Origin of the sequence: Streptomyces sp. WM6386, assembly GCF_000972385.1 — a bacterium.
Taxonomy (GTDB): Bacteria; Actinomycetota; Actinomycetes; order Streptomycetales; family Streptomycetaceae; genus Streptomyces.
This window is the reverse complement of sequence record NZ_JXTE01000040.1, coordinates 1-57671: the sequence shown is the minus strand read 5'-3', so window position 1 is coordinate 57671 and position 57671 is coordinate 1. Positions and strand designations below refer to the sequence as shown.

Genomic DNA, 57671 nt, shown 5'->3' with positions numbered 1-57671 from the left:
TGCACATCAGCCTTGGAGTGATCCGGTGGGACTGGGGGCACGCCAGGCAGGCGACGGATCATTGCACATGTGCACTGGACATCAGCCGGGAGCTCGGTTGGGCGGTGGGCGAGGCAGCGGCTCTGGGCGGTGGAGGCATCGTGGAATGGAGCATGGCGCGCCTCGACAGTGCCCACGAGCATCTCGCCGCCGGCCTGCGGATCACCCGTGAAGTCGGGAATCGCCACGTCGAAGCGTTCGGGGTGCTCGGCCTCGGTATGGTCTGCCGAGATCTGGGCCGGCTGCCCGAGGCTGCCGCTCACCTCGAACTGGCCATCAGCCGCAGTGCGGAGCTCAGTTGGTGGGACGACAGCCCGGCTCTGCACACTCTGGGTTGGGTGTACTGGGAACTCGGCCGTCTCGCCGACGGCCTTGACGTCCTCGGCTCCTGGGTGACTCCCGACGGGAGGCGCGGATACCGCAACGCCCGCGCCAGGATGGTCGGCGCCGTCGCGAGGATCAATATCGAGCTCGGCCGCCACGACGAGGGATTCGAGCAGGCCGAGCGTGCCTTTGCCATGGTCAAGGACACGGGACGACCCTGGATTCAGTCCGGCATCCTCACCACGGTCGCGGCTGCCCACCGGCATCTGGCCCACTTCGACCGATCCCTCGAGGCTGACACACAAGCCCTCGCCCTGGCCCGGAAGGCGAGATTCAGACGAGCCGAGGCGGACAGCGTCCTGGGGCTGTCCCTCACGCACCAGCAGCAGGGCCACCACGACGAGGCCCGCCGCCATGCCGAGCAGGCACTCCGCCTGGCACGTGAGTACAGCTTCCGAGTGGTGGAAGGGCAGGCCCTGACCGTCCTGTGCGGCACAGCGGAGGCCGAGTCGGCGTACGTCACAGCCGTCACCCTCGGCCGGGAGGCATTGGCCATACACCGCGAGACCGGCCACCGACTCGGCGAAGCCCGCACCCTCGTGGCACTCGCCCGCGCCCTCCGCAGGAACAAGGACGCTGCCGCCAGCCCTATGAGGCAGCAGGCATGGGACATCTTCTCGGACATCGGCGTGCCCGCGGACGAGTACAAGGATCTCGACTGGTGACGTCTGCACAGCCGTGACGGGAAGCCCCAAGGACTGCTTGGACCTGAACGTGACCACGCCCCGTACCCGCCCTTCGCACGGCCCGCGCCCGTGCTGGTGTGGCTGGACGGCGGAGCCTGGTCAAGCGGAGCCGGCAGCGGCTATGCCCTGCCCGCATGTACGCTCGCGGCCGCGGCGACGCCGTCGTGGTAACCCCCGACTTCCGGCTGGGCGCGCTCGGTTTCCTCGCCCACCCCCGAATGCCCGGCTCGGGCACCTTCGCCTCTAGGACTCGCAGCGGTCAGAGCCCGATCATCCGGACCTTGCTGCCGCACAACCGGGTCATGGCATCGACATCCGACGTGAGGATGGCGGCCGGGCCGGGCTGCCGCAGGGCCGCTTCCGCAACCGTCGCGTCGATCGCGTACTTGTGCCCGTGCAGACCGGTGTCCTTCAGCAGCTGTGCCGCCGCCTCGGCCGCCGCCTCCGTGACCGGCTCCACCTTGACCCGGGACAGCGCCCATTGCAGCCGGGGCAGATTCACCCTGGAGTGGCTCACCTCCACGATGGTGTTGGCACTGACGACGAGGTCTGCACCCATGTCGTGGAACAGCTGGAACATCGCCAGAATCTTCCGGTCCTGGGCGATCCAGGCCGACAGCCCCTCGCTGTCGAGGACAACGGTCTCGATGTGCCCGCTCACGCGGCGCTCGCGCCGCCCGTCGCCCGTGTCGTACCGAAGATCCGTGCCCGTGCCTCGGCCAGCTCCTCTTCACTGAACGCGCCATGTTCGTCTGCGTGGCCACGTAGGTCGGCCCCGAGGAGCTGGTGCCGGATCTGTCGGGCGACCGCTTCGGCCACGTAGCCGGAGACGTTGTCCGTGACCTTCCTCAGCTCCGCCACCTGCTCGGTGGGGAGGGTTACCGTGATGCGAGTGGTGTCAGCCATGATGGCAAGCATCCTGCGATATGCGCACTGCGTGCCCGCTGTTCCCCGCGCTCGGTCCGGTCGGCGTCGGCCGGGGCGGCTGTCGACTCGTGCCCCGGGCTGGTGCCGGGCGACTACGCGACGCCCCGGTTCAGTGGACCCGGTAACGGTACGCCTCGATCCATTGCGAGCCCTCTGGAGCCGGCTCCGGCAGCAGGTCCGGAATCCCGGCTCTGCAGCACAGATCCCCGAGCAGCGGGCGACCACGCGTCCGTCGTCGGCCAGATCGACACCGACCCGTTCGCCTCGACGCCGAGAACAGTCGTGGTGAACGGTACGGCGAGTTCTCCTCGATCATCGTGAAGAAGCCGGCGAGGTGCTCATGACCTCACCGTGGCGCCGCTTCGCCGGGGCAGAGGCCCTCACCCTCAGGCTCGTTTCCGACACCCTCAGGCTCGTTTCCGATGGTGAAGGGCAGGCCCGAACTTGCCGATGGGTGACGGCGCTTGGTGGAGTGCAGTGGTGGGCGGGCCATGGAGAAGGCCCTCGGACAGCAGCGAGGCGGTCGAGAGTGGCACGGGTTGTCGTACGAAAGCCGAGTACGGGCGCGCAGAGCGCGCCGCCGCTGGCCGTGCCCGAAGCGACGGGCTTCGCGAGGGAGTTGCTCGACGGTGGCTGGGCGGCGGTCTTCGTGCCCGGTGAGCCCGCCCGCCTGGGACGGCTGGTGCTGTGGAAGCCCGCCGGAGCGGCTGCCGCGAACGGCGTGGTACCCGTAGCCGCAGGAGTCGAGACCGATGCGGTGGAGCTGGTGCTGCCGCACGGCCGCTCGGTGCGGCGGCGCAGAGTGGAGGGGTACGCGCTTCCTGTGGCCGTGGCTGTTTCCGCCCTGGCGAAGGCGACGCCGAGCCATCCCTCCGGCGCCGCCTGGCAGGCCGCCGCCCGCTTCGCGCTGCGGCTGCTCGCCGACGGCCGCCTCTACCCGGCCCTTACGCCGGCGGGCTACGACACCTGGCAGGCGGGCCCTTTCACCGCCGCTCAGCGTCAGACGCTCGAAGCCCTGGCTGCCGCCTTCCCGCCCCACGCCCACTGTCTGCCCGAGCCCGGCCCGGCCCCGGTGCGGATCGCCGAACCGGCCGCGATGGTGCGCCAGTTCTGTGACGCGGTCGCCGACGACCTGGTCCGTACTCCGGCCGCCCCGCTCGCCATGGGAGCGCTGCCGTACGCCTGGCGCGAGGCGCGTGCCGTGCCCGCCCTGCGTGAGTGGGCCGAGGAGACGGCCGCCGCGTTCACCGCCGAGGTCGGAGTCTCGCTCCGTGTCGACGTGCCCGAAGGGCGGCGCCGGCAGTTCCGGGCCGTCCTGCAACTGCACACCGCGGCAGATCCGGCGCTCGTCGTCGAGGCCGCACGGCTGTGGAGCGAGCCGACCGAGGTGGAGCGGCTGCTCGGCCCCCGTACCGAGAACGAGACCCTGCTCGCACTGCGCCGCGGCGCCCGCGCCTGGCCCCCGCTTCAGCGGCTGCTGAAGGACGCCGCTCCCGATCAGCTCCGGCTGACCGACGACGAAGCCTTCGACCTGCTGGGGGACGCCACCGACGCGCTGCGCGCGGCCGGCATCGACGTGCACTGGCCGCGCGAGCTGGTCAAGGCGCTCACCGCGACCGCGGAGATCGGACAGCGTACCGCCCCGGGATCCAGCGCGGGCGGCATGTTGGATGCCGATGCCCTGCTCGACTTCCGCTGGCAGATCGCGCTCGGCGGCGAGCCGCTCACCGAGGCCGAGCTGGACGCTCTCGCCGAGACGCGCCGCCCTCTGGTCCGGCTGCGCGACCAGTGGGTTGTCGCCGACCCGAAGCTGGTGGCCCGCGCACAGCGTCGCCGGATGGAACCGCTCACCCCCATGGAGGCGCTGAGCGCCGCGCTGACCGGCGAGGTGGAACAGGACGGAGAGATGTTCGTCTGCGAGGCGGTCGGTGCGCTCGGCGATCTCGTGGCCCGTATCCGCGATCCTGAAGTCCGCACCCCCACCGCGCAGCCCGCCGCTCTCAAGGCCACCCTTCGCGACTACCAGAAGCGGGGCCTCGCCTGGCTGGCCGAGATGTGCGAACTCGGCCTCGGCGGCTGCCTCGCCGACGACATGGGCCTGGGCAAGACCATCACCCTGCTCGCCCTGCATCTGCACCGCCAGACCGACCCCGCCACCGCGGGCCCCACTCTCGTGGTCTGCCCCGCCTCCCTGCTCGGCAACTGGCAGCGCGAGGCCGCCAGATTCGCGCCGACCGTCCCCGTACGCCGCTACCACGGCGGCGACCGTCACCTCGACGACCTGGCCGACGACGAGATCGTCCTGGTCACCTACGGGGTGCTGCGCCGCGACCGGAAAGCCCTCGCCGAGACCGGCTGGTCGCTCGTGGCCGCCGACGAGGCCCAGCACGTCAAGAACCCCTACGCCGTCACCGCCCGCGAACTGCGCGCCCTGCCCGCCCGCGCCCGCGTCGCCCTCACCGGCACCCCCGTGGAGAACAACCTCTCCGAACTGTGGGCACTCCTCGACTGGACCACCCCGGGACTCCTCGGTTCTCTCACCGCCTTCCGCGACCGGCACGCCCGCGCGATCGAGGCGGGAGAGGACCCCGAGGCCGCCGAGCGCCTGTCCCGTCTCGTACGACCCTTCCTGCTGCGCCGCAAGAAGTCCGACCCGGGCATCGCACCCGAGCTGCCGGCCAAGACCGAGACCGATCGCGTCGTGTCGCTGACCGCCGAACAGGCCGGCCTGTACGAGGCGGTGGTCCGCGAGACCATGGTGAGGATCGCGGAATCCGAGGGCATCGCGCGGCGCGGCCTGGTGCTCAAACTACTCACCGCGCTGAAGCAGATCTGCAATCACCCGGCCCAGTATTTGAAGGAGCACAGCCTGCGCCGGTCCACGCCACTCGGCGGCCGCTCCGGCAAGCTCGACCTGCTCGACGAACTTCTCGACACCATTACTGCCGAGGGCGAATCCGTGCTGGTCTTCACCCAGTACAAGCAGATGGCGACCCTCCTGGAGCGGCACCTCACCGAACGCGGCGTCCCCTCCCTCTTCCTGCACGGCGGCACCCCCGTCGCCCGGCGCGAGGACATGGTGGAACGCTTCCAGCGTGGTGAAGTGCCGGTGTTCCTACTGTCGTTGAAGGCAGCGGGCACCGGACTCAACCTCACCCGCGCCACCCACGTCGTGCACTACGACCGCTGGTGGAACCCAGCGGTCGAGGACCAGGCCACCGACCGCGCCTACCGCATCGGCCAGGACAGACCCGTACAGGTCCACAAGCTCATCGCGGAGGGAACCGTGGAGGACAGGGTGGCGCAGTTGCTCACGTCCAAGCGCGCGCTCGCCGACGCCGTCGTCGGCTCCGGCGAGGCCGCCCTGACCGAACTGTCCGACTCCGACCTCGCCGAACTCGTCACCCTGGGGAGGCAGTCATGACTTCCTCGGTCCCCGGCCCGCGCCGAGCGCCCACCCGCGGCAAGCGCGCCTTCGCCGCCACCTGGTGGGGCCAGGCATGGTTGACCGCCCTGGAGGACTCCTCCCTGGATTCGGGGCGTCTGTCCCGCGGACGCACCTACGCCCGCAAGGGCATGGTCGGCCCGGTCACCATCGCACCCGGCCAGGTCAAAGCGGCTGTCCAGGGCAGCCGTCCCCGCCCGTACCGCTCCTCGGTCCACCTGCCCGTCCTCACCGACACCCAATGGGACACCCTCCTCGACACCATCGCAGCCCGCGCCGGGCATCTCGCCGCGCTTCTGGACGGCGAGATGCCGGCCGAACTCGTCGACGACGCCCGCCGAGCCGGCGTCCCCTTCCTCCCGCAGCCCGCCGAACTCGACCCGGAGTGCTCCTGCCCCGACTGGGGCTACCCCTGCAAGCACGCCGCCGCGCTCTGCTACGCCATCGCCGCCACCATCGACGATGACCCCTTCGTGCTCTTCGCACTGCGCGGCCGTGGCCGCGAGGAGGTCTTCGCCCAACTGCACGCACTCCGTACGGCAGCACAGGAAACCGCCGCCCCACCGGCGCCGGCCGGCATCCCGGCCGCCACCGCATACGCCGGTTGGGCCGAAGAGCCCCCCGCCCTGCCCGAACTCCCGGAACCCGCCGCCCACACCACAGCACTGCCCGTCGCCCCGCCACCCGGCACCGGCCTGGCCGCCGCGGACCTGGAACGCCTCATGGCCGACGTCACCGCGCGCGCCGCCCGGCTCCTCGCGGGCGACACCGCCCACCTGCACCTGACCCAGCACCAGGACGCCGTCCGCATCGCCGCAAGCAACCCCGGACCCGAGTGGTTCCACCACCTGATCCAGAACACCGGCACCGACCCCACTGCCTTCGCGCGCCTCACCCGCTCCTGGCGCCACGGCGGCCCCGTCGGCATCACCGTCACCGAACAGCCCCACACGCCCGACCCGGTGGCGATGACGACCGCCCGCACCGCCCTGACCACGGCCCTTGCCGAGATGACCGACTCCCCCGTACCTCTCAGAGCCTGGCGCAATCGCCTCACCCTGACCGCCGACGGCATCCAGCTGCGCCTGGGCCCCGACACCCGCTGGTACCCCTACCTCCAGGACGACGACGGCGAATGGTGGCCCGCGGCACCGGCCGACGCCGACCCGGTCGCGGCTCTCACCGGGGCCTGGTCGCAGAACGGGGAGTGAGGAGGAGGCGCGAAGGGCAGCGTCCGGACACACCCACGCTGCTCCACTTCCGTGGTTGCAGTTCTGGTTGCGTTCACCGGCGTACAGCACCGTTCGGAACCCCCGACCGGACCCGCTGCACGGATGCCCTGGCCAAAGAGCTGCTCCGGGCCGAGGAGGAGGGACGGGCCTCCCCGGATTTCGAAGCGGCCGGGCTGCTGGAGTTCGGCCACGTTGCCCCGGGAACCGGTGGCCAGGTTGTCGAGGCGCACGACGTCACATCCGGCGTCGAGTAGCCGACCGCACGGATGGGATCCCACGAAATCCGGCACCGCCGGTCACCAAGGCCCGGCGCCAGGTCTGTCCGCTCATGGGACGCTCCTCGCTCTTCGGTTCACTCGCGTGTCCGCTTGAGTGACCAGACCCGGAGTCTGCATGCGTGGAGCCCCCCGGTGTTCCTCGGCGCCGTTCGGGCACTCGGCCCGAGAACCGGCTGGGACGAACGAGGAGGAAACGTGCAGCTGTCATTCCTGGAACCACTCTTCGACCGGTCCGGCCCGTGGGCCACCGTCTACTTCGACCCCGGCGAGAACGACGAGTCGGGCGCCAAGCGACGCGAGCTGTCCGTACGGGACGTCTGCCGGACGCTGGAGGAGCAGGGGGCCGACGCGGAGACCGCGGGGGCGGTCCACGACGTCCTGATCGGCATGAGCCCGTCCGAGGACCCGGCGGGCCGGGTGGTCTTCGCCACCGGTGGCGAAGTGGTGCTCGGCCACCGTCTCGCACGGTCGCCGCAGCGACACCTCGCGTCCTGGACTCCACTGCCCCGGCTGACGCCGCTGCTGGAACTGTGCGGCCAGGACCCCGTCTGCCTCGTGGCGTACATCGACCGGACCGGCGCGGACTTCGAACTGCGCGGGGCGGCCGGGCCGCGGGACGCCGGGCGGGTGGAAGGCCGGCAGCACCCGATGCACCGCACGGCCTCGGCGGACTGGTCCGAGCGACACTTCCAGCTCAAGGTGGAGAACACCTGGGAGCACAACGCAGGCGAGATCGCCGAAGCGCTGAGCGCGGCGTACGAGGAATGCGGCGCCGAGCTGGTGGTGCTGGTCGGCGATCCCCGGGAACGGCCCGCGGTGCACGAGAGGCTCCCCGACGCCGTCCGCGCGGTGACGGTGGAGACCGAGCACGGAGGCCGCGCCGCCGGCTCGTCCTCTCCCGCCCTGGAAGAGGCCATCGAGCACGCCCGGCACCAGCACACCCGCCGTCGCGTCGAGGAGGCGCTGGACCGCTTCCGCGCCGGACGCGTGAGCACCGACCGGCCGACGGACGCGGTCGAGGGCGTGCCGGCCGTTGTGGAGGCGGCACGCGAGCACCGCATCGAGACGCTGCTGGTCCGGCCCGGCGGGTCCGACCTGGGCCGCGAGACGTGGGTGGGCGCGCAGCCCGACCAGGTCGCGGTGCGCCAGACCGACGCGCAGACCCTGGGCGAGAGCGATCCCGTCTCCGTACGCGCGGACGACGCGCTGCTGCGTTCGGCCGCCGTCACGGCCGCCGACGTCCTGGTCATCCCTGCCACGGATCCCCTGGAGACCTCGGATGGTTCGGACGGTTCCGAGACGTCGGGGGAAGACGCCGACATCCCGGTCGGCGGTCTTGGCGCCTTGCTGCGCTGGACGTACGAGCCCACCGCGGGATGACGACAGCAGACGGACGGTGACGGTAGCGACGGCCCCTCGGACAAAACGGAGGTGTTCGAAATGGAGGGAGGCAGCAACCCGGTCAGCCCGCGCAAGGACGACGCGATGAAGCACGAGCTGGAGGGCCTCCTGCGGTCCGACCGGCCCACTCACGCGGAGGAGGGCAACGATCCCGAGCCGCCCGCCGACGACGACCTGCGCGTCGACGCGAGCGGACCGGTACCGCCGCCCGGCGAGGAGCGTGACCGCGCTCGGGCCGAGACGGAAGTGGACGCCCTGCGGCGGGAGTTGGCACGTCACCTGGACCGCACGGCCTTCCCGGCCGACCGGCGGACCGTACTGGACGTCCTGGCGGCGCACCACGCGCCCGATCCCGTGCTGGAGGCGGCGCGGAACCTGCCGGACAGCGGCTCCTACGCGAATGTGACCGAGATCGTCGGCGGGCACGACTTGGGCCCGGCCCTCCAGAACGACGAGGGTCCGCCCGTCGTCACGGGCTTCGAGCAACTCCCGCACATGCTCCCGCGTGACCGGCCCGGGCCCTTCGCCACCCTGTGCGGCCCGCGCGGACTTCTCGACACCGGCAAGGGGGTCGCCCTGTCCCGTTCCGCCCTGGGCCGTTCCGCCCTGGGCCGTTCCGCTCTGTGACGGGTAGCCCTCGGCAGCACTCGCCGTGCCCGGCAGGACCCGCTGCCGTGCCTGGCTCGCGTACCGGTCCGGCTCTTCCGCGGAAGGCGTCTGTTCGCTCATCGGTGCATCTCCTCACATTCGTCGGAGCGCGGTGCGCAAGGCTCCCCGAGTACCCGGGCCCACGGCCCCATCCGTCGGCGGGTTTCGGGGCCGGCTTCCCTCGGAAGCCGGGATACGGGGTAGGAGAAAAGAGATGCGTGCGCCGGCTGAGCACCGGACGGCAGGCCCTGCACCGTACGAGCCGGGACCTTCCTCGCGGCAGGTGCGCCCAAGGAGGTTGGAGTGCGTCTTCACCACAGCCGTCCCACCGACCCCGGGTACCGCCGCCTGCGCCACGGACGCGGCTTCCGTTACGTCGACGCCCGCGGTGAGCCGCTGCGCGATCCCGGCGAGCTGGCCCGGATCCGGGAGCTGGTCATACCGCCGGCCTGGCGGGACGTGTGGATCTGCACCCGGTCCAACGGGCATCTCCAGGCCGTCGGCACCGACGCCTCCGGACGCCGCCAGTACCTGTACCACCCTCAGTTCCGTGCCGAGCAGGAGCAGGCCAAGCACGAGCACGTGCTGGATGTGGCCGAGTCCCTGCCCGCGGTACGGGAGGCCGTCGAGGGGCATCTGCACGACCGCGGACTGACCCGGCAGAGGGTCCTCGCCACCGCCGTGCGCCTGCTCGACCTCGGCTTCTTCCGCATCGGCAGCGACCGCTACACCGAACTGAACAACAGCTACGGCCTCACCACGCTGCTGCGGGAGCACTCCCGTTGCCAGGCCGGCGCGATCCTGTTCGCCTACACCGGCAAGCACGGCAAGGAGATCGTCCAGACCGTCGCGGACCCCGCGGCCTGCCGCAGCCTCACCGCGTTGCTGCGGCGCCGGGGCGGCGGGGAACGCCTACTGGGAGCGGCGAGCCTGGCACGACGTGAGCGGTCATGACGTCAACGCGTACCTCAAGGAACTGACCGGTCTCGACATCACCGCCAAGGACTTCCGCACCTGGCACGCCACCGTCCTGGCCGCCGTCGCGCTGGCCGTCTCCCAGCCCGTCGCACGCAGCGAGACCGCCCGGCGCCGTGCCATCGTCCGGGCGGTGCGCGAGGTGTCCGGCTATCTCGGCAACACACCGGCCGTCTGCCGGGCCTCCTACATCAACCCGCGGGTGATCGAGTTGTACGAGGAGGGCGTGACGGTCGCAGCCGCGCTGCCCCATCTCGGCGACGAGGGCGCGTACGGCGTTCCCGCGACCCAGGGACCCGCCGAACGGGCCGTGCTGCGCATGCTCCGGAACGGCCACGCACCCGAGGGGGCGTAAGGACTTCGCGACGGTGGTGTCGTCAGTCTTCTCGGTACCGGCAGGTCGTCGACCGGCTCGTGTCCGCGTGGCGGCAGAGGTGACTCGGCGGTTTCGGGTACCCGTCCGCCGACGGATCCGGACGACAGGTCGGGTCGGCAGGGCCGAGCCGAGGAGGTACGGAATGGGACTGAGGAACCAGGTGGTGGTGGTGACCGGCGCGTCCAGCGGGATCGGACGGGCCACGGCCGAGACGTTCGCCCGCAAGGGCTGTGCCGTGGTGCTGGCCTCGCGCCGCGAGGAGGCGCTGGAGGCGGCGGCCCGGGAGTGCGAGAAGCATCGCGGGGCGCGGACGCTGGTCGTACCGACGGACACGACGGACGCCGCAGCGGTCGAGGACCTTGCCCGGCGGGCGGTGGCGGAGTTCGGCCGGATCGAGGTCCAAGCACGCCGTCCAAGGGCTCGGTTCGAGCCTGCGGCAGCAGGCTACGGGTGGAGGGGATGAAGGGCGTGCACGTGTGCACCGTGATGCCCGCGACCATCGACACCCCCCACTTCGAGCAGGCGGCCAACTACACCGGGCACAAGGTGGTCGCCATGCCGCCCGTCTACAGTCCCGAGCGGGGTCGCCAAGGCCGTCGTGGACCTCACCCGCCACCCCCGACGTGAAGTGGTGGTCGGCCCCGCGGGCCGCGCACTGGTGCGCCAGGCACGCAAGGCACCGGGACGCGCGGAACGGCTGATGGCGCGGCAGACGGACAAGAGCCACCTCGACCACGACGAAGAGGCCCCGGACACGCACGGAGCGCTGCACGTGCCCGCTCCCGGAGAGGGCGCGGTGCACGGCGGCTGGCACGGGCGGCGGCGCACCGCGGTCCGCAGGACGGCCGTCGCCGCCGCGCTGGCCGGAGCTGCCGTTACCGCAGGGCGCCGGATGGGTCGGGGGCCGGTGGGCGTCTGACCCGCACAGGCCGTGTGCCGGGCGAGGACCGTCACACGGCCGGATCAGCGTGGCGCCCGCGTGGTGAGATGCCGTGGGGGCGAGCGCTGGGGCTCGTCTCGGGGCCGGGCCGGCAGGTGCGTGGACGCGGCAGGCAGACGAGCATGTGGAAAGCGTGTTGGGGGCAACCCCTCACGAGTTCGCATCTCGTATCCTCCGCCAGTGCCTCACCGGGCACGATGTCGAAGGGCCCCACCGCGAGGTGGGGCCCTTCGTCGTTGGCCGGGTCAGAGGGCCTCGCCGGCGGGCTGGGCCGTTCTGTGGAGGGCGGGGTGGCCGGGGGGTCGGGGCGTTGCTTCGTAGCGGCTCGGGAAGGGGTACTTGCGTTGCAGGAAGATGCTGATGGCCGCCTGGGCCGCCGATCTGGCCTCGGGGGGCGTGTCCACGTCGTTGAGGCAGAAGAAGTCGACGTCCTCGCCGGCCGCCAGGCGGGACAGGCGGCGGCGCATGTCCGGGGTGCCCAGCTGGACGTAGCGGAAGCGGTAGTCGGCCGGGACGGCGCGGGCGGTCGCCATCGCCCAGTGGTGGTGGAGGGTCGATGCCGGAGCCACGTCGGACGTCGAGCGGAAGCGGGAGTACGAGGTGCGGTCCAGCTCCTCGATGCCCAGCCTCTCCATCTCCCGCATCACCGACAGCAGTTGGGGGTGGGGGGTGTGCAGGGACTTGTGGGTGATGTGTCTGCCGTGGAAGCGGCTGATGACCTCGCGGGCGTTCTTGCCCGCGGAGTTCGGGGCCGGTTCCAGGGGGTGCGGGGCGCCTATGCCCAGTTTCAGCGGGGAGAGGGGGATGCGGGCGATGCCGTTGCCGTGGAAGAAGTGCTCGGCCCCTACCGGGCGGTTGATGAAGACGTCGTCGTTGAAGTAGAGGTAGTGCTCCGACAGGCCCGGGATGTGGTGCAGCCGGCTCTCTATCGCGTGGGAGTTGAAGACGGGGAGCGCGTCCGCCGGGAGGATGTCCCGGTGGTCGATCACGGTCAGGCCTTCCGCCCGCGGGTCCAGCCAGTCGGGAATCTGGGAGTCGGTCACCAGATAGACGTGCCGGACGAAACCGGCGTACATCTCCAGTGAGCGCAGGGCGTACCTCAGCTCGTCGTGGCTGGTGTAGCGGGAGGCGCCGGTCTCGCGCGGGGCGATGGTGTTGTGGGAGAGCGCCTGGTGGGCGCGGCGCTTGGCCGCCATCGCCGGGTCGTCGCCGTCGACCCAGGTGTAGACGGCGTCGACGGGGAAGCGCACCTCGTCGATGCCGGGCTCGGCGAACGGGGCGAACGTGGGCACGCCGCGATGGCGGCCCGCGACCACGGCGGGGCGCTGCGCCGTCACCGGGAGCACCTCCGACACCGGGTTGTGGCGCGGGGCGACCAGTGCCGGGCCGAAGACCTCCGGCATCCGGCTGCCGGGCACGGTGAGCCAGGAGGGGTCCGTGCCGAGGTCGCGGCCGTGCCGCCAGAACTCGAGGTCACAGCCCGTTTCGAGACCGGTGAGGACCTGGCCCTCGGGGCCCAGGCGCACCACGCCGGTGCGGAGCACCCCGGCCCGCCGGAGCGCCCGCGGCAGCTTCCCGTCGGCCCACAGCGCCGCGGCGGTCACGCTGCCGTCGGGTCCTACGGCCCCGACGTACCCCACACCGGAGGCAAAGCGCTGGGCGGCCCGCGCGAGGATCGTGTCGCGGTACGTCTCCGCCACACCGATGACCTGGCGCGGCACCCCCTGTCCGTGGTCGGCGGGGATCAGGAAGTACGGGATGCCGAGCCCGTCGAGCAGCGTGCAGACCCGTTCGAGGTCGGCCTCGACGGCGTCCGCGGCGGTGTATCCGGCGACGGTACGGCCGTACAGCCGCGTCGCTCCGATGGTGACCCGGCGCAGCCCGGGGACGGCGGCCCGCAGGCGCCGGCGGGTCCGGGCCGTGCGCAGCGCCCAGAGCCGGGCCGCGAGCCAGAGCCTCAGGCGTACGAGAAAGTCCCGGACCGTTCGGATGCCCCCCGGCATTCCGAAGCGGTCACGGATGTCCATGCCCCCCATGTCCTACCCCCCGGCCCTGTCAGCTCTGCTTCTCGTACGGGCTGGAGAAGGGGAAGTAGTCCTCCAGGAACTCGCTCATCCGGACGCTCACCTGCTCCCGTTCCTCGGGCGGTACGTCGACGTCGTTGAGGCAGAAGAAGTCGAAGCGGCGGTTGCGGCGCAGGTCGGCCAGGCGTCGGTCGGCGTCCGGGCGGCTGATGTTGACGTACCGGAAGCTGTACTTGCCCGGCAGGCCGTGGCCGGTCATCAGGGCGTACTGGTAGAGCAGCGGGGCCGTCACCGCGATGTCCTGCGGGGAGCGGAAGCGGGAGGCCGTGGTGCGGCGGATGTCCTCCGGGAAGAGCTCCTCGAGCACCTGGTGGGTGCGGCGCTGCTGGGGCAGCGGGGTGTGCATGAAGTTGTTCGTCGTCATCCGCCCGAACCTCTCCAGCAGGAGCCGGCGGACGTTCTTGCTGGCGGAGTTGGTGGCCGTCTCCTCGGCGTGCGGCTTGCCGACGCCGATCTTGAGCGGGGACACCGGGATCTTCATCAGGCCGCTGCCGTGGAAGAAGTGCTCCGGGGTGACCCGGCGGCCGACGAACACGTCGTCGTTGAAGTAGAGGTAGTGGTCCGACAGGCCCGGGATGTGGTGCAGCCGGGTCTCGATCGCGTGCGAGTTGAAGACCGGCAGGACGTCCTCGGGGAAGATGTCGCGGTGGTCGACGACCGTGATCCCGGGGGCCGTGTCGTCGAGCCAGTGCGGCTTCTGGCCGTCGGTCACGATGTAGATGTGCCGGACGAAGTCGGCGTACATCGCGAGCGAGCGCAGCGAGTACTTCAGCTCGTCATGGCTGGTGTAGCGGGAGGCGTTGGTCTCCTTGTCCAGGATCTCGGCGGTGCCGCGGTCCTGGTGGCGGGCCCGCTTGGCCCGCATCTCGGGCTCCTCGCCGTCGACCCAGGTGTAGACGACGTCGACGGGGAAGGTCACGTCGTCGACGGTCGGCAGGGTGAGCGGGACGAAGCTCGGCAGCTCGCGGTCGCCGACCCGGACGGTGGCGGGCCGCTGCTCGGAGGCCGGGAGGACGTCGGTGATGCCGTTGTTCCGGGGTGCGACGAGGGAGTCGGCGAAGATGTCCTCGGACGCCTGCGGCTGCACCTTGGCCAGGCGCCGGGGGCCGTCGGCGGAGGCGAGGAGCTCGGCGCCGTCCTCCCAGAACTCGATGTCGCAGGCGAGCTCGGGACCGGCGAGCAGCTGGCCCGAGGGGCCGAGGTGGTTCTCCCCGACCCTCAGGATGGGGGCGGTCCGCAGCCCGGCAGGCAGCGCGCCGTCCATGAACAGCGCGGGGTGCTTGAGCTTTCCGCCGGGCATCGGGCGGCCGATGAAGACCGCCTTGCCCTCGTTCTGCGCCTCCAGGGCGGTGAGCAGACGCTCCCGGTCGACGACGTTCACGCCGACGGTGTGCCGGGTGCGGGCGGCCGGCACCAGGAAGTACGGGATCCCTTCCTGCTCCAGCGCGGCGACGACCAGGCCGAGGTTGGCGGCGGCCGCCTCGGCGGCGCTGAACCGCGTCACGACCCGGCCGTAGAGCTGCTGGCCACGCACCGCCACCGGTCGGAGGACCGGATCCGTGACCGCGGCCCGACGGCGGCGCCGCATGGTACGCAGCTGCCACACGCTCTCGGCGGCCTTCCGCTCGACTCGCGGGCGCATCCGCCGGGCAAAGGAACGCACGGTCACGTTCTGAGCTCCTCTTCCATGAACCTGTCGAACATCTCTGCGTAAGGCAGACAGACGTATGTGACGGAAGGTTGTAGAAGAGTTCTCCGGGAATTAACGGACCAAGTGGTTCCAGATCGCCGGATCCACAGCCGGGCGTGGTAAAGGGGCTACTTGCCCTCGGCCAGGGTGTGCGCCACCAACGCGTTGGCGTGGCCGTGGCCGAGGCCAAGAAAGTCATCGCTACCCGCGCGGCTCCCTCACCACCGCGACCTCGCCCGCCGCGACGGTGACCACGCCCGGCGCCGGCTTCCCGGTGAGCAGTTCGGTGGCCTCGCCGGACACGGAGATCTCCGCGCTCGCCCCGGTGTGGTTGATCAGGAAGAGGTAGTCCGCGTCCGCACCTCGCCGCAGCACCGCCTCCACACCCTCCGGAGCGCTGAGGACCGGCATCACGCCCGCTTCCGTGCGGATGCGGTCCAGGAGAGCGGCGAGCGTCGCCGGGTCCGGCTGTGTGGCCAGGTACCACGTGGTGCCCGTGCCGAAGGAGTTGCGGGTCACCGCGGGTACGTCCGCCAGCGGGCCGGTCGTGTACGTCGTGATCGCCTCCGCGCCCGCCAGACGGACCCGTTCCGACCACAGCCGTGCCGTACCGCCGTCGCTCAGCTCCACCGACTCACCCGGCAGCAGCGGGAACAGCTCGTCCGTGCGCACCCCGAGCGCCTCGCGGAACGCGCCCGGGTAACCGCCCAGCCGCACATGGCAGTTGGTGTCGACCGCTCCGCTGTGGAAGCCCACGGCCAGCGTGCCGCCGCGCTCCGCGAAGCCCGTCAGATTCGCCGCGCCCTCGTCATCGACCAGGTACAGGCTGGGCGCCAGGACCAGGCGGTACGACGACAGGTCCGCCTCCGGGTGGACGAAGTCCACCGCGATGCCCGACCGCCACAACGGCTCGTACCAGGCACGGACCAGCTCCTGGAAGCGGAGCTCCGCGCTCGGCTGCGAGGGCAGTTCCAGGGCCCAGCGGGCGTTCCAGTCCCAGACGATGGCCACCTGCGCCGGGACGGTCGAGCCGCGCACCTCCCCCAACGCCTTCAGATCCGCGCCCAGTCGGACCACGTCACGCCAGATCCGGCTGTCCGTCCCCGCGTGCGGCAGCATCGCCGAGTGCCACTGCTCGGCGCCCGCCTTCGCCGCCCGCCACTGGAAGTAGGCGATGCCGTCGGCGCCCCGGGCCACATGGGCCAGCGCGTTGCGGCGCAACTCCCCGGGATTCTTCGCCCGGTTGACCGGCTGCCAGTTCACCGCGCCCGTCGAGTGCTCCATCAGCAGCCAGGGCCCGCCTGCCAGCGAGCGGACCAGGTCGCCGCTGAGCGCGAGGTCGATGTGCGACTCGGGGTCGGTGGACTGGAGGTAGTGGTCGTTGGAGATCACGTCCAGCTTCTGGGCCCAGCGCCAGTAGTCCAGGGCGTCGAAGTTGTGCATCACCATGAAGTTGGTGGTCGCGGGGATCTCCGGCGCCGCCTCCCGCAGGACCTCGCGCTCCGCCTCGCACAGCGACAGCAGCGCGTCGCTGCAGAAGCGGCGCCAGTCCAGCTGGTGGGTGGGGTTGGGGACGGCGCCCGTGGCGCGGGGCGGGATGATCTCGTCCCAGTCGTAGTACCACTGGCTCCAGAAGCGGGTGCCCCAGGCGTCGTTGAGCGCCTCCAGGCTGCTGTACTTCTCCCGCAGCCAGCCACGGAACGCCGCCGCGCTCTCCTCGCAGAAGCACTCCGGGTTGTGACAGCCGTACTCGTTGTGGACGTGCCACATCACGACCGCCGGGTGGCCGGCGTACCGCTCCCCGAGCGCACGGGCCATCCGCAGCGCCGCCTCCCGATAGGCCGGGCTCGACGGGCAGAACGTCTGGCGGCTGCCGTACGACAGTGCCCTGCCGTCCTTGTCCACGGGGAGTGCCTCGGGGTGCCTGACGAAGAACCACGCCGGCGGTGCCGCCGTCGGGGTCGCCAGGTCCGCCGCGATGCCGTGGGTGTAGAGCATGTCGAGGACGCGGTCCAGGAGGGTGAAGTCGTACGCGCCCTCCTTGGGCTCCAGCAGCGCCCAGGAGAAGATCCCGACGCTGACCATGGTCACCCCGGCCTCGGCCATGAGGCGCATGTCCTCGGCCCAGACCTCCTCGGGCCACTGCTCGGGGTTGTAGTCGCCGCCGTAGGCGATGCCCTGCGGGATCATCGGGCATCTCCGCTCAGGAGTCGGCGAGTCGTCTCCACACCCCACTGGTCCAGGGACAGCAGCCGGTCGCTCGACGCCATCAGGCCGCCGGTCGCCTCCACATGGGCCGCCCAGCGTTCGCGGGTCTCCACGGCCGGGCGTGCCATCAGACAGTCGGGGTCGTTGACCCAGAACCGGCCGTGCTGCCACTGGCGGCCGACGCCCGTGAACTCCGCCGGGTCCTGGCCGGGTTGGCTGTAGTCGTCGGCCTCGGGGCGGCGGTGCGGGGCCGTGTCGGGGCTGACGCGCATGGCGTCGAAGAGGCCGATGGAGGCCAGGAGCGGTGCCCCGCAGCCCAGGAGGTAGGCATCCTCGCCGATCGCCTCGCGGATCAGCTCGATGCCCTGGCGGTACGCCGTGAGGGGGTCCGCGTCGGAGTGACGCACGCCCTCCAGGGCGCCCGCGTACAGGAAGTCGACCTTGAAGTAGTCGTAGCCCTCGGCGCGCAGCGTCCGGAAGACGTCCGTCAGGTACGCGGCCGCCTCCGGGTGGGTCGTGTCCAGGACGCTCAGGTCGTGGCCCCAGTTGCGGCCGGCGTGCAGGAAGCCGCCGTCGAGGTTCTTGACCAGCCAGTCGGGGTGCTCGGCGGCAAGGTCGCTCGCCGGGTCGACGAGGAAGGGCGCCGTCCAGATGCCGGCCCTCCTGCCCCGCGCCCGGATCGCGTCCGCGATGTCCTGGCGGGAGCGGAAGCGGCCGGAGAGGGTGAGCCAGTCGCCGAGTGCCTTCTGGTAGCCGTCGTCGATCTGGACGACGTCGATGGGCAGTTCGAGGGTGTCCATCGCGCGCAGGTTCTCGTGGATGTCGTCCTCGGTGACCTGAGTGAAGTACTCGTACCAGGAGCACCAGACGGTGGGCGCCGGGCGGGGCGACGGGACGCCGAGAGAGGCGGCCCAATCACCCAGCACCGCCTGGACGGTGGCCCCCGTCCACTCCTTCACCGGTCCGTCCGCGGTGACCTCCGCCGTGTCGCCGTCGACGGTCAGGCGGATCGACGGGACCTCTTTGGTGGGCTCCGGCGCCGCCCACAGGCGGACCGGGGAGCCGTCGCCGGGGTCGAGGGCCAGCAGTCCCTCGCCCTGGAAGGCTCCCTCGGGGACGGTGACGCCCGGGCGGTAGCAGACGGTCGCCCAGTTGTCGTTGGTCGGGCGGTACGGCCGCTCGTCGAGGGCGTAGGCGCCGCTGGGGCTCCAGGACTGCCAGCCCTCCTCGTGGACGCGGGCGCCGGCCCGGTCCACGGGGACGGTGGCGACGGGGGTGAAGGGGTGGGGCACGGTGGTTCTCTTTCGAACAGGAAGGGCGTCAGCCCTTGTTGGCGCCCAGCGTCAGACCGCTGACGAACTGCCGCTGGAGCACGAAGTACACGATCAGCGTCGGGACGGCGGTCAGCAGGGCGCCGGCGGCGATGAGGTTGGGGTCGGTGAAGTACTGGCCGGAGAGGTTGTTCAGGGCCGAGGTGATCGGCATGTTCTCACCGGTGGAGATCAGCACGAGAGCCCAGAAGAAGTCGTTGTAGATCCAGATGGACAGCAACGTGCCCAGGGCCGCCATCGCCGGCTTGCACAGCGGCAGCACGATCTGCCAGTACAGCCGCCACACCGAGGCGCCGTCGACGAGCGCGGCCTCGGTCAGCTCGTGCGGGAGCATCTTCATGTAGTTGGCCAGCACGAAGGCGCAGAAGCCGGACTGGAACGCCACATGGATGAGGACCAGGCCGAGCGCGGAGTCGTACAGCTTGCCGGACATGGTGATGCCGGGCAGGTCGACGAGCAGGTAGAGGCGGTACAGCGGGGTGATGATGACCTGCTGCGGGAGCAGGTTGCCGGCCGTGAAGAGCAGCAGCAGGAAGAGGTTGACGCGGAAGTCGAAGCGGCTGACGTAGAACGCGACCATCGACGACAGGAACAGGGTCACCAGCACGGCCGGCACCGCGATCAGCATGGTGTTGCCGAAGTAGTGCGTCATGTCCGACTGCGTGAACGCGTTCGTGAAGTTGTCGAAGGTCAGCTTGTCCGGCCAGGACACATAGCCCTTCTCGCTGGTCTCGGCGTACGGCCGCAGGGCCGCGTAGATCGCCCAGAGCAGCGGGGCCAGCCAGGCCAGCGACATGGACACGAGGAAGACGTGCAGCAGGACGCGGCCGGGGCGCAGGGGTGCGCGCTTCTTCAACGCGTGCTTGTTCAACGCGTGCTTGTTCAGGGGCAGGGCCGTGCTCATGCTCGTCGCTCCTTCCGGAAGGTGCTCACCAGGTACGGGATGATCACGACGAGCGAGATCAGCAGCAGCACGACGGCGATCGCGGAGCCGTATCCGATCCGGCTGGACTCACCGATGATGTTGTTGGTCACGAGGATCGACAGCAGCTCGGTGCCCTCGGCGCCCTTGTTGAAGACGAAGACCAGGTCGAAGGCGCGCAGCGCCTCGATGATGGTGACGACCAGGACGATGGTGTTGGTGGGGCGCAGGGTCGGGAAGATGACGTTCTTGAACGTCTGCCACTCGCCCGCGCCGTCCAGGGCCGAGGCCTCGCGCAGCGAGGGGTCGACGCCCTTCAGGCCCGCCAGGTACAGGATCATCATGTAGCCGGTGTGCCGCCAGGACGCGGCGATGAGGATGGACCACAGGTTGAGGTCCGGGTCGCCGATCCAGTCGATGTAATGGCCGGGCTTGTTGGCCCCGATGATGCTGTTGATCAGGCCGGTGTCGGGGTTGTAGACGAGCTGCCAGACGAATCCGATGACCGCCATCGACAGCACGACGGGCAGGAAGAACGCGGTCTGGTAGACCCGGCTGAAGCGGATGTTCTTGTCCAGCTGGACGGCCAGGAACAGGCCGAGCGGCGTCGGGATGAGGATGAGCACGACGAACCAGATGGCGTTGTGCTCGACGGCCGGCCAGAACTGCGGGTTGTTGGTGAACAGTTCACGGAAGTTGTCGAACCCGACCCAGTGGATCGAGTCGAAGCCGATGCCGTCCCAGGTGGTGAAGGCCAGCGCGATCGACGCGAAGGCCGTCACCCAGACCAGGGCGACATGCAGGATCGTCGGCAGGGTCGCCATCAGGCCCAGGGTGAGCCGGTCGCGACGGGTCAGGAGCCGGCGGTGCCCGGTGGGCACCTTGCGCGGGGCGGCGCCCGAAGGCGGCACGGGGGTTGCCGCCTTCGGGGACTCGGTGGTGTCGGTGGTCATGTCGCTGCCGATCACGAGGACGCGAAGATGGTCTTCTTCTGGCGCTCGATCGACGAGAGCAGACTGTCGATCCCCTTGGGGTCGCGGATGAACTTCTGCAGCGCGGGCTGCATCACCGTGGAGGTGAAGTCCGGGCGGCTGTCGCGGTCCATGAACTGCGTCAGGTGCTTGGCGCCGGAGATCATCTCGTACGCCTTCTTCTGCAGGGCGCTGTACGAGGAGGTGTCGGCGTTGGACGCGGCCGCGACGACGTTCGGGTCGGACTTGAGGTAGATCTGCTCGGCGGCCGGGGTGCCCAGGTACTGCAGCAGCTTGACCGCGGCGGCCTTGTTCTTCGGGGCCGTGGAGAGCATGAAGCCGTCGGTGGGCGCCTCGACGGTGTCCTGGCCGAACTCGGAGGTGATCTCCGGGAAGGCGAAGAAGTCGAGGTCCTCGCGGTCTGCCTCGTTGGTGAACTGCTGGCCCACGAAGGTGCCCAGCAGGTACATGCCGGCCTTCTTCGACACCAGGGTCTGCGCGGCGTCCTGCCAGGTGCGGCCGACGGCGCCGTCCTGGTGGTAGGGGAGCAGCTCGGCCCACAGGTCGAAGGCCTTGCGCACCTTGGCGTCGGTCCAGGAGGCCTTTCCGGCCATCAGCTCGACGTGGAAGTCGTAGCCGTTGGTACGGAAGTTGATCTGGTCGAAGGTGCCGAGCGCGGGCCAGGCGTCCTTGTCACCGAAGGCGATCGGCACGAGGCCGTCCTTCTTCATCTGCTTGCACAGGGCGACCAGCTGGTCCCACGTGGTGGGAACCTCGTAGCCCTTCTCCTGGAAGACGCTCTTGCGGTAGAAGAGCGCCCACGGGTAGGTGTACAGCGGCACGAAGTAGTACTTGCCGTCCGCGCCCTTGCTGAGCGCCTTCATCGCGTCGGGGAAGTTGCCCTCGATGGTCTTCCACACGTCGTCGATCGGCGTGGCCAGTCCCTTGCCCGCGAAGAACTGCATGCGGTACCCGGCGAACCAGTTGAACACGTCGTCCGGCGTGCCCTGCAGATACGAGTTGATCTGCTCCTGGAACGTGTTGTGGTCCTTGGTGTTCACGTCGACCGTGATCCCGGACTGCTTCTTGTAGGCGGCGTAGATGTCCGCGAACGCCTTCTTCGGCACCGCGTCGGACGCGTTCGACCCGACGGTGACGGTCTTCGGGTCGGCCGAGGTGCCGCTGCCGCCACAGGCGCTCAGCAGGGGGATGCCGGCACCGAGGACGGCGGCGCCGCCTATGCCGCGCAGGACGGAACGGCGGCTCGCGGAGGGGAGGGAGAAGTCGGGCATGAACGGCTCCAGAAGGGCAGGGGTTCGGCCAGGCAGGGGAGTGTGTCGAGGTCCGTCGTAAACGACCAGAAATCAACTTGACCGAACACGGTGGCGTAATGACAGCTGTATGTCCTGTCATTGGTCAAGAGATGACGGTCACCTTTCCCGAAACGTGACCGACACGTCCAAGATCGATCCTGATCGTCCGAATCGCCTTCGACCTGTCGAACGAAGGCCGATGATTTTGCGCCACGCGCACGTAGACGGCCCCACACCCCGGTCGGGGTGTGGGGCCGTCTACGTGTTCGGTTCTAGTGGATCTCGACCGGCTTCGTCTCACTGACCTGGTCGATATCGGAGACCCGGACCGTCACCTTCATCTCCCAGGTGCCGGCGATCGGCAGGTCGAGGTCGTCGGTTCCCCAGTAGCCGCCCTTGTCGGTCAGCTCGGCGTCCAGCGGGCCGATGTCCTGGGACGGGAGGGAGAAGGAGAGGCGCAGCTCGGGGACGATGGCGAAGCCGCCCTCGGCGTCGAGGACCACCGCCTCCACGGTGTTCCGGCCGACCCGCCCGGAGTCCAGGGTGATCTGCACCTGGCCCCGCGCGCCGCCGATCTCGAACGGGACGTAGCTGACGGAGGCGACCGGCAGCCCGGCGGCCGCGGGGCTCTTGGCGGCCTCCTCCTCCGCCCGGCCCGGCACGGTCCCGGTGAGGACGGTGGTGAGCACCAGCACGACCACACCCACGGCGACCTCGGCGAGGACGGACCGCCGAAGCCCCCGGCGGTCCGGAACCACCGGCGGGGGCTCCGGCGGGCCGTCCGGCAGTGCCGGCCCGCCCACCGGCTCCGGCACCCGTTCCCGTACGACGGTCCGGGCGCCGGCCGTCGCCAGGCGTACCGTCCACAGCCGCGAGAACCCGGCCGCCGTCAGCAGCACGACCACCGCGATCAGCTTGGCGACCAGGAGCCGGCCGTACGTCGTGTCGGTGAGCGCGGACCAGGAGCCCAGGCCGCGCCAGGACTGGTAGACGCCGGTGAGGACCAGCACGGTCACGGAGACGAAGGCGAGGCGGGAGAAGCGGGCGACCGTGGCCGGTTCGACGACCGCCGCCCGGTACAGCGTGACGACCAGTGCCGTCAGACCGCCCAGCCAGGCCGCCATCGCCAGGACGTGCAGGACCGAGGAGGCCATCGCCACCGGCACCTGGAGGCCGGCGGAGGCGTGCTCACCGGCGGCCCAGGTGAGGGCGAGGCCGAGGGCGAGGGCGGCGCCGATCGCGTAGGAGGACCGGCGGCGCCGGAACAGCCGCAGGAGGAAGATGGCCGTCGGTGCGAGCAGCACCAGCCGGGCCAGCAGCACCAGCCCCGGCCGGCTCGTCACCGTCCGTTCGAAGGCCGCGGCGTCGAAGGCCGTCGCGGGGCCCGTGCCGGCCTCGTAGGGCGCCCGCAGCACGAACAGCGCGACCGTGGCCCCCACCAGCGTCCACCAGCCGACCCGCAGCAGCCTGGGCAGGACGCTGGGATCCGCCGGGCGGCAGAACGCCAGGAAGACCGCCGTGCCGATGAGCAGCGCCACCGCGAGATAGGCCAGGTAGCGGGCGATGTTGTAGAGGCCGTTCGTCGCCGGGTTCTCCACGGGTCCCGGGTCCACGGTCACCGCCGTCGCGGAGGGCTTCCCGACGGAGAAGGTGAACGCCCCCGACACCGGATGGCTGTCCGCCGAGACGACCCGCCAGGCCACCGTGAAGGTGCCCTCGCCGAGCCCGGAGGCGGGCAGCGAGACCCGGGCGGTGTCCGAGCTCCCCGGCACATGCTCGGCCTCCCCCGTGCGCACCCGCTCGTTCTTCGGGCTCAGCACGCGGAAGGAGTCGTCGAGCAGACCGACGGACTCGGTGAAGGTCAGGGTGATGTACCCCGGGGCGGACTTGAGGACGGTTCCGTCCTCGGGGTCGGCGGAGCGGAGGGCGGCATGGGCCGACGCCGGTCCCGCGCCGCCGAAGAGGAGCAGGACCAGCACGGTGCCCAGCAGCACCAGCCCTTGAACTCGCCGCCGTCCTCGTCCACCGTCACGCTCCACGTCAATACTCCGTCCCGCAGCTCCGGGATATGTACGGACAGCGGCGCCGGAACGCTCACCACGTGGGCCGCGCCGACACTCCGCCGTCGACGACCAGGTCCTGCCCGGTGATCCAGGAGGCGAGCGGCGAGGCGAGGAACACACAGGCGTCGCCGACGTCCTCGGGGCGGCCCAGCCGGCCCAGGGGCGCCTTCGCATGCCACCGTTCCACGCCCTGCGGCCAGTCCGACGCCAGCCCCTCCCGGTCGATCAGCCCGGGCGAGACGCTGTTGACGCGGATGCCGCGAGGCCCGTACTCCAGGGCCGCCGACCGGGCGTGCATCACCAGGGCGGCCTTGGACGCGCAGTAGTGGGCGTGCCCGGTGGCGGGACCGTGCGCCTCGATCGAGGCGATGTGCGTCACCGAGCCACCTCCGTGCTCCATGACCTCCGCCGCCGCCTGCGTGCACGCGAAGGCGCTCGTCAGGTTGGTGTCGACGACCTCCCGCCACTCGGCGGCCGTCATCCCGAGCAGCTCCCGCACCGGCTGCACCCCCGCGTTGTTGACCAGCGCGGTCAGTCCGCCGCCCCACGCGTCCGCCTCCCGGACCAGTTCCCGGCAGTCGTTCTCGTCCGTCAGATCCGCCTGGAGGACGACGGCCCGCGCGCCCGACTCCCGGACCCGGGCCGCCACTTCCTCCGCCGCCGTCACCGCCGTACGGCAGTGCACGACGACCGCGGCCGCCCCCTGTTCGGCGAACCGCACCGCGATCCCCCGCCCGATACCGCCGCCCGCGCCCGTGACGAGGGCGACCTGTCCTTCGAGGAGTCTCATGGCCGACACAGTCGCGCGATCCGGTCGGCCTCCGCGGGATGCTGCGCCATCAGGGCCTCGGAGTCGCCGTGCTCATAGCCCTCGTAGGTGAACCCGGGAGCCATCGTGCAGCCGAAGAACGTCCACGCGCCCCGCGTGCGCGCCCCCATCCAGGTCCCGCCGGGGACGGTCAGCTGGACGTGCTGACCGGCGAGGACGTCGGGGCCCAGCACCGGAGAACTCGACGTGCCGTCCGGGGACAGGAGCAGGAGTTCCAGGGGGTCGCCGAGGTAGAAGTGCCAGATCTCGTCGCCGGGCAGGCGGTGCAGGGCGGAGAAGTCGCCGGCGGTGAGCAGGGCGACTATGGCCGAGCCCTCCGGTCTGCCGTCCGCGCGCTCGGGGCCCGCCCAGGTACGGCGGAACAGGCCCCCCTCGCGCGGGATCGGCTCCAGTCCGTAATGGGCGACGAGGTCTTCCGGGGTCACGCCGGGAAGGCTACCTCCCTGGCCAGGAAGGCCAGTTGAGCGTGCTTCTCGGGCAGCTGCACATCCGGGATGTCGATCTCCGGCAGCACGACCTTCTCCCCGGCCACGAACCCCTGCCGCAGGAACCGGGCGATCGCCTTCTCGTTGCGTACGTCGGGATCGACCACGACCCGCTCGCGGCCCAGGCCGAGCAGGACGTACGACGCGACGGCGCCCAGCAGCGCCGACGACCAGCCGGACCGTCCGCCGTCCGCTCCGGCCGGCGCGAGCAGCAGATGGACGCCGATGTCACCGGGCTCGACGGGGTAGCACTCGCTGACCCGGTCGGCCTCCGGCTCATAGGTCTGGAGCAGTCCGACCGGCTCGCCGTCCTTCTCCAGCAGATAGGCGTGGTGGGTGTCGAGGGTGTCCATATGGGCGTAGATCTCGGCCACTTGGTCCTGGGTGAGGCCGTTCATGCCCCAGAAGACGGCCCGTTCCTCGCTGACCCAACCGTGCAGCACCTCGGCGTCGGCCTTCGCGTCGAGGGTGCGCACGCGGACGGTGCCGAAGCCGTCGACCTCCTGCTCATGGACGTAGGTGTCAGACATCGCTCTCCTTGCTGAGCTGTTCGAAGTCGGTGACGACCGGGACGAGGCCGCCCGCCAGCCACAGGGGAAGTTGATCACGGTGATGGGGCGAGCCGGGCACGCCCGAGGCACCGAACGGCACCACCCAGCGGCTGTCCTCGCGCCGGGCCAGATCCCACACGTAGCGGGCGGCCGGACCCCGCGCGGCCAGGTCGGTCAGACCGGGCACGGCGGAGGTGCACAGCACGCAGTCGTGGTCGCCGGAGAGCCCGGGTTCGTCGTCCTTCTCGTACGACGTGTCCGGCAACGCCCGCCACGGGTACAGCCGATGGGTCTCGCCCCAGGCCGCGGGCGGCTTCCCGGCGGCCACCTCCTCGACGGCCGCGCGGATCTCGGCGGGACGGTCGATGCCGTACAACTCCTCGGCGCGCAGCAGGTGTTCGAGGGCGAAGCCGATGCGCGGCAGCAGGCCGAGCCAGGGGAGGAGGACCTCGGGGTAGGCGGGCGGGGCGGTCAGCGCGGCGAACGCGGGGTGGGCGGCGAGTCGGCGCACGACGGCGCCGCGCACCGCGGAGTAGAGGGCGGCGTCCTCGCTGTCCGCGTCCATGCGGCGGTTCCAGCGCAGCAGGGTGTCGGTGAGTCCGGCGGCCTGCGGGGTCAGATCCCGGAGGGCGGCGAGGTGGTCCAACAGGGGCCCGGCGGAGGCCAGATACGTGTCCATGTGGAGGGCGGGCATGTCCCCGGCCGACCACTTGTCCTTGCCCGCGAGCATCGCCGCGATGCGGTTCGCGCGGTGCGGCGGGGCGAACTCGACGCCGAGCGGTTGCGCCGGACCTCGCTGGTTGGCCATGACGGCGACGCCGTCCTCGGTGAGTCCGGCGCGGGGCATGTCATGCCAGCCCCGCCACTCGTGCCCAAGCTCCCAGGCGGGGACGACACGGGTGCGGTTGGCCTCGGACCGCACCGGCACCCGGCCCGCGACCCGGTGCAGCAGCCCGCCCTCGGTGTCGGCGGCCTGTACGACGTTGACCGGCTCGGCCCAGCTGTCGAAGGCCCGGTCCACGTCGGCGACCCGGCGGGCGCGCAGCAGGGGAAGCAGGGTGCTGAAGCCCAGGTCGCCGGTGACGCGAGGCGGGGTGCGGAGGCTGAGGGCGAGCGGCGTGCCGTCGTCGAGCCCCTCCGGGCCGCCGGCGATGACGGGCCCGCGCTCGGTCTCGATGACCTCGACCTCGACGGACTCCTCGCCGGCGACTTCGACGGTCTCGGTGTGCCGGTAGGCGCGCGTCCAACTCCCGTCCGGGCCAAGGGCCTCGACACCGGCCCCGGTCCGCCGCAGCCGCTCCTCGTACAGGTCCTGGTAGTCGGCCATGGCGTTGGTGATGGCCCAGGCGACCGTGCCGGTGTGGCCGAAGTGGGCGATGCCGGGGACGCCGGGGACGGCGAGGCCGACGACGTCGAACTCCGGGCAGGAGAGGTGGATCTGCTGGTAGACGCCCGGATCCTCGATGAAGCGGTGCGGGTCGCCGGCGATGACGGCCTGGCCTGTCACGGTCCGTTCGCCGCTCACCAGCCAGCCGTTGCTGCCGGAGGTGCCGGGACCGTCGACGGCGAAGAGCCCGACGGCCTCCTCGCCGAGGTGCTTGACGGCCTGCTCGCGCCAGAGCTTGGCGGGGAAGCCCGCGAAGAGGATGTGGGCACCGAGCCAGACGCCGAGGGGGGTCCAGGGCTCCCAGCGGCCGGGGGCACCCAGGGGCAGGGTGGCGTCGGCGAGGCCTTCGTTGACCCCGTCGACGTACGCCCGTACCCAGTCGGCCGTCTCCGGGTCCCGTCTCTCCAGATGCTCGAAGCAACGTCTCGCGGTGTCCTCCAGCCGGGCCCTGCGCGCGAACCGGTCCCAGGGCAGGGCGTCGGGGCCGAGGAGGGACGCCGAGGTGCCGCGGGCCCGGTGCCGCTCGACCTCCAGCTGCCAGGCCCGGTCGCGGGCGGTGACGTTGCCCTGGGCGCGGGCGAGTTCGCGCATGCTGTCGGCACGCAGATGCGGGACACCCCAGACATCCCGGTAGATCTCGGCGCTCACTCTGGGTCTCTCCTGTGCTTTAGGTTAGGCTCACCTAAGTAACTGGTGGTGGAATCGTACGCGAGGGGTGAAGAGGCGATGGGGCAGGGGCACGGCTGGGAGGGCGCGGTCCTCAGACTGCTGCGGGCGAGGGACTACGTCCTCACCGTCACCGGCGCCGAGGACGTCACCGCGACCTACCGGCGCATCCACCTCAGCGACGGCGGCATGCTCGCCGCGACCGGCGTCCACCCCACGATGTGGGTCCGGCTGTGGTTCTCCGACGCGGGCAAGCCGCACCAGCGGGCCTACACCCTCGTCGACCCGGACCCCGCGGCCGGCACCTTCGGCCTGGAGTTCGCCCTCCACGAGGGCGTGGCGAGCGACTGGGCCCGGAACGCGAAGCCCGGCGACACCATCGAGGCGACGGTCCACGGCACGGCGTTCGAGAACCCCGACCCGTCACCGACCCATGTCTTCGCGATCGGCGACCCGGCGTCCCTGCCCGCCATCAACTCCCTGCTCAAAGCACTGGACTCGGCCCCGGCGACGGTCTGGTTCGAGGGCGGCACGGACGGCCTCCCCTTCCGCACGGACCCGACCCGCCATGACGTCCGCCCGTCTTCATCCCTGGTCGACGAGGTGAAGAAGGACCTCCCCGACCTGCTCAAGGCCCACCCGGACGCGTACGTCTGGATCGCCTGCGACACGAAGACGACCCGCACCCTGTCCTCGTACGTCCGCAAGGACCTGGGCGTCCCCAAGGAGCGGATGCACGCGCTGGGGTACTGGCGGGCGGCCTGACCCCGTACGCGGCATGATCGACGTCATGGACGTCACCCTTCACCTCGCCCAGGACCCCGAGGCCGACGAGCTCCTCGGGCGCTCCCCGCTCGCCGCGCTGGTCGGGATGCTGCTGGACCAGCAGGTTCCGATGGAGTGGGCGTTCAAGGGGCCCCGGACGATCGCGGACCGGCTCGGCCTGGACGACCTGGACGCGCACGAGATCGCCGCGCAGGACCCGGACGCCTTCGCGACCCTGCTCTCGGACAAGCCTGCGGTCCACCGCTACCCGGGCTCCATGGCCAAGCGGATCCAGCAGCTGTGCCAGTACCTCGTCGAGCACTACGACGGCAACGCCGAGCTCGTCTGGAAGGGCGTGGACGACGGAGGCGAACTGCTCCGCCGGCTGGAGGACCTGCCCGGCTTCGGCAAGCAGAAGGCCCAGATCTTCCTGGCCCTGCTCGGCAAGCAGCTGGGCGTACAGCCGAAGGGCTGGCGGGAGGCGGCGGGCGCGTACGGCGAGGCCAGGTCCTTCCGGTCGGTCGCCGACATCACCGGCCCGGACTCGCTGGTCAAGGTACGGGCGCACAAGCAGGAGATGAAGGCGGCGGCGAAGGCGGCGAAGGCGGCCGGCAAGTAGGCCGATCGGCCCAGCCCACCGTGCGGGGCGGCCGTACGCGGTCCAAGCATGGACCATGACCGAGGCACCGCACGGCTCCTCCTGGGGCCGGGAGTTCGACGACCGCAGGGTCCACACGCAGCAGCGCGCCCATGAGCCCGAGCCGCCCGTCGAGGGCCCCCTGCACGCGCTGTCCAGGGCCGCCTGGCAGGTCGTCCTGCTCACCGGCATCGCCTCGCTGGTCCTGGGCGTCCTGGTGCTGGTCTGGCCGGGCTCCACGCTCCTCGCCACCGGCATCCTGTTCGGCGTCTACCTCGTCGTCAGCGGCGTCTTCCAGCTGGTCTCCGCCTTCGGCACGCACAAGACGACCGGGCTGCGCGTCCTCGCCTTCATCAGCGGCGCCCTGTCGATCCTGCTGGGCCTGTTCTGCTTCCGCGGCCCCATGCAGTCGCTCCTGCTGCTCGCCCTGTGGATCGGCATCGGCTGGCTCATCCGCGGGATCACCCAGACTCTGGCCGCCGCCTCCGATCCGTCGATGCCCGCCCGCGGCTGGCAGATCTTCCTCGGGATCGTCACGTTCCTCGCCGGGATCGTGCTGATCGACTCCCCCTTCGAGTCGGTCGCCGTCCTCACCGTGGTCGGCGGGATCTGGCTGGTCGCCGTGGGCATCGTCGAGATCGTCACGGCGGTACGGATGCGCGGGCAGGCCGGGAAAGTGCCGCGCACGGTGTGAGTAACCCGTGCGAGCGGATCTGACGGACGACGCGATGAACCTCGTACTCCCTGGGGCAGACCAGCAACCATGAGCAGCACCAGAACCTGGCTCCGAGCCTTTGTCCTGCTGCTCGCGCTGCTCGTGCCGGGCGGCCACGCCGGGGCGCACGCCGCCCTTGCCGTCGCCCCGGTCGCCGGCGAGGCCGCCGAGCACGACGTCGTGGACACGGCCCTGCGGCCACCGGCCCGCGCCGCCCACCGTCCCGTCGTACCCCTGCGCCCCGCACCCCGGCCCGCCCCGGCGCCCGGCGTCCCGGCGGGCCGCCCCCTCCCGGCGCCGCCGCGGCCGCCGTACGCCCTGCACACCCTGCGCTCGGTGGTCCTGCGCTGCTGACCGGCCCTCGCACCAGAGGTCAGTCACGCAGCGACGCAAGGAGCACGACCATGCCCATCGACCCGTACGCCGTCCTGCGCGCCCTCGTGCGCGCGGAGGCTTCCCGCAACGCGCCCAAGCCGCAGGTCCACGAGAAGCAGCCGCCGGTGAAGGAAGCGAAGCGCGGCTGATACGGCGGCGGAGGCGGGACCTTGCGGGGTCACCGCCTCCGCCGTGCCGTACCGAAGACCGAGCGGCTGATCTCGCGGCCGATCTGTGTCCCCAGGGAGCGGGCGAGGGACTTGAACACCCCGCTGCCGACGACCTGTTCGACGACGGAGGGCTGTTCTTTCTGCTCGGCTTTCCGGGGCCGTGCCTTCATCTCGTCCGGGCCCTTCGCCCCGCGGGACGCGTTCAACTTCTCGAACGCCGACTCTCTGTCCACAGCCTGTGCGTAACGTCCGTGGAGCGGCGAGGACCTGACCGCCTCGTCGAGGGCGCCGGCCTCGATCGGGCCCATCAGGGACTCGGGGGCCCGCAGCCGGGTCGCGGCGACGGGGGTCGGGGCGCCCTTCTCGCTGAGAACAGTCACCACGGCCTCACCCGTGCCGAGGCCGGTGAGCAGCTCCTCCAGGTCGTACGCGGAGTCGGGGAAGGTCCTCACGGTCGCCTTCAGCGCCTTCTGGTCGTCCGGCGTGAAGGCGCGCAGCGCATGCTGGACGCGATTGCCGAGCTGGGCCAGCACATCGGCGGGTACGTCCTTCGGCGACTGCGTCACGAAGAAGACACCGACCCCTTTCGAGCGAATCAGCCGGACGGTCTGCGTGATCGAGTCCAGGAACGCCTTCGAGGCGTCGTGGAAGAGCAGATGCGCCTCGTCGAAGAAGAAGACCAGCTTCGGCTTGTCGGCGTCCCCGACCTCGGGCAGATCGTGGAAGAGGTCGGCGAGCAGCCACATCAGGAACGTCGAGAACAGCTGCGGTTTGTCCTGTACGGCGGGCAGTTCGAGGACGGAGACCATGCCGCGCCCGTCCTCGGCCGTGCGCAGCAGCTCGTTCGTGTCGAACTCCGGCTCCCCGAAGAAGCCGGCCATGCCCTGCGCCTCGAAGGCGGTGAGGGAGCGCAGGATCACGCCCGCTGTCGCCGTGGACAGTCCGCCGATGTTCTTCAGCTCGCTCCTGCCCTCGTCCGAGGTCAGGAAGGTGACCACCGCCCTGAGGTCCTTGAGGTCGACCAGCTCCAGGCCCTTGGTGTCGGCGTAGTGGAAGATCAGGCCGAGCGACTGCTCCTGGGTCTGGTTGAGCTGGAGCACCTTGGACAGCAGCAGCGGGCCGAAGTCCGTGATCGTCGCCCGCACGGGGATCCCGTGACCGAGGCCGCCGAGGGCGTAGAACTCGGCCGGGAAGCCGGTCGCCGTCCACTCCTGATGTACGTCCGCGGCGCGGGCCTGCACCTTGTCGTTACGGGCTCCGGGCGCCGAGATCCCGGACACGTCGCCCTTGATGTCCGCGAGGAACACCGGCACACCCTGCGCCGAGAGCTGCTCGGCGATCAGCTGGAGCGTCTTGGTCTTGCCGGTGCCCGTCGCACCCGCCACGAGACCGTGCCGGTTCAGCATCGGCAACGGGATCCTGACCTGCGCGTCCGGCAGACACGCCCCGTCCCACAGGAGGGCGCCGAGATCGAGGGCGGGCCCGGTGAAGGCGTACCCGGAGGCGATCTCCAGGGCCTCCTTCGGAAGGGCCAGCGCACTCCCCGGGGCCTCGGGAACGGCGGCCTGCGGCATGGTCTCGCTGTCACTCATCTCAGGCACCCGTCCCGGCTTGCCCCCTTTTACGGCATCTTTCCAGCATCACACTCCGTCGCCATGGCTGCGCCCGGAAGGTCTTGACCGGTAGGCTTTCCGTGTGATCTTCAAGCGCATCGGAAACGGCCGGCCGTACCCCGACCATGGCCGGGAAAGCACCCGGCAGTGGGCGGACGTCGCGCCGCGCCCGGTCCGCCTCGATCAGCTGGTGACGACCAAGGGCCAGCTCGACCTGGAAACCCTGCTCGCCGAGGACTCCACCTTCTACGGCGACCTCTTCGCGCACGTCGTGAAGTGGCAGGGGGACCTGTATCTCGAGGACGGCCTCCACCGCGCGGTGCGGGCGGCGCTCCAGCAGCGCCAGGTGCTGCACGCGCGTGTGCTTGAGCTGGACTAAGCGGCGGACTTGTAAAGGGTTGGCCCTTTCGGGTTCTTCCGGCCCGAATCCAATGATCATTTAGTAGGCATCGCCGCCCCGGCGCACTACGCTGCGCCCATGAGCATGCTGACTCCCCCAGGCATGGGCGGCAAGTACCGGATCACGGGGGACAAGTACCCGCGCATGCGCCGTCCCCGGCGGCGGGGCAGGCTCGTGGTCGCCCTGGTCGCCTCGGTCACCGCGCTCGGTCTGGTCGGCTGGGGCACGCTCCAGCTCATCGACGTCTTCACCGGCGGTGGCGACAAGGCCTCGGCGGCCGGCCCCAAGGCGGACTGCGCGACGAAGGCATCCCCGTCGGCCTCGGCCTCCTCCTCCACCGCGGCTTATCCCAAGCCCGCCCAGATCACCGTCAACGTCTTCAACGCCACCCCCCGGGCGGGGCTCGCCAAGAAGACCGCGGACGAGCTGAAGAAGCGCGGCTTCAAGATCGGCGACGTGGGCAACGCGAGCGCGGAGTTCGACAAGAAGGTCAAGGGCACGGGGCTGTTGCTCGGCCCCACGTCCGCCGTGAGCACGTCATTGCCGGTCCTCGGCACACAGCTCGCGGGCACGGAGGCGCGCGCGGACACCCGCAAGGGCACCGACGTGGACCTGATCATCGGCACAGGCTTCAAGTCGCTGACGGCAAAGGCGACAGCGGACAAGGCACTGGCCAAGCTGGGTGCACCCCAGCCGACGTCCACTTCTTCGAACAAGGCCTGCTGAAGAAACCTGGGGGGCGCGGGAAACTGCGCGACCAGCCACAAACGGCCTTCGGTCGCGACGCATCCGCACCCCTACGGCGAAACGGCGTCCTTACTCAGCGGCGCCGTACAACCGGTCCCCAGCGTCTCCGAGGCCCGGCACGATGTACCCGTGCTCGTTGAGGTGGTCGTCGACCGCCGCCGTCACGACCGTCACCGGCGCACCCGCGAGCTCACGCTCCATGACCTCGACGCCCTCCGGCGCAGCCAGCAGCACCACGGCCGTCACATCGTCCGCACCCCGCTTGATCAGCTCCCGGATCGCCGCGACCAGCGTGCCGCCGGTGGCGAGCATGGGGTCGAGGACGTACACCTGACGCCCGGAGAGGTCCTCCGGCATGCGCGTGGCGTAGGTGGACGCCTGGAGCGTCTCCTCGTCGCGCACCATGCCCATGAAGCCCACCTCGGCGGTCGGCAGCAGGCGGACCATGCCGTCGAGCATGCCGAGGCCGGCGCGCAGGATCGGCACGACCAGGGGGCGCGGGTAGGAGAGCTTGACGCCGGTGGTGGTGGTGACCGGGGTCGTGATGTCGACCGCTTCGGTGCGCACGTCTCGCGTGGCCTCGTAGGCGAGCAGGGTGACCAGCTCGTCGGCCAGCCGACGGAAGGTCGCGGAGTCGGTGCGCTGGTCGCGCAGCGTGGTGAGCTTGTGAGCGACCAGAGGGTGGTCGACGACGTGGAGACGCATGTCCACAACATTAACCGGGCCCGTTGTCCCCGGCGTCCCGTGCGGCATCCCTGACTGGGGCAAACCCCGCTTCACCCGTCCGCTGGCATCAAACCCCCCGTCGGAGGGAAAGTGGGAGGGACGCAATGGGGTGGTGTACCGATGCCGAACCAGGAGTCACCACAGGAGTCACCACAGGAGACCGACGCCGAGCGCCGCAGGCGCCGCGCCCAGTTCCTGCGCGACCTCGCCGAGGCCCGTGAGCTGCGCGACCGCGTCCAGCCACGGCGCGCCAAGGCGGCCCGGCTGCGTCACGCGATGCGCATGCGCACCTTCCGCTGGTAGGCCAACCGGTAGGCCGACCCCCTCCCTTCGGGCTCCCGCGTACGTCCCGGGCGCCCGGGACGCGTACGATCCCGCTGGTGGACGATCAAAACGGGCGGACACAGGGTGCCGAAGACGTCCCCTGAACGCTCCGTTTCTGCCACGATTCCGAGTGGGTGGGGCTCGGAGCCAATGCCTCCCCGCCCATAGCCTCCGCCGGGGGGACCCCCAACCGGCACGCCTATGACCAGTGGGAGAGTCACGGTGTACTTCGCCGCACTGCTCGCGCGCACCGAAGACGGGTGGGAAGCGAGCGACAAAGAGCTCGACGACGTGGAGACCCTGTCGGATCTGGCCGACCTGGCCCGTGAAGCCTCACCCGAGGACGACACGGTGCTGGTGCTCATCGAGCAGGAGGACGCCTGGTTCGGCGTCGTCCGGATCGACGGCGAGGACGACCCTCGTATCTACGTCTCGGACGCCGCCGCCGCTGCCCGCAGCAGTTACGGCGAGATCCTTCTCACCGACGAACTGCTCGGAAGGGAGCCCGGGGACGACGACCCCGACCTGGACGCCCTCGATCTCGACGGCACCGAGGACGGTGAGGACGGGGACGAGGACGGGGACGACGCCGAGAGCGGCGGCTCCGCCGAGGCCGTGCCCCACGGTCCGGTCGGCGACCCCGGCGTCCTCGACGACCTGGGTGTCAGCGAGAAGGAGCTGAAGTCCCTGTCGACGGATGCGCTCACCGAGATCGCCGAGTCCCTGGGCGCCTCGGAGGTCCTGGAGACCGTCCGCTGACCGGGGAGACCACCGAGGGCCCCCCTGACCCGGTACGCGACCGCTGGCGAGCCGCGATGCGGCTCGCCCTGGACGAGGCCGGGCGGGCGGGCCCGGATGTGCCGGTGGGGGCCGTCGTCCTGGCCCCGGACGGCACGACCGTGCTCGGGACCGGGCACAACGAACGCGAGGCGGTCGGTGACCCGACCGCCCACGCGGAGATCCTGGCGATGCGCCGGGCGGCCGCGGAACTCGGAGGGTGGCGGCTGACCGGCTGCACGCTGGTCGTCACCCTGGAACCCTGCACGATGTGCGCGGGCGCGCTGGTGCAGTCCCGCGTGGACCGCGTCGTCTACGGCGCCCGTGACGACAAGGCCGGCGCGGCCGGCTCGCTCTGGGACGTCGTACGGGACCGGCGGCTCAACCACCGTCCCGAGGTGATCGAGGGGGTGCTCGCCGAGGAGTGCGCGCGGCTCCTCACGGACTTCTTCCGGACCCGGTAATACCGATTTCAGAGCAGGCCCCACCGTGTTGTAAGGTCTCTCTCGGTAGCGTGTCCGAGCGGCCGAAGGAGCTCGCCTCGAAAGCGAGTGTGGCGCAAGTCACCGAGGGTTCAAATCCCTCCGCTACCGCTTCAGAAGGGCCCCGTCGAGAGACGGGGCCCTTCGTGCGTGCCGGGGCCTGGGCTCCACGGGCTCGACAAAGGGCCCAGAACCGCAGGTCGTTGGTCCTTAAATGTGATGTGCGGAAGTTACACTCGCGGCCGGCACAGGAGTCCCAACAGGCACGACAGTCACGGGGGAGGCCGCGATGGCGGTGAATTCTAAAAAGGCCGCTGTCTACATACTCGTGGTCTTCATTCTGTACGTGATCATCACGGACCCGGCCAAGGCGGCGGACTACGTCCAGATAGGGTTCGAGGGCATATCGGATGCCGCCAAGGCCGTCGGTGACTTCTTCACCTGGCTCGCCGACGGGGCGCAGTAGCGGCTGATCGGAAGCTGGGAGCGCACATGATCCGCCACCTTGTCCTCTTCAAGCTCAACGAGGGCGTCGAGCGTGACGACCCGCGGGTCGTGAAGGGCGTCGAGGCCTTCCGCGCCCTCGACGGCAAGATCGAGGACATCCGCTTCTGGGAGCTGGGCTGGAACCTCAGCGACCGGCCCATCGCCTACGACTTCGCCATCAACTCGGGGTTCGAGGACGCGGACGCGCTGCGCCGGTACGTGGAGCACCCGGAGCACCAGGCGGGAGTGGCGCTCTGGAAGGAGTTCGCCACCTGGGTGATCGCGGACTACGCGTACTGAGCTCCCCCTCACCTCGCATGGCCCCTCGCCGGAACGGCGGGGGGCTTTCGTGCGTCTTGTGCCCCAACTCTTCCCTCAACACGGGGTTATGCGGTGCTTGCACACAGTGCACATGTCTTGTGATGCTATGACCGCTTTTGACGGATGAGTTGACCGATGTAGACCGATGAAGAGGTGGCGTTGACCGTGTCGGCCAGTACTGCGCCGCCCCAGGAAGAGGCGCCCGCCCAGACCCCGGCGCCCGCCGCCCCCCAGCGCAGCCGCGGCGCCGACACCCGGGCGCTCACCCAGGTGCTCTTCGCCCAGCTCAAGGAGGTCCAGCCGGGCACGCCGGAGCACAACCGGGTACGCGGGGCGCTCATCGAGGCCAACCTCCCGCTCGTGCGCTACGCGGCCGCCCGCTTCCGCTCCCGCAACGAGCCGATGGAGGACGTGATCCAGGTCGGCACGATCGGGCTCATCAACGCGATCGACCGCTTCGACCCGGACCGGGGCGTGCAGTTCCCGACGTTCGCGATGCCGACCGTCGTCGGCGAGATCAAGCGGTACTTCCGTGACAACGTGCGGACCGTCCACGTGCCCCGTCGGCTCCACGAGCTGTGGGTGCAGGTCAACGGTGCCACCGAGGACCTGACGACCGCCTTCGGGCGCACCCCGACCACCGCCGAGATCGCCGAGCGGCTGCGCATCGGCGAGGACGAGGTGCTGTCCTGCATCGAGGCCGGGCGCTCGTACCACGCGACCTCCCTGGAGGCCGCGCAGGAGGGCGACGGCCTTCCCGGACTGCTGGACCGGCTCGGCTACGAGGACCCGGCGCTGGACGGTGTGGAGCACCGCGACCTCGTACGGCATCTGCTGGTCCAACTGCCGGAACGCGAACAGCGAATCCTTCTGCTGCGCTACTACAGCAATCTCACCCAGTCGCAAATCAGCGCGGAACTCGGTGTCTCCCAGATGCATGTCTCGCGGCTACTCGCGCGTAGCTTCCAGCGGCTGCGATCCGCCAATCGGATCGATGCATAAGAGGCGCACGGGGGCGCGTTCCGGAACACCCCAGTTCGCAAGCAGGATCGAGGCGTAACCGGCACGAGCGAATCGCTCACCAGGTACGTTCCCGACACTTCTGCGCCGAAAAACCGTCAGACCCCCTTTATCCAGGGCGGATTCACGTCTCACGTGTCGACATGTCACTACAGCGTGTTGCCGACATGTGACATTCTTCCGGCAGAGCGTTTGCCGGGGCTTCGGCTCCGGTATTCAGGTGAAGGCTGACGTTCCTCGATGGAGCGTTCGCCGCGACCGTCCCGCGACCCAAAGGGGGTGGCATGTCCGCAGACCAGGGCAGCTCGAAGGTGCTCACGCTCATCAAGAGCGAGGCTGCGCCCGCGCTCGACGACAACCCGGCTGTCGAGGCCGCCGTAGAGGCTCCGGCCCTGCCGGTGACCTCGGGGGCCCTCGACACCCGCACCCTGTCCCGCTCCCTCTTCCTGCGGCTCGCCGCCCTCGACGAGAACAGCCCCGAGCGTGTGTACGTCCGGGACACCCTCATCGAGCTCAACCTCCCACTGGTGCGCTACGCGGCGGCCCGCTTCCGCTCGCGCAACGAGCCGATGGAGGACATCGTCCAGGTCGGCACCATCGGCCTGATCAAGGCGATCGACCGCTTCGACTGCGAACGCGGCGTGGAATTCCCGACGTTCGCGATGCCGACGGTCGTGGGCGAGATCAAGCGGTTCTTCCGCGACACGTCCTGGTCGGTGCGCGTCCCGCGCCGGCTGCAGGAGCTGCGCCTGGCCCTCACCAAGGCCAGCGACGAGCTCTCGCAGAAGCTGGACCGCTCCCCGACCGTCGCCGAACTCGCCGTGGTGCTGGGCGTGTCGGAGGAGGACGTCGTCGACGGCCTCGCGGTCGGCAACGCGTACACCGCCTCCTCGCTGGACTCCCCGGCCCCGGAGGACGACGGCGGCGAGGGCTCCCTGGCCGACCGGCTCGGCTACGAGGACACGGCCCTCGAAGGCGTCGAGTACCGCGAGTCCCTCAAGCCCCTGCTCGCCAAACTCCCGCCCCGCGAGCGCCAGATCATCATGCTGCGCTTCTTCGCCAACATGACCCAGTCGCAGATCGGCGAGGAGGTCGGCATCTCCCAGATGCACGTCTCCCGGTTGCTGACGCGGACGCTGGCGCAGCTGCGCGAGGGGCTGATCTCGGACTGACGGTCCAGGAGCGACGGAAGTTCCGCAGGGGCCTTCCTTACTGACGGAGTGTCAGCCACTCCCTCAGAGGGGGCACCCCCAGCGCGATGCTTCGGGCGACGACATGGACACATGGCCGTCGGGGCGCCGTGATCGGCGCGTCGGCGGCCGTCGTCTGTCTGGGCGCGGTCCTGGTCGGCTGCGGGAGCGGCGGCGGTGACGGATACGTCGCGGTCGGGGCGGCGGGCGGTACGAAGCCCACGGGTGCCGCCGAACCGACGGGCGGTGTGCGGGTCGTGCCGTTGGACGGGTCCGAGGGGTCCGACAGGTCCGACTCACCGGGGGCGGAGGGGAGTTCGGAGGCGGGTGCTCCGGGCCGGTCCTCGGTGTCGGGCACGCCGGGAAGTCCGGAGACGGGGGGCGTACCGGGGACCGCGGACGCTCCGAGCAGTCCCGCCTCTTCGGCCGGGGGCGCCAAGCCCGGTCGTACGCCTACGAGTTCACCGGCCGGCCCGAGCCCTACGGCATCGGCGGCCGCCCCCGCCGCCCTGACCGTGAGCGATCCGGAGCGCGAGGCCACCGATCAGCGCTGGTGCGAGAAGGTGACCCTGGTCCTCCGCAACTCCGGCGGCAGCGCGGTGCGTTCGGGGACCGTCACCTTCGTGGACGCACATCATCGGCGCGCTCGGGATCGACTGGGGGACCGTCGAGTCGGCCGTGGCGCTTCCGGCGCCGATCGGGGCGGGGGCGCGCAGGGAGAAGACCTGGACGGTGTGCGTCGACGCGATGGGGGTCCCCCCGCTCGAGCGAAGCCGAGAGTGGGGGAGGGTGCCGCGCGGGATGCACATCGAGACGCGGGACGTGTCCGTCCGGTGGAAGTAGCCCCGCCGGTCAGCTGAGCGCCAGCCAGGCCACCGCCGCGACGATCGCCACGGCGACGACGACGCCGATGATCAGACCGAGGCGCGGGCCGGAGGCGGCCGCGGCCTGCTGCGGGCCCTGCGGGGCCTCGTCGACGAAGGCGCGGAACATCTGGGTGTTGCCGGCGGGGTCGTGGTTGCCCTGGGGGCCCTGGGTGTTAGCCATGCACCGAGACACTAGCGAATCCGCGGGGGCTGCCCAAGCGCGGGGATCGCCGTAGGGGTGCGGGATGGTTGCCGAGTGACGGTTGTCCGTGGCTGGTCGCGCGGTTCCCCGCGCCCCTAGGTGGGTTCAGGCAGCCTTCCTTCCTTGACCGCCACCTGCCGATTTACTTCCGCAATACTTGCCTTTGCCAAGTTTTTATGTCGCACTCACGTCGTTTTATTTGCCTGTAGCAACCAACCGCTCCTATGGTTGCCCCAAGCAACGAATACAGGAGGTGTGATGGCCGCGCAGGCGCAGTACGAGGAGCTGATGCGTCAGTTCAGTGCCTTCGGAGCCGTGAAACGGGAGATGGGGCGGATCCTGCCGTCCGACTGTCCCGCCGGTTCCGCCGCCGTACTGACGCTGCTCGCCCGTCACGGGGACATGCGCATGAGCAAGCTCTCGGAGCTGCTCGCCGTGGACATGTCGGTGACCAGCCGGCATGCGGCGCATCTCGCCGAGCGGGGCTGGATCGACCGGTCCCCCGACCCGGCGGACAAGCGCTCCCGCATCCTGCACCTCACCCCCGTGGGTCTGGCCCAGCTCGAAAAGCTGTCGCGGCGGACCTCCGAGCTGCTCGCCGAGCGGCTGGGCGACTGGAGCGACGAAGAGGTGGCCCAGCTGACCGGCCTCATGGCCCGGCTCAGGGCCAGCTTCGACGACTGCCGTACCGCCGCCCCTCGCGTATTCGAAGAGACCACCCGTACACCCGCAAACACATAAGCAAAGGAAGCCCATGGCAACGACCACACCAGCCGGTGTGCGGGCTCACGCCAAGCACGGGGGAGGCACTGCGCACTCCGGGCACGAACCCATGACACACCGGCAGATCATGGAAGCCCTCTCCGGGCTGCTGCTCGGGATGTTCGTGGCGATCCTGTCGTCCACGATCGTCTCGAACGCCCTCCCGGAGATCATCGGCGACCTCGGCGGCGGCCAGTCCGCCTACACCTGGGTCGTCACCGCAGCCCTGCTGTCCATGACCGCGGCCACACCCCTGTGGGGCAAGCTGTCGGACCTGTACAGCAAGAAGGCGCTCGTCCAGATAGCGCTCGTCATCTATGTGCTGGGATCGGCGGCCGCGGGTCTGTCCCAGAACGCCGGCACGCTGATCGCCTTCCGTGTCGTCCAGGGCATCGGCGTCGGCGGTCTGTCCGCCCTCGCGCAGATCGTGATGGCCGCGATGATCTCCCCGCGTGAGCGCGGGCGTTACTCCGGCTACCTGGGCGCGACCTTCGCCGTCGCCACCGTCGGCGGTCCGCTGCTCGGCGGTGTCATCACCGACACGTCGTGGCTCGGCTGGCGCTGGTGCTTCTACGTCGGTGTGCCGTTCGCGGTCATCGCGCTGATCGTGCTCCAGAAGACCCTGCACCTGCCCGTCGTGAAGCGGGACGTCAAGGTCGACTGGTCCGGCGCGTTCTTCATCTCGGCGGCCGTCTCGTTGCTGCTGGTCTGGGTCACCTTCGCCGGTGACAAGTACGACTGGATCTCCTGGCAGACGTACGCGATGGTCGGCGGCTCGATCGCGCTCGGCCTGATCTTCGTGCTCGTCGAGTCGAGGGCCAGCGAGCCGATCATCCCGCTGCGGCTGTTCCGCAACCGCACCATCACCCTGTCGTCGATCGCCTCGATGTTCGTGGGCGTCGCGATGTTCTCCGGCACGGTCTTCTTCAGCCAGTACTTCCAGCTGGCCCGCGACAAGTCCCCCACGATGTCGGGCGTCATGACGATCCCGATGATCGCCGGTCTGTTCGTCTCCTCGACCGTCTCCGGGCAGCTCATCACCCGCACCGGCAAGTGGAAGGCCTGGCTGGTCAGCGGTGGCGTGCTCGTCACGGCCGGCCTCGGTCTGCTGGGCACCATCCGGTACGACACGGAGTACTGGAAGGCCGCGGTCTTCATGGCCCTGCTGGGTCTCGGCATCGGCATGATGATGCAGAACCTGGTCCTGTGCACCCAGAACCAGGTCGAGCCCTCCGACCTCGGCGCCGCCAGCTCCACGGTCACCTTCTTCCGGTCCCTCGGCGGTGCCATGGGCGTCTCGGCGCTCGGTGCCGTCATGGCCCACCGCATCACCGACTACGCCAAGGACGGCATCACCGACCTCGGCCCCAAGTACGCCTCCCTCGCCTCCGGTTCGAGCTCCACCGGCGAGATCCCGGACATGGACAAGCTGCCCGCCCCGCTGCGCACCGTCATGGAGAGCGCCTACGGCCACGGCATCGCGGACGTGTTCCTGATCGCGGCGGCCCTGGCGGCGGTCGCCTTCCTGATCACGCTGTTCATCAAGGAGGTTCCGTTGCGGACGAAGGGTGCGCTGGCACAGGAGGCCGCTCCTTCCGAGGAGACAGTGACCGAGGCTCCGGCCGCCTCCGAGGAGCGCGTCCCCAGCTGGGCCGCCACCTCCGAGACGCAGCCCGCCGCCGACGGCACGCACAAGCTCGCCGCGGTCGCCACCCTCGAAGCTCCCCCGGCCTCCTCCGGCGGCGGCATCCCGGTCCGCGGCCACGTCCGCGGCGCCGAGAGCGCACCCGTCCCGCAGGCCGCGGTCACGCTGATCTCGCTCGCGGGACGGCAGCTGGGCCGGTCGGTGACGCAGGCGGACGGTTCGTACGGTGTGGACGCGCCGAGTGTCGGGTCGTACGTCCTGATCGCCTCCGCCGACGGCTTCCAGCCGCAGGCGTCCACGGTCGTCGTCAACGGTGAGCCGGTGGCGTACGACATCCTGCTCAGCGGCACGAGCGGGCTGAGCGGTGTGGTGCGGGCCTCGGACAGCGCGCTGCCCGTCAAGGACGCCATGGTCATCGTGACCGACGTCCGCGGTGATCTGCTGGCCACCGGGACCACCGGTGAGCAGGGCGAGTTCGGCTTCGCCGAGCTGGTGCCGGGTGCGGTGACCGTCGCGGTGAACGCCGCCGGGTACCGGCCGCGCGCGCTGCCCGTCGAGGTCGGCGGCACGGGCGTCACCCGGATCGAGGTCGAGCTGGAGTCCGGAGCCCAGCTCCAGGGTGTCGTACGGGCTCCGCACGGACCGCTGGCCGACGCGCGGGTCACGCTCGTCGACGCGGCCGGCAATGTCGTGGGGACCGCGACGACCGGGTCGGACGGGGCATACGCCTTCACCGACCTGGACGGCGGCGACTACACGGTCATCGCCACGGGCTACCCGCCGGTGGCGACGGCCCTCACGGTGGGCGGTCGCGGAACCGACGGCCATGACATCGAACTCGCCCACCCCGGCGAGTAGGGCCCAGGTGAGCGGGGTCCGGTACGCGGTGAACACGCGTCCGGGCCCCGCGCCCCCGAGGCCGGGAGGACCCGGCATCGCAAACCCCGGCCCGTGGCGGGTGGGCGCGCGCTCCGAGCGGAGGGGCGCGCCCCGCCGCGGGCCGGTCGCATTCCTGAAGGAGCACGTGAGATGGGACTGACCGCGAGGATCCGTACGCGGGACGGATGGGCCGTGTCGCACGCGGTCGTCACGCTGACCGACATGACGGGCTCGCAGGTGCTGCGGGTCGAGGCCGACATCGAGGGCACGGTCCGGGATGTCAACCCGCTGCCGCCCGGGGCGTACACCGTCATCGTCACCGCCGTCGGATACGCGCCCGCCGCGGCCAGCGCGATCGTCACCGCGAGCGGCCGCGCCGAGGTCGGCACGGTGACGCTGGCGCGGCAGGGCGGGACCGAGCTGCCGCCGCCGGGGCAGTGGACGGTGGACCCGGCGCACTCCACGGTGGGCGCGGTGGCCCAGCATCTGGGGATCTCCAGTGTGCACGGGCGGTTCACCGAGTTCACCGCGTCGATCGAGGTCGCACCGGACGACGTCACCAAGTCCCGGGTGGAGGCGGTGATCCGGGCCGACTCCATCGACACGGGGAACGCGATGCGGGACGGGCATCTGAAGTCGGCGGACTTCCTTGACGTCGAGCGGTTTCCCGAGATCACGTACCGGTCTTCGGGGCTTTCCGTGGCGGGGTCGGACCGCTGGACCCTGCACGGTGAGCTGTCGCTGCACGGGGTCGTACGGCCCGTCGACCTCGACCTCGCCTATCTGGGGACGGGCTCCGATCCGTGGGGCGGTACTCGGGCGGCCTTCCGGGCCACGGCCCAGCTGCGGCGCGAGGACTTCGCCATGAACTACAACCAGGTGGTGCAGGCGGGGATCGCGGCGATCGGTACGACACTGAAAGTGGAACTGGACATCCAGGCGGTGCAAGGGGATTCGCTGCCACAGGCGTGAAGTGCCTTGACCCGATGCGTGGTTGATGAGCGCAACCGGGGCGCCCGGAGCCGCTGTCGTGGAAGAATACGTGGCCAATACGGTCGTGTGCGGGCTGGTACGGGTGGTGACTGTGGCCGGCGTAGACGGGGGACTCGCCGCGCGGGTCGGAGTGCTGGTGGGCCCACCTGGCTTGGTGGTGGCGCAGGCATGGTCGACGGTCAGCGCGCATCCTGTGGGGGCGGCTACTGCTTTCGCGGGCTACGCGGCGCTGGTGGAGATCGGTAGGTTCTGGGTCAAGGTCTACCGGCAGGTCGAGACACAGACCGTCGACCGCGTCGCCCAGACCATCGACAACCGGATCAAGGGGCTCCCTTCGGGGTCGGGCTTCGAGAAGCAGTACCGGCAGCTGGTCCTCCATCAGCACCGGCACGTCGATCTGAAGGACCAGCGTGTCCGCGGGGAGTCGGTACCCGATCTCGCCGACGTCTATGTCGACGTCACTCTCGACCCGCGGTCGGTGCACGCGGTCGCGCGTGAACCGCTGGCCTCGGCTCCCGTCCCGAGCACGACCGCCCGGCAGTCGATCTGGGACTTCCTGGCCACGCCCCAGGGCGCCGCGCTGGCGATCATCGGCGCCCCCGGAACGGGCAAGACCACGCTGCTGAAACACCTGGCGACCGAACTCGCCCAGCCGGTGCCCGGCCGGCCACGACGCAGAGATCTGCCGGTGATGCTGTTACTGCGCGACCGCGCGGCGGACATCGTCGCGCGGCCGAGAACCACGCTCCCGGAAGGGATCCGCGACTCCCTCCATTCCGACCTGCGCCGCAACGAGCCCGAGGGCTGGTTCGACCGGCAGCTGGCCGACGGGCGCTGCACCGTGCTCCTCGACGGCCTCGACGAGGTCGCCGACGACAGCGAACGGCAGGCCGTCGCGCGGTGGGTGGAGAGCCAGATCGAGGCGTACCCAGGCAACGACTTCGTGATCACCTCCCGCCCTCAGGGCTATCTCAGCGCGCAGCTCAACCGGCCATTGATCCTTCACGTCCGCCGGTTCACCGGAGAGCAGATCGCCGATTTCGTACGGAGCTGGTACGGGGCACTGCGTGGGAGCGAGTTCACGGCGGCGGCCCGGGCGAAGGACGCGGAGGACCTGCTGGCCCAGCTGCGGTCCAAGCCGATGCTGTACGAGCTGGCGACCAACCCGCTGCTGCTGACCATGATCGCCAACGTCCATCTGCATCTGGACCGGCTCCCCGACAGCCGGGCGGAGCTGTACCGGGAGATCTGCGACGTCCTGTTGTGGCGCAGGCATCAGACCAAGCACGCGTCGGGAGACGCGGCCCGCAGACTCGGCCGACAGCACGAGCGGGTGCTCGCCGAACTCGCCTTCCAGATGATGTTGCGCAAGGTCCGCGACGTCGGTCTCGGACAGGCCACCGAAATCCTCCAACGGGCCCTGCGGCAGGCCGGCGGATCGGTCACCTGCGAGGACTTCCTCGCGTCGATCACCGCGACGGGGCTGCTGATCGAACGGGAGCGCGGGGAGTACGCGTTCGCCCACCTGACGATCCAGGAGTATCTCGCCGCCGTCCACATCCAGCGGAACGCGTACACCACGAGGCTGACCCAGTACATCGAGGACGACTGGTGGCGCGAGACCAGCCTGCTGCACGCCGCCGACCCGGACAGCGACCCGTCCCCGATCATCGCCGCCTGTCTGGACTCGGGCACCCTCAACGCCCTCACCCTCGCCTTCGACATGGAGCAGACCGCCGCCAGAAGGCTGCCCGTCCCGATCCTGCGCCGCCTCGACGAGGTACGGACCGAGGCGCTCTCCGACCCGCCCTCCTCACCGAGGCGCCGGCTCATGACAGCGGCCACCCTGGCCCGGCAGCTCCAGGACACGGTCGGTTCGGAGAACGGCGCGGTGCTGTGCGCCAAGCCGCTCAGCCACGAGGCGTACCGGCTCTTCCTCGACGAACGCGGGGAGCAGCCCGGGCAGGCCGTGGTGTCCCGGGAGGACGGTACGGCCGTCGGCATCCCTCCGCACCACGTGATGGACCTGGTCTCCTGGATCAACGGGCTCAGACCGGACGGGCCCCAGTGGCGCCCGCTCAGCGCACACGAGACCCAGGAGGCCGCCTTCAGCCTCGTCTCCCATCGGGCGGCAGACACGGTGTGGTGCCTCGACCAGCAGCTCCAGCGGCTTCAGCGGCTTCGGCCTTGGCAGCCGGACTGGAGCCCGGATCCCTGGGTGCCGCGACTGGACCCGCCGGCCGAACCGTCCGGCACGGAGGGCCTCGATCTGCTGGCTTTCCGGTATCTGACGTGGCTGAAGAAGAACCTGACGGAGGAACGCATCCGGCACGGCTTCCTGTCGGCGGACCACGTCAGCGGTCTGATCGAGAACCTCAGGGCATATGAACGGGTGAGCCCCAACGTGCGCCGCGAGATGGAACGCGCCATCGACATAGGCGAGCGTCTTCTGCCGTCGCTGGCGCAGGACGGCGGCCAGGCCCGGCAGCCCATCGTTGCCTTCCGGGCCTGGCCGGTCGGACGCGGGCAAGACACCGACCGTCTCACCCTGGCGTTGACGGCCGCAGTCTCCGAGAGCCGCCGCAGACTCGGGGTCCCCGACGACGGGACCGGACTACGGCGGGCCTACGTTCGGCTGAGCACCCGGGCGATCCGCGATGCCGCAATGCGGCCGGTCTACCCCGGGGACATGTACGCCTCGCTCCCCCATGCCTGGGACCGCACGATCGTCGCCACGCCCGAACCGCCCGGACCGCACGATTTCCTGGTCGAAGAGACCCGGCTCATCCAGGAGCTGTGCCCGAACACCTCCGCGATCGCCTCCCTGGACAGCGAGCAACTGCTCTCCCTAGGGCTTGCCGCCCTCACCGTGGCCTCGGCGGCGGAGGAGGTGGGGTTCCTCGGCCTTCCGCATGCCGCTGCCGACTACCGCACAGTGGCCGCGGGGGCCGTCGTACTGCTTCAGCGGCTGGACGACGGCATCGAGCCGTCCGAGATGATCGTGCTGGCCCGCGCCTGAGCGCGAGGGTGCGCCTAGGGTGTCCTCATGGCACCGAACATCGCGACGAACACCGCCGTTTCCCTGGACGAGTTGCTGGAATTCGTACGACCTCGTCATCGCGCCCTGCTGCTGACCCGCCGCACCGACGGGAGCCCGCAGGCGTCACCGTTGACCTGCGGGGTCGACGACTCGGGGCGGATCGTGATGTCGACCTATCCCGAGCGGGCGAAGACGCGGAACGCCAAGCGGGACGAGCGGGTCAGTGTCGTCGTGCTGAGCGACGACTGGAACGGGCCGTGGGTACAGGTCGATGGCACGGCGGAGGTCATCGACTCGCCCGAGTCCGTCGAGCCGCTCGTGGAGTACTTCCGGAACATCTCGGGTGAGCACCCGGACTGGGACGAGTACCGGGAGGCGATGGTGAAGCAGGGGAAGTCGATCATTCGGGTCACGCCGGTGACGTGGGGACCGGTTGCCACCGGCGGTTTCCCGGCGCGGTTGGCTTCGCCGGGCGCCTGAGAGCTCGGGCGCGTGGGTTGTCTTGCGGCAGCGGGTGCGTTGGTGGCTGGTCGCGCCCACGCGGCGGTAGCCGCAGATCGATACAGCCCCGCGCCCCTGGGGTGGGTTCAGTTGCCCGTCCTTTTCACCATCGCCTCGATGCCCGCCACCAATAGGTCCAGGGCGAAGTCGAAGTCCCGTTCCCACATTTCCTCGACCGTGTCGCCGCCCCGGGCCGCCATGATGTCCTCGGACTGTTTGACGATCTCGGCGGCCTGTGGGGCCTGAGTCACCATGCTCATGGCGTGCCGGAAGTACTCGTCCGGGGTCATGCCGGCGTCGGTGGAGCGGGCGATGACATGGCCCTCGATCGTGCCGAAGCCGTACACGAACTGGAAGACGGCGGAGATGGCGGCGGCCAGGCCGTGGGCGGGCAGGCCGGTGCGGCGGATGACGTGGTGGATGACCTGGGCGAACGCCAGGTAGTTGGGGCCGATGTTGAGGAAGGTTCCGCTCAGTGGTGAGACCCAGGGGTGGCCGACCAGGAGGGCGCGGTAGCCGCGGGCCAGCGTGCGCAGTTGGTCGCGCCAGTCCTCGTCGGACTCCGGGTCGGGCAGGGTGAGTTCGCCGCAGACCGAGTCGAGGGCGAGTTCGAGGAGGTCGTCCTTGGTGTCGACGTACCAATAGACGGACATCGCGGTGACGTTGAGCTCGCTCGCGAGCCGCCGCATGGAGAACTTGGCCAGTCCTTCGGCGTCCAGGAGCCGGACGGTGACCGAGGTGATGCGCTCACGGTCGAGCCCGGAGGGGTGCCCGCCACCACGGGTGCCACGCCGAGCCTTGTCCTCCAGCCACACGCTGGTCCGCTCCGCACGATGGCCTGCCTTCACCATGGCGCACCTTCCTGGTCTTGCAATGGTGGATCAGCTTAGGCGCCCCCGCCCCCGAGCTCTTAGGCGACCTCTTCCCGCTCAGCCCGCCGCAGCAACGCCCCCGCGACCAACCCACCCAACAGCACGGCCACCGCCCCCACCAACAAACTGGTCTCCAGCCCCGAGGAATACGCGTCCGTGATACGCGCCTTCTCGGAATCCGACCCCGCCGCCGCCAACGCCGCCGGCAGCGAGGACGCCCCTACGGAAATCAGCGCGGCGAACCGGGAGTTCAACACCGCGCCCAGCACGGCCACCCCCAGCCCCTGTCCGAACTCCGCCACCGTCCCGTTGATCCCCGCCCCGATCCCCGCCTTCTCCGGCGGAATGGAGCTCATGATCGCGTGCGCCATGGCCGGGTTGGCGATCGCGGCGCCGGCCCCGATGAGCAGCAGGCCGAGCAGCGTCCCGGTGTAACCGCCGGAGGCGACCGTGGCGATGGAGACCAGGCCGCCCGACATCAGCACCATGCCCAGCCCGATCGCGGCCGGGTTCCCCAGCTTTGCCGCCCACTTCGCGGCCACCCCGGAGAAGTTGAGGGCCACGATCGTGAGGGCGAGCGGTGCCGTGCGCAGACCGGCCTCCAGGGGGCCGTAGCCGAGGACGAACTGCATGTGCTGGGTGAGCAGGAAGAGCGAGCCGCCCATGCCGAAGGTGATCAGCACCGCGCCCGCGATCGCCCCCGTGAAGCGGCGGTTCCTGAAGAAGTGCAGGTCGAGCATGGGGTACTCGATCCGGCTCTCCCAGTACGCGAACCCGGCCAGCACGGTGACCGCGACGACCGCCGAGGTCAGTACGCGGCCCGATGTCCAGCCGTGTTCGGGGCCGGAGATGATCGCGAACACCAGGGAGGCCATGCCGATGGTCGAGAGCAGGGCGCCGAGGAGGTCGGGGCGGTCGCCGCGCGGGTTTTTGGACTCGGGGACCAGGGTGATGGCGGCCACCAGGCCGATCGCCGCGACCGGAAGGTTGACCAGGAAGATCGCGCCCCACCAGAAGTGGTCCAGCATGAAGCCGCCGAGCAGCGGGCCGCAGGCGAAGCCGAGCGCGTTGACGGCCGCCCAGATGCCGATCGCCTTGGCGTGCTCCTCGGGCGCGAAGATCTGCATCACCACCGCGAGGGTCGTGGTCAGCAGCAGTGCGCCGCCGACGCCCATCCCGGCCCGCGCGGCGATCAACTGGCCCGTGCTGTCGGCCAGTCCGGCCGTCAGCGAGCCGGCGCCGAACAGGGTCAGCCCCGCGATCAGCATCTTCTTGCGGCCGTAGCGGTCGGCGGCGCTGCCCGCGGTGAGCAGGAGGCCGGACTGCACCAGGGAGTACGCGTTGATCATCCACTGGATGTCCGAGGTGGCCGCGCCCAGTTCCTCGGTGAGGGAGGGGATCGCCACGTTCAGGACGGTGTTGTCGAGGACGACGGTGAGCTGGGCGAGACAGATGACGCCGAGGATGAGCCAGCGCTGGGGGTGGCCCTGGGAGACGGTGACGGGTGCGGGAGTGGGTGCGGGAGTGGGAGTGGGAGTGGGAGCCGACATGTTGTACACCGTAGAACAACTCCTATACGGCGTACAAGAGAAATAAAAAGGGAGGGCGACGGCCCCGGTGCGGCCGTCGCCCTCCCTTCTCCTTCTGTCGCTACGTCAGCTGCTCGCCTTCTGGGTGAGGTCGTAGAAGGTGGACGAACCCACCGTCACCTTCTTGAAGTTGGCCTCGACCCAGCTCGTGATCTGCGAGGACGTGCCACTGCTACTGCTGCCGCCCATGCCGCCGCGGGAGCCGGACGAGATGAAGTAGTGGACCTTGCCGTCCGCCACGTACTCCTTGAACTGCGCCAGCGTCGGGGACGGGTCGGTGCCGTTGAAGCCGCCGATCGCCATGACAGCGTCGCCGGTGGAGAGTTGGTAGCTCGCCGCGTTCTGGGCGCCGATGGCCGCCGCGACCCAGGTGTAGTCGCCGGAGTCGGCTTCCAGGAGCTTCTTGGCCTCGTCGGAGACGGTCGCGCCGTTGAGGAGGCCGCCGGCACCGCCGCCGGCCATGCCGCCGCCTTCGCCGGTGGTGCCGCCCGGCATGCCGCCGTTCTGCCGGCCCTGGCCCTGCTGCTGGCTCTGGCCGGGCATGCCCCCGCCGGGGAAGCCGTTGCCGTTGCCGCCCTGCTGGTTCTGGGTGGTGCCGTTGCCGCCCTGCTGGTTCTGACCGCCGAAGCCGCCGCCACCGGGACCGCCGCCCCGGCCGCCGCCACCGCCGCCCATCATGCTGGCGCCGGCGGGACCGGCCGTCACGATGGAGCCGGTGTGGCCCTCCTGGAGCGTGCTGATGGTGTACGCGGTCGGGCCGGCCAGGGAGGCCACCAGGCCCACCGACGCCGCCGCGAGGGCGAGTTGCCGGTTGATGCGGCCCGCGAAGATCAGGCCGAGCGCGGAGGCCAGGCCGCCGATCAGGACCAGCCACTTGAGCCAGGGCAGGTAGTCGGAGGTGCGGTTGAGCAGGACGTAACCCCAGGCGGCGCTGGCCACGACCGCGGCCGCGAGGGTCAGGGACGCCCAGATCTTCTTGCGCTGCTCCCACAGCAGGGTCGAGCCCATGCCGATCACCGCGGCCAGGTAGGGCGCGAGGGCGACCGTGTAGTACTGGTGGAAGATGCCCGCCATGTAGCTGAAGACGACCATGGTGATGAGCAGCGAGCCGCCCCAGACGAGGAACGACCCTCGGGTGACGGACGTCCGCTTCAGCTTGCGTGTCGCCACCAGGCCCGCGACCAGCAGGATCAGGGCCGCCGGGAGCAGCCAGGAGATCTGGCCGCCGATCTCGGAGTTGAACATCCGGTCCCAGCCGGTCTCGCCCCACTGGCCGGTTCCGGTGTTGCCGCCACCGCCGCCGACACTGCCGGTCTCCTCGCCGTTCAGGCGGCCGAGGCCGTTGTAGCCGAAGGTCAGTTCAAGGAAGGAGTTGTTCTGGGAGCCGCCGATGTAGGGGCGGGAGGAGGCGGGCCACAGCTCGACGATCGCGACCCACCAGCCGCCGGAGACGACCAGGGCCGCGGTCGCCGCGGCCAGCTGGCCGAAGCGCTTCTTCACCGACACGGGTGCGCAGACCGCGTAGACGATCGCGAGCGGCGGGAGAATGAGGAAGGCCTGGAGGGTCTTGGCGAGGAACGCGAAGCCGATCGCGACACCGGCCCACAGCAGCCACTTGGTGCGGCCGTCCTCCAGGGCGCGGACCACGAAGTAGCAGGCCACGGCCATCAGCAGGGCCAGCATGGCGTCCGGGTTGTTGAACCGGAACATCAGCGCCGCGACGGGGGTGAGCGTCATCACGGCGCCCGCGATCAGGCCGGCCGCGGGGCTGAAGCGGCGGCGCACAGAGGCGTACACGACGGCGACCGTGCCGATGCCCATGAGGACCTCGGGCATCAGGATCGCGAAGGAGCTCAGCCCGAAGACCCGCACCGACAGGGCCATCGGCCACAGCGAGGCCGGGGGCTTGTCGACGGTGATGGCGTTGCCCGCGTCCAGCGAGCCGAAGAAGAACGCCTTCCAGGACTGGCTGCCGGCCTGGACGGCCGCGGAGTAGAAGGAGTTGGCGTAGCCGGAGGAGCTCAGGTTGTAGAAGTAGAGCGCCGCGGTGGCCAGGAGCAGGCCCCAGAAGGCCGGGCGTGCCCAGCGCGGGTCCTCGGGGCGGCCGCGCCACAGTCTCTTCACGAAGGGCTGCTTGGGCTCACCCGCCTGCGGGGCGGGCGGGGCCGCGGGAGCCGAGGGCTCTTGGACGGCCGTAGTGATGATGGTCATCGGGGGTCCCCCGGGGTGTTGTCGGAGGGGCGCACCGGCTGAAGCTGCATGGTGGCGTCCCGCCGGCTCTGGTCCGCGACTTCACCGGCGCGGAACTGGGTGTCGTACGAGAAGTGGTTGGCGCCTGTGCGCGTCGGCAGCGGCGGGTGGAGCGGCTGCTGTCGCGAGGCGGTGGAGAACGTCGGCGAGGACTGCGTGTGAGAGGACGGGGTGTGCGAGGCCACCACCGTCGACTCGTGGCGCTCGGGGAAGACCCAGGCGCGGAAGAGCAGGAAGCGCAGCACGGTCGCCGCGAGGTTGGCGGCGATGAGGACCGCCAGTTCGGTGGAGTGCGCGGGGTCGCTGCTGGCCGCGTTGAGGGCGGCGAGGGAACCGCTGGTCAACGCGAGACCGATGCCGAAGACGACCAGGCCCTGGGCCTGGTGCTTGACGGCGCCACCACCGCCGCGCACCCCGAAGGTCAGCCGGCGGTTGGCCGCCGTGTTGGCGACGGCCGAGACCAGCAGCGCGAGCGCGTTGGCGACCTGCGAGCCGCCGAACTGCCGGAAGACGCTGTAGAGGAGCAGGTAGAAGAGGGTCGAAAGACCGCCGACCACACAGAACCCGACGAGCTGGCGGGCCAGCCCCTTCGGTACGTCCTGGATCTCGCGGTCGCGCGGGTCGTCGCCGAACGGCCGGGCGATCCGGTCCAGTGGCAGCGAGCCGGAGGCCAGGGCCTTGCCCACGCGCCACACCCCCTTGAGGTCCTCGGTCGCCGTCTTGACGATGTGGACGGTGGAGTCGGGATCGTCGACCCAGTCGACGGGCACTTCGTGGATACGCAGTCCCGCGCGCTCGGCGATGACGAGCATCTCGGTGTCGAAGAACCAGCCGGTGTCCTCGACCATCGGCAGCAACTGCTGGGCGACGTCACGCCGGATGGCCTTGAACCCGCACTGCGCGTCGGAGAAGCGGGCCTGGAGCGAGCCGCGCAGGATCAGGTTGTACGAGCGGCTGATGAACTCCCGCTTGGGACCGCGCACCACCCGCGAGGAGCGGGCGAGCCTCGATCCGATCGCCAGGTCGGAGTGGCCCGAGATCAGCGGGGCCACCAGCGGGAGCAGGGCGTTGAGGTCGGTGGACAGGTCCACGTCCATGTAGGCGAGGATCGGGGCGTCCGAGGCGGACCACACGGTGCGCAGGGCGCGACCGCGGCCCTTCTGCTCCAGGCGGAAGTTGCTGACCTCGGCGATCTCCGCCTCCAGCCGCGACGCCACCTGTGGGGTGGTGTCCGTCGACGCGTTGTCCGCGATCGTGATGCGGAACGCGTACGGGAAGGTGCGCTTGAGGTGCTCGTGCAGTCTCAGCACACACGGCTGGAGGTCCTTCTCCTCGTTGTAGACGGGGATCACTACGTCCAGGACAGGCGCACCGGCGTCTCCGGCCGGGAGGTGCTCCCGCGCCGGCAGAGTGCCGGGAGAAGAGTCGGTTCGCATGACAACGACTCTGGTCAGATGCCCTGTTGCACCCATGTGCTGGCACTGTGCTGTACCTGTGAGTGCGATTGCCAATTCGTTTCGGGCGCCGGGCGGGGGGTCGCCGGGGCGAGCGCGGGCAGGTGCACGGTGAACACGGTCCGCCCCGGAACACTGTCCACGGTCACGGCACCGCCGTGCGCCGTCACCACGGCCTGCACGATGGCGAGGCCGAGTCCGGTGGACCCGGAGGCACGCGAGCGGGAGGAGTCGCCTCTCGCGAACCGCTCGAAGACGTGCGGCAGCAGATCGGGCGGGATGCCCTGGCCGTTGTCCTCGACGTCCACGCACATCCACGGTCCGCGCCGCTGGATACGGGCGGTGATGGTGGTACCGGGCTCCGTGTGCTTGCGGGCGTTGCCGAGCAGGTTGATGAGCACCTGCTGGAGGCGTGCGGCGTCGCCGGAGACCAGGGCGGGTTCATCGGGCAGGTCGAGGCGCCAGCTGTGGTCCATGCCGGCCGCGCGGGTGTCGCTGATGGTGTCCACGACGAGCGGGATGAGATCGGTCTGCTCGAACTGGAGGGGCCGGCCGGCGTCGAGCCGCGCGAGGAGGAGGAGATCCTCGACCAGCAACGTCATCCGGCCCGCCTCGGACTCGATCCGTCCGAGCGCGTGCCGGGTGTCGGGGCCGATCTGCTCTCTGCCGCGTCTGGTCAGCTCGGCGTAGCCGCGGATGGAGGAGAGGGGGGTTCTGAGCTCGTGACTGGCGTCGGCGACGAACTGCCGTACGCGCATCTCGCTCTGCTGGCGGGAGTGCAGGGCGGCGTGGACGTGGTCCAACATCCGGTTCAGCGCGGCGCCCACCTTGCCGACCTCGGTGCTCGGGTCGCACTCCGACTCCGGGACACGCTCGCTGAGGTTCACCTCGCCGGTGTGGAGAGGGAGTTCGGAGACCCGGGTCGCTGTCGCGGCGACTCGGCGGAGGGGGCGGGTGGCTATCCCGACGATCACGGTGCCGGCGATGGCGGCGGCGATGAGGCCGGCGGCGGTGACGCTGGCTTCTACGGCTATGAGGGTGTTGAGGGTGTTGTTGACTTCCTTGGTGGGCAACCCGACGTAGTAGTCGCCCTTGTCGCCGGTGGTGTACTTGACGAGGTACTCACCGAGGCCGGGAAGGTCCACGGTGTGCAGCTTCTCGTCCTGGGTGACCTCGTTGAGCGCCTCCATCGCCTCGTCGCTCAGGTCCACCGGGGTCCGGCTGTAGCCGTCGTCATCCCCCACCTTGGCGTCGGTGATGACGCCCTTCTGGACCGTGGCGGCGATACTGCTCTGCTGCGGCCCCTTGGTGACCAGGTCGGTCAGGCTGCTCGGGGTGTCCCCGGGACCGTTGATACCAGCGCCCTTGGTCTGCTGGCCGGGCGGAGCACCCACACCGGAGGCCCGCGCCGCGGTCTCTCCGACCTTGGTGCCCAGCTGCTCGTACAGATGCGACCGCAGCGCAAGCGTCGTCACCGTGCCGATCACCGCACACACCACCGCGATCAACACCACGGACGCGACGACGAGCCGCGCCCGCAGGGTACGCGGCTTGCCCAGTCGCTTCTTCTGCGTACGCGGCCGTCGTCGTCCGCTCATGACGCGGCGGGCTTGATCAGGTAACCGGCACCACGCCGAGTGTGGATCATGGGCTCACGACCGGCGTCGATCTTGCGGCGGAGGTAGGAGATGTAGAGCTCGACCACGTTGGCCTGGCCGCCGAAGTCGTAGGACCACACACGGTCGAGGATCTGCGCCTTGCTGAGCACGCGCCGCGGATTGCGCATCAGGAAGCGCAGCAGCTCGAACTCGGTGGCGGTGAGGTGGATGCCCTCCCCGGCCCGCGACACCTCGTGACTGTCCTCGTCGAGGGTGAGGTCCCCGACGACCAGCACGGAGTCCGAGCGCCGGTCTGCGGCACCGGAGCGGCGGATCAGCCCGCGCAGCCGGGCCACGACCTCTTCGAGGCTGAAGGGCTTGGTGACGTAGTCGTCGCCACCGGCGGTGAGCCCGGCGATCCGGTCCTCGACGGCGTCCTTCGCGGTGAGGAACAGGACAGGAACGTCCGGCAGCTCACGGCGCATGCGCCCCAGGACGGTCAGGCCGTCCATGTCGGGCAGCATCATGTCGAGAACGACGGCGTCGGGCCGGAACTCCCGAGCGGTCTGGATGGCACCCGTGCCATCTCCCGCACTCCGGATCTGCCATCCCTCATAGCGCAGGGCCATGGACAGCAGCTCGGTGATCGACAGCTCGTCGTCCACCACAAGCACTCGGACGGGGCTCCCGTCCGGCCTCAGCAGTTCGGTGCGCCCCTGGGGCGAGGTCGTGGTCATGTGGCCACACTGTCGGGATCCTCTGAGAACACGCTTTCTGGAACCTGTGATTTTCCTGAGAAACGCACAGGGACCTCTCAGCGAACGCCTTGGAGGCTCCTTGCCTTCTCAGCGACCGGACCACTCACCGATCGGCCCGCTGGAAGCCGTGACTGTGCTCGACCCGGGCGATGTGCAGTGAGTACCGCTCGTACCAGTGCGCCCGCCCGTGCTCCTTGGCCTTCCGGTGCTCCGCGTTCTGACGCCACCGCTCGATGCCGGCCAGGTCCCGGAAGTAGGCGATGGTGATCGACAGTCCGCCCGGTGTGCGGGCCGAGTCCTCGCCGAGGAAGCCGGGGATCTCCTGGACCAGCTCACCCATGCGCTCCGCGGTGGCGTTGTACCCGGTGTCCTCCTCGGTGCGCAGGGAGGTGAAGACGACGGCGTAGTACGGAGGTTCGTGGGCGACGACGGGAAAGACGGAGGTGACGGCCTCGCCGGCCTCGACGGGTGCGGCAGGTACGTCAGGTACGACAGGCGCAATGCGGTGATCGCTCATGTCATCCACGGTCGGTCCCGGCTGGGCGGCGCGTCCAGGCACCTTGCCCAAAGGGATCCGGGAGGGATCCGAGTCTTTACCATCCGCCTCCATCGGGTCGCCCGAACTGCCAGCTCTGTCAGCTCTGTCAGCTCTGTCAGAACAATCCGTCCTGCACCCCTGTCTCCCTCCTGAACTCCCGCACCGGCACCGAGAGTTCCTCGGTGTCGACGGGGATCAGCCCCCACCCCGTCATCAACCGCGTGTCCAGCACGACCACCCCGCCCCGGGTCTCCAGATGCAGATCGGGTCCGGCGGCCGCGACGAGCCGCCCGCCCGCCGCACCCCCGGCGACGAGTTCGGCGACCACACCGGAGGGGGCGGGCAGGTCCGCCAGCCCGAACACCCGCACATGGTCGACGGGTTGGCAGGGCTCGGCCCGCAGCGACTCCGGCCACCCGCCCAGCCCCACGGCCCGCGCATGCAACTCGCTGATCTCGGCGGCTCGTTCGGCCTCGGTGCCCGGCAACCCGGACCGCACCGCCCGCTTGTCGGCGTAGGGAATGCGGTCAGGCACCCGCAGGGCGGCCCGCAGCAGCTCCTCCGTCCGCCGGGCCGCCATGAGCGGGCCGACGCCGAGCCAGGTGAAACAGACGGCGCCCTGTTCGAGCAGCCGCGCGGAGCCCCGTTCTTCGGCGGTGATCCCGACCTTGGTCATGCCGGGTCCGAACCAGGCCAGATAGACGTGGTACGGCCGTGGATCGTCCGCGATGGTGTCGGCGGCGACGGAGTGTGCCCGGTCCAGCCGCGCACACTCCTCGCACCGCGCCCCCGTACTCCGCCCCGACACGGCCGCCCGCACCGGACACGCATGCCCCCGCGCTCCCACGCATGTCCGCCCACCGCCGTCCGCGACCCCGAAGGCCACCCGTTTCCCCCAGGTCAGCGCACTGCGCCGCCCGCCTTCCCACGTCAGCACGGGACCGTCCGCCGCCCACCGCAGCCCCGAGCACTTCCATGCCTGTGCCATCGCTGACGAGCGTAGAGGCCGGCACTGACAACAGTCGGTGAGCAGCGGAAACAGAGATCAGCCCCCGCCCCCCCCCCCCGGGGGCTCCGGCCCCCCCGCCCCCACGCCCGACCCCCCCCCCGGCCGGGGCACCGACCCCACCGCCGTACTCCTGACC

The 57671-nt window shown here is 70.4% G+C and carries 51 protein-coding genes, 1 tRNA gene and 2 pseudogenes (1 of these 54 running past the window's edge); 27 read left to right on the top strand and 27 right to left on the bottom strand.

The window, feature by feature from the left end; translation table 11 throughout:
* On the top strand, positions 1-1088 hold the final stretch of the coding sequence (locus TN53_RS24100; protein WP_324609623.1) for an AfsR/SARP family transcriptional regulator. Its footprint begins 2254 nt before the window's first position; 1088 of the gene's 3342 nt are visible here — the last part of the coding sequence; its start codon lies off the left edge, out of view; it ends in the stop codon at positions 1086-1088.
* Positions 1089-1368: 280 nt separating this feature from the next.
* On the opposite strand, the gene TN53_RS24095 is transcribed toward TN53_RS24100, so the two are convergent.
* On the bottom strand, positions 1369-1770 hold the full coding sequence (locus tag TN53_RS24095; protein ID WP_046260699.1) for a PIN domain-containing protein: 402 nt from the start codon (positions 1768-1770) through the stop codon (positions 1369-1371).
* A complete protein-coding gene (locus TN53_RS24090; RefSeq protein WP_046260725.1) occupies positions 1767-2015 on the bottom strand; it encodes a hypothetical protein in 249 nt (82 codons plus the stop codon). The genes TN53_RS24095 and TN53_RS24090 overlap by 4 nt, the downstream gene beginning before the upstream one ends.
* 550 nt (positions 2016-2565) lie before the next feature.
* Here TN53_RS24090 and TN53_RS24085 point away from each other — a divergent pair.
* A complete protein-coding gene (locus TN53_RS24085) occupies positions 2566-5460 on the top strand; it encodes a DEAD/DEAH box helicase (protein ID WP_095046702.1) in 2895 nt (964 codons plus the stop codon).
* Positions 5457-6692 carry an SWIM zinc finger family protein gene (locus TN53_RS24080; RefSeq protein ID WP_046260697.1) on the top strand — a complete coding sequence of 412 codons (1236 nt, stop codon included), beginning with the start codon at positions 5457-5459 and terminating at the stop codon, positions 6690-6692. Before TN53_RS24085 ends, TN53_RS24080 begins: the two co-directional genes overlap by 4 nt.
* A gap of 194 nt (positions 6693-6886) precedes the next feature.
* On the opposite strand, the pseudogene TN53_RS48460 reads toward TN53_RS24080, so the two are convergent.
* A pseudogene (locus TN53_RS48460) lies at positions 6887-7043 on the bottom strand (NAD-dependent epimerase/dehydratase family protein); the annotation flags it as partial.
* Between the two features lie 143 nt (positions 7044-7186).
* Between TN53_RS48460 and TN53_RS24075 the strand changes: the two are divergent.
* The 5 genes and pseudogenes from TN53_RS24075 (at position 7187) to TN53_RS48450 (ending at position 11310) form a co-directional block, all read left to right on the top strand.
* Positions 7187-8371 (top strand): Vms1/Ankzf1 family peptidyl-tRNA hydrolase, encoded by a 1185-nt coding sequence (locus TN53_RS24075; RefSeq protein ID WP_046260696.1) that lies wholly within the window; start codon positions 7187-7189, stop codon positions 8369-8371.
* A 60-nt stretch (positions 8372-8431) separates the two neighbouring features.
* Positions 8432-9019 carry a DUF2795 domain-containing protein gene (locus TN53_RS45495; protein ID WP_095046701.1) on the top strand — a complete coding sequence of 196 codons (588 nt, stop codon included), beginning with the start codon at positions 8432-8434 and terminating at the stop codon, positions 9017-9019.
* Between the two features lie 324 nt (positions 9020-9343).
* Positions 9344-10370, top strand: a pseudogene (locus TN53_RS24065) (DNA topoisomerase IB).
* A gap of 163 nt (positions 10371-10533) precedes the next feature.
* Entirely contained in the window at positions 10534-10854 is a 321-nt protein-coding gene (locus TN53_RS48455) for an SDR family NAD(P)-dependent oxidoreductase (protein WP_234441689.1), read from the top strand.
* Positions 10855-10989: 135 nt separating this feature from the next.
* Positions 10990-11310: a hypothetical protein gene (locus TN53_RS48450; protein WP_234441688.1), complete on the top strand. Its 321-nt coding sequence runs from the start codon at positions 10990-10992 to the stop codon at positions 11308-11310.
* 266 nt (positions 11311-11576) lie between these two features.
* Here TN53_RS48450 and TN53_RS24055 read toward each other — a convergent pair whose 3' ends face one another.
* From TN53_RS24055 to TN53_RS24000, 12 genes are all read right to left on the bottom strand, one after another.
* Entirely contained in the window at positions 11577-13358 is a 1782-nt protein-coding gene (locus TN53_RS24055) for a stealth family protein (RefSeq protein ID WP_046260695.1), read from the bottom strand.
* 28 nt (positions 13359-13386) lie between these two features.
* Complete coding sequence (locus TN53_RS24050) at positions 13387-15084, bottom strand: stealth family protein (protein ID WP_046260694.1); 1698 nt, start codon at positions 15082-15084, stop codon at positions 13387-13389.
* 222 nt (positions 15085-15306) lie between these two features.
* Positions 15307-17295: a beta-galactosidase gene (locus TN53_RS24045; RefSeq protein WP_046260693.1), complete on the bottom strand. Its 1989-nt coding sequence runs from the start codon at positions 17293-17295 to the stop codon at positions 15307-15309.
* Positions 17292-18605, bottom strand: coding sequence for a glycoside hydrolase family 36 protein (locus tag TN53_RS24040; RefSeq protein ID WP_046260692.1), 1314 nt, complete (start codon positions 18603-18605; stop codon positions 17292-17294). Before TN53_RS24040 ends, TN53_RS24045 begins: the two co-directional genes overlap by 4 nt.
* Before the next feature lie 28 nt (positions 18606-18633).
* Positions 18634-19548, bottom strand: coding sequence for a carbohydrate ABC transporter permease (locus TN53_RS24035; protein WP_046260691.1), 915 nt, complete (start codon positions 19546-19548; stop codon positions 18634-18636).
* Positions 19545-20519, bottom strand: coding sequence for a carbohydrate ABC transporter permease (locus TN53_RS24030; RefSeq protein WP_046260723.1), 975 nt, complete (start codon positions 20517-20519; stop codon positions 19545-19547). The genes TN53_RS24035 and TN53_RS24030 overlap by 4 nt, the downstream gene beginning before the upstream one ends.
* Before the next feature lie 11 nt (positions 20520-20530).
* Positions 20531-21829, bottom strand: coding sequence for an ABC transporter substrate-binding protein (locus tag TN53_RS24025; protein WP_046260690.1), 1299 nt, complete (start codon positions 21827-21829; stop codon positions 20531-20533).
* Between the two features lie 293 nt (positions 21830-22122).
* Entirely contained in the window at positions 22123-23844 is a 1722-nt protein-coding gene (locus tag TN53_RS24020; protein WP_046260689.1) for a copper resistance CopC/CopD family protein, read from the bottom strand.
* A gap of 100 nt (positions 23845-23944) precedes the next feature.
* Complete coding sequence (locus tag TN53_RS24015) at positions 23945-24703, bottom strand: SDR family NAD(P)-dependent oxidoreductase (protein WP_046260688.1); 759 nt, start codon at positions 24701-24703, stop codon at positions 23945-23947.
* Positions 24700-25167 (bottom strand): cupin domain-containing protein, encoded by a 468-nt coding sequence (locus TN53_RS24010; RefSeq protein WP_046260687.1) that lies wholly within the window; start codon positions 25165-25167, stop codon positions 24700-24702. The genes TN53_RS24015 and TN53_RS24010 overlap by 4 nt, the downstream gene beginning before the upstream one ends.
* The gene (locus TN53_RS24005) at positions 25164-25757 is read right to left on the bottom strand and encodes a GNAT family N-acetyltransferase (protein WP_046260686.1); all 594 of its coding nucleotides are present in this window, start codon (positions 25755-25757) and stop codon (positions 25164-25166) included. Before TN53_RS24005 ends, TN53_RS24010 begins: the two co-directional genes overlap by 4 nt.
* A complete protein-coding gene (locus TN53_RS24000; RefSeq protein ID WP_046260685.1) occupies positions 25750-27813 on the bottom strand; it encodes a penicillin acylase family protein in 2064 nt (687 codons plus the stop codon). The genes TN53_RS24005 and TN53_RS24000 overlap by 8 nt, the downstream gene beginning before the upstream one ends.
* A 78-nt stretch (positions 27814-27891) precedes the next feature.
* On the opposite strand from TN53_RS24000, the gene TN53_RS23995 reads away from it, so the two are divergent.
* The 4 genes from TN53_RS23995 to TN53_RS23980 all read left to right on the top strand — a co-directional run bounded on the left by TN53_RS23995 (position 27892) and on the right by TN53_RS23980 (position 30302).
* Positions 27892-28596 (top strand): siderophore-interacting protein, encoded by a 705-nt coding sequence (locus TN53_RS23995; RefSeq protein WP_046260684.1) that lies wholly within the window; start codon positions 27892-27894, stop codon positions 28594-28596.
* 25 nt (positions 28597-28621) lie between these two features.
* Entirely contained in the window at positions 28622-29215 is a 594-nt protein-coding gene (locus TN53_RS23990) for an HhH-GPD-type base excision DNA repair protein (protein ID WP_046260722.1), read from the top strand.
* Positions 29216-29270: 55 nt separating this feature from the next.
* A complete protein-coding gene (locus TN53_RS23985; protein ID WP_046260683.1) occupies positions 29271-29927 on the top strand; it encodes an HdeD family acid-resistance protein in 657 nt (218 codons plus the stop codon).
* Positions 29928-29996: 69 nt separating this feature from the next.
* Positions 29997-30302 (top strand): hypothetical protein, encoded by a 306-nt coding sequence (locus TN53_RS23980; RefSeq protein ID WP_046260682.1) that lies wholly within the window; start codon positions 29997-29999, stop codon positions 30300-30302.
* A 199-nt stretch (positions 30303-30501) separates the two neighbouring features.
* Here TN53_RS23980 and TN53_RS23975 read toward each other — a convergent pair whose 3' ends face one another.
* A complete protein-coding gene (locus TN53_RS23975; RefSeq protein ID WP_046260681.1) occupies positions 30502-32085 on the bottom strand; it encodes a helicase HerA-like domain-containing protein in 1584 nt (527 codons plus the stop codon).
* 103 nt (positions 32086-32188) lie between these two features.
* On the opposite strand from TN53_RS23975, the gene TN53_RS23970 reads away from it, so the two are divergent.
* Together TN53_RS23970 and TN53_RS23965 are read left to right on the top strand one after the other, a co-directional pair.
* Positions 32189-32485, top strand: a complete 297-nt coding sequence (locus TN53_RS23970; protein ID WP_003999914.1) for a type II toxin-antitoxin system VapB family antitoxin — start codon at positions 32189-32191, stop codon at positions 32483-32485.
* 99 nt (positions 32486-32584) lie between these two features.
* Positions 32585-33232: a LytR C-terminal domain-containing protein gene (locus tag TN53_RS23965; protein ID WP_234441687.1), complete on the top strand. Its 648-nt coding sequence runs from the start codon at positions 32585-32587 to the stop codon at positions 33230-33232.
* A gap of 90 nt (positions 33233-33322) precedes the next feature.
* Here TN53_RS23965 and upp read toward each other — a convergent pair whose 3' ends face one another.
* Positions 33323-33958 carry a uracil phosphoribosyltransferase gene (gene upp, locus TN53_RS23960; protein WP_046260721.1) on the bottom strand — a complete coding sequence of 212 codons (636 nt, stop codon included), beginning with the start codon at positions 33956-33958 and terminating at the stop codon, positions 33323-33325.
* A gap of 141 nt (positions 33959-34099) precedes the next feature.
* Between upp and TN53_RS23955 the strand changes: the two genes are divergently transcribed.
* From TN53_RS23955 to TN53_RS23920, 8 genes are all read left to right on the top strand, one after another.
* Positions 34100-34282: a hypothetical protein gene (locus TN53_RS23955; RefSeq protein ID WP_046260679.1), complete on the top strand. Its 183-nt coding sequence runs from the start codon at positions 34100-34102 to the stop codon at positions 34280-34282.
* A 243-nt stretch (positions 34283-34525) separates the two neighbouring features.
* Positions 34526-35062, top strand: coding sequence for a hypothetical protein (locus tag TN53_RS23950; RefSeq protein ID WP_046260678.1), 537 nt, complete (start codon positions 34526-34528; stop codon positions 35060-35062).
* Between the two features lie 56 nt (positions 35063-35118).
* Complete coding sequence (gene tadA / locus TN53_RS23945) at positions 35119-35544, top strand: tRNA adenosine(34) deaminase TadA (RefSeq protein ID WP_046260677.1); 426 nt, start codon at positions 35119-35121, stop codon at positions 35542-35544.
* A 44-nt stretch (positions 35545-35588) separates the two neighbouring features.
* Positions 35589-35673 (top strand) — tRNA-Ser (locus TN53_RS23940).
* Positions 35674-35851: 178 nt separating this feature from the next.
* A complete protein-coding gene (locus TN53_RS47905; RefSeq protein WP_046260676.1) occupies positions 35852-36028 on the top strand; it encodes a hypothetical protein in 177 nt (58 codons plus the stop codon).
* Between the two features lie 26 nt (positions 36029-36054).
* Positions 36055-36348, top strand: a complete 294-nt coding sequence (locus TN53_RS23930; protein ID WP_046260675.1) for a Dabb family protein — start codon at positions 36055-36057, stop codon at positions 36346-36348.
* Between the two features lie 174 nt (positions 36349-36522).
* Positions 36523-37371, top strand: a complete 849-nt coding sequence (locus tag TN53_RS23925; protein ID WP_046260674.1) for an RNA polymerase sigma factor SigF — start codon at positions 36523-36525, stop codon at positions 37369-37371.
* A 302-nt stretch (positions 37372-37673) separates the two neighbouring features.
* Positions 37674-38561: an RNA polymerase sigma factor SigF gene (locus TN53_RS23920; RefSeq protein WP_046260673.1), complete on the top strand. Its 888-nt coding sequence runs from the start codon at positions 37674-37676 to the stop codon at positions 38559-38561.
* Positions 38562-38598: 37 nt separating this feature from the next.
* Here TN53_RS23920 and TN53_RS49355 read toward each other — a convergent pair whose 3' ends face one another.
* Together TN53_RS49355 and TN53_RS23910 are read right to left on the bottom strand one after the other, a co-directional pair.
* Entirely contained in the window at positions 38599-39120 is a 522-nt protein-coding gene (locus TN53_RS49355; RefSeq protein ID WP_159038187.1) for a hypothetical protein, read from the bottom strand.
* Positions 39121-39431: 311 nt separating this feature from the next.
* On the bottom strand, positions 39432-39626 hold the full coding sequence (locus TN53_RS23910; RefSeq protein WP_046260672.1) for a hypothetical protein: 195 nt from the start codon (positions 39624-39626) through the stop codon (positions 39432-39434).
* A 279-nt stretch (positions 39627-39905) separates the two neighbouring features.
* Between TN53_RS23910 and TN53_RS23905 the strand changes: the two genes are divergently transcribed.
* The 5 genes from TN53_RS23905 (at position 39906) to TN53_RS23885 (ending at position 47446) form a co-directional block, all read left to right on the top strand.
* Complete coding sequence (locus TN53_RS23905; RefSeq protein ID WP_046260671.1) at positions 39906-40388, top strand: MarR family winged helix-turn-helix transcriptional regulator; 483 nt, start codon at positions 39906-39908, stop codon at positions 40386-40388.
* Positions 40389-40401: 13 nt separating this feature from the next.
* Positions 40402-42912, top strand: coding sequence for an MFS transporter (locus TN53_RS23900; RefSeq protein WP_095046698.1), 2511 nt, complete (start codon positions 40402-40404; stop codon positions 42910-42912).
* A gap of 171 nt (positions 42913-43083) precedes the next feature.
* The gene (locus TN53_RS23895) at positions 43084-43905 is read left to right on the top strand and encodes a YceI family protein (protein ID WP_046260669.1); all 822 of its coding nucleotides are present in this window, start codon (positions 43084-43086) and stop codon (positions 43903-43905) included.
* A 70-nt stretch (positions 43906-43975) separates the two neighbouring features.
* The gene (locus TN53_RS23890; protein ID WP_159038186.1) at positions 43976-46945 is read left to right on the top strand and encodes an NACHT domain-containing protein; all 2970 of its coding nucleotides are present in this window, start codon (positions 43976-43978) and stop codon (positions 46943-46945) included.
* 27 nt (positions 46946-46972) lie between these two features.
* A complete protein-coding gene (locus TN53_RS23885; protein WP_046260667.1) occupies positions 46973-47446 on the top strand; it encodes a PPOX class F420-dependent oxidoreductase in 474 nt (157 codons plus the stop codon).
* 107 nt (positions 47447-47553) lie between these two features.
* Here TN53_RS23885 and TN53_RS23880 read toward each other — a convergent pair whose 3' ends face one another.
* The 8 genes from TN53_RS23880 to TN53_RS23845 all read right to left on the bottom strand — a co-directional run bounded on the left by TN53_RS23880 (position 47554) and on the right by TN53_RS23845 (position 57514).
* Positions 47554-48318 (bottom strand): TetR/AcrR family transcriptional regulator, encoded by a 765-nt coding sequence (locus TN53_RS23880; protein WP_046260666.1) that lies wholly within the window; start codon positions 48316-48318, stop codon positions 47554-47556.
* A 59-nt stretch (positions 48319-48377) separates the two neighbouring features.
* Positions 48378-49889: an MFS transporter gene (locus TN53_RS23875; protein WP_046260720.1), complete on the bottom strand. Its 1512-nt coding sequence runs from the start codon at positions 49887-49889 to the stop codon at positions 48378-48380.
* 105 nt (positions 49890-49994) lie between these two features.
* Positions 49995-52139, bottom strand: a complete 2145-nt coding sequence (locus TN53_RS23870) for an ArnT family glycosyltransferase (RefSeq protein WP_046260665.1) — start codon at positions 52137-52139, stop codon at positions 49995-49997.
* Positions 52136-53614 (bottom strand): bifunctional glycosyltransferase family 2/GtrA family protein, encoded by a 1479-nt coding sequence (locus tag TN53_RS23865; protein ID WP_046260664.1) that lies wholly within the window; start codon positions 53612-53614, stop codon positions 52136-52138. Before TN53_RS23865 ends, TN53_RS23870 begins: the two co-directional genes overlap by 4 nt.
* 14 nt (positions 53615-53628) lie before the next feature.
* Positions 53629-55230, bottom strand: coding sequence for a sensor histidine kinase (locus tag TN53_RS23860; protein ID WP_095046696.1), 1602 nt, complete (start codon positions 55228-55230; stop codon positions 53629-53631).
* Positions 55227-55967: a response regulator transcription factor gene (locus TN53_RS23855; protein WP_019054929.1), complete on the bottom strand. Its 741-nt coding sequence runs from the start codon at positions 55965-55967 to the stop codon at positions 55227-55229. The genes TN53_RS23860 and TN53_RS23855 overlap by 4 nt, the downstream gene beginning before the upstream one ends.
* A gap of 124 nt (positions 55968-56091) precedes the next feature.
* A complete protein-coding gene (locus TN53_RS23850; protein ID WP_046260663.1) occupies positions 56092-56505 on the bottom strand; it encodes an antibiotic biosynthesis monooxygenase family protein in 414 nt (137 codons plus the stop codon).
* A 136-nt stretch (positions 56506-56641) separates the two neighbouring features.
* The gene (locus TN53_RS23845; protein ID WP_046260662.1) at positions 56642-57514 is read right to left on the bottom strand and encodes a DUF2797 domain-containing protein; all 873 of its coding nucleotides are present in this window, start codon (positions 57512-57514) and stop codon (positions 56642-56644) included.
* Positions 57515-57671 lie beyond the last annotated feature (157 nt).

Excerpts from the sequence above, each read along its gene's own strand:
- TN53_RS24090 (WP_046260725.1), bottom strand. The coding sequence starts at position 2,015 with ATGGCTGACACCACTCGCATCACGGTAACCCTCCCCACCGAGCAGGTG.
- TN53_RS24080 (WP_046260697.1), top strand. The coding sequence starts at position 5,457 with ATGACTTCCTCGGTCCCCGGCCCGCGCCGAGCGCCCACCCGCGGCAAG.
- TN53_RS45495 (WP_095046701.1), top strand. The coding sequence starts at position 8,432 with ATGGAGGGAGGCAGCAACCCGGTCAGCCCGCGCAAGGACGACGCGATG.
- TN53_RS48455 (WP_234441689.1), top strand. The coding sequence starts at position 10,534 with ATGGGACTGAGGAACCAGGTGGTGGTGGTGACCGGCGCGTCCAGCGGG.
- TN53_RS24055 (WP_046260695.1), bottom strand. The coding sequence starts at position 13,358 with ATGGACATCCGTGACCGCTTCGGAATGCCGGGGGGCATCCGAACGGTC.
- TN53_RS24045 (WP_046260693.1), bottom strand. The coding sequence starts at position 17,295 with ATGATCCCGCAGGGCATCGCCTACGGCGGCGACTACAACCCCGAGCAG.
- TN53_RS24035 (WP_046260691.1), bottom strand. The coding sequence starts at position 19,548 with ATGAGCACGGCCCTGCCCCTGAACAAGCACGCGTTGAACAAGCACGCG.
- TN53_RS24030 (WP_046260723.1), bottom strand. The coding sequence starts at position 20,519 with ATGACCACCGACACCACCGAGTCCCCGAAGGCGGCAACCCCCGTGCCG.
- TN53_RS24025 (WP_046260690.1), bottom strand. The coding sequence starts at position 21,829 with ATGCCCGACTTCTCCCTCCCCTCCGCGAGCCGCCGTTCCGTCCTGCGC.
- TN53_RS24015 (WP_046260688.1), bottom strand. The coding sequence starts at position 24,703 with ATGAGACTCCTCGAAGGACAGGTCGCCCTCGTCACGGGCGCGGGCGGC.
- TN53_RS24005 (WP_046260686.1), bottom strand. The coding sequence starts at position 25,757 with ATGTCTGACACCTACGTCCATGAGCAGGAGGTCGACGGCTTCGGCACC.
- TN53_RS23995 (WP_046260684.1), top strand. The coding sequence starts at position 27,892 with ATGGGGCAGGGGCACGGCTGGGAGGGCGCGGTCCTCAGACTGCTGCGG.
- TN53_RS23990 (WP_046260722.1), top strand. The coding sequence starts at position 28,622 with ATGGACGTCACCCTTCACCTCGCCCAGGACCCCGAGGCCGACGAGCTC.
- TN53_RS23985 (WP_046260683.1), top strand. The coding sequence starts at position 29,271 with ATGACCGAGGCACCGCACGGCTCCTCCTGGGGCCGGGAGTTCGACGAC.
- TN53_RS23980 (WP_046260682.1), top strand. The coding sequence starts at position 29,997 with ATGAGCAGCACCAGAACCTGGCTCCGAGCCTTTGTCCTGCTGCTCGCG.
- TN53_RS23975 (WP_046260681.1), bottom strand. The coding sequence starts at position 32,085 with ATGAGTGACAGCGAGACCATGCCGCAGGCCGCCGTTCCCGAGGCCCCG.
- TN53_RS23965 (WP_234441687.1), top strand. The coding sequence starts at position 32,585 with ATGAGCATGCTGACTCCCCCAGGCATGGGCGGCAAGTACCGGATCACG.
- upp (WP_046260721.1), bottom strand. The coding sequence starts at position 33,958 with ATGCGTCTCCACGTCGTCGACCACCCTCTGGTCGCTCACAAGCTCACC.
- TN53_RS23955 (WP_046260679.1), top strand. The coding sequence starts at position 34,100 with ATGCCGAACCAGGAGTCACCACAGGAGTCACCACAGGAGACCGACGCC.
- tadA (WP_046260677.1), top strand. The coding sequence starts at position 35,119 with ATGCGGCTCGCCCTGGACGAGGCCGGGCGGGCGGGCCCGGATGTGCCG.
- TN53_RS47905 (WP_046260676.1), top strand. The coding sequence starts at position 35,852 with ATGGCGGTGAATTCTAAAAAGGCCGCTGTCTACATACTCGTGGTCTTC.
- TN53_RS23930 (WP_046260675.1), top strand. The coding sequence starts at position 36,055 with ATGATCCGCCACCTTGTCCTCTTCAAGCTCAACGAGGGCGTCGAGCGT.
- TN53_RS23920 (WP_046260673.1), top strand. The coding sequence starts at position 37,674 with ATGTCCGCAGACCAGGGCAGCTCGAAGGTGCTCACGCTCATCAAGAGC.
- TN53_RS23910 (WP_046260672.1), bottom strand. The coding sequence starts at position 39,626 with ATGGCTAACACCCAGGGCCCCCAGGGCAACCACGACCCCGCCGGCAAC.
- TN53_RS23905 (WP_046260671.1), top strand. The coding sequence starts at position 39,906 with ATGGCCGCGCAGGCGCAGTACGAGGAGCTGATGCGTCAGTTCAGTGCC.
- TN53_RS23900 (WP_095046698.1), top strand. The coding sequence starts at position 40,402 with ATGGCAACGACCACACCAGCCGGTGTGCGGGCTCACGCCAAGCACGGG.
- TN53_RS23895 (WP_046260669.1), top strand. The coding sequence starts at position 43,084 with ATGGGACTGACCGCGAGGATCCGTACGCGGGACGGATGGGCCGTGTCG.
- TN53_RS23885 (WP_046260667.1), top strand. The coding sequence starts at position 46,973 with ATGGCACCGAACATCGCGACGAACACCGCCGTTTCCCTGGACGAGTTG.
- TN53_RS23880 (WP_046260666.1), bottom strand. The coding sequence starts at position 48,318 with ATGGTGAAGGCAGGCCATCGTGCGGAGCGGACCAGCGTGTGGCTGGAG.
- TN53_RS23875 (WP_046260720.1), bottom strand. The coding sequence starts at position 49,889 with ATGTCGGCTCCCACTCCCACTCCCACTCCCGCACCCACTCCCGCACCC.
- TN53_RS23870 (WP_046260665.1), bottom strand. The coding sequence starts at position 52,139 with ATGACCATCATCACTACGGCCGTCCAAGAGCCCTCGGCTCCCGCGGCC.
- TN53_RS23865 (WP_046260664.1), bottom strand. The coding sequence starts at position 53,614 with ATGCGAACCGACTCTTCTCCCGGCACTCTGCCGGCGCGGGAGCACCTC.
- TN53_RS23860 (WP_095046696.1), bottom strand. The coding sequence starts at position 55,230 with ATGAGCGGACGACGACGGCCGCGTACGCAGAAGAAGCGACTGGGCAAG.
- TN53_RS23855 (WP_019054929.1), bottom strand. The coding sequence starts at position 55,967 with ATGACCACGACCTCGCCCCAGGGGCGCACCGAACTGCTGAGGCCGGAC.
- TN53_RS23850 (WP_046260663.1), bottom strand. The coding sequence starts at position 56,505 with ATGAGCGATCACCGCATTGCGCCTGTCGTACCTGACGTACCTGCCGCA.
- TN53_RS23845 (WP_046260662.1), bottom strand. The coding sequence starts at position 57,514 with ATGGCACAGGCATGGAAGTGCTCGGGGCTGCGGTGGGCGGCGGACGGT.